The 57,671-nt window shown below is 44.3% G+C and carries 46 protein-coding genes and 1 pseudogene (2 of these 47 cut by a window edge); 9 read left to right on the top strand and 38 right to left on the bottom strand.

All coding sequences use genetic code 11. From position 1 onward, the window contains the following. The 17 genes from pnuC to ARA78_RS14340 form a co-directional block, all read right to left on the bottom strand. On the bottom strand, positions 1 to 419 hold the 5' portion of the coding sequence (pnuC, locus tag ARA78_RS12300; protein WP_015534054.1) for a nicotinamide riboside transporter PnuC. The gene continues 316 nt to the left of window position 1, outside the view; the window shows 419 of its 735 coding nt (coding positions 1-419); the start codon lies at positions 417 to 419; its stop codon lies beyond the left edge, outside the window. 46 nt (positions 420 to 465) lie between these two features. Then, entirely contained in the window at positions 466 to 1,410 is a 945-nt protein-coding gene (locus ARA78_RS12295; RefSeq protein ID WP_055280610.1) for an NUDIX hydrolase, read from the bottom strand. Between the two features lie 33 nt (positions 1,411 to 1,443). Next, on the bottom strand, positions 1,444 to 1,959 hold the full coding sequence (locus ARA78_RS12290) for a cysteine hydrolase family protein (protein WP_055280609.1): 516 nt from the start codon (positions 1,957 to 1,959) through the stop codon (positions 1,444 to 1,446). A gap of 301 nt (positions 1,960 to 2,260) precedes the next feature. Next, a complete protein-coding gene (locus ARA78_RS12285) occupies positions 2,261 to 3,439 on the bottom strand; it encodes a sugar transporter (protein ID WP_055280608.1) in 1,179 nt (392 codons plus the stop codon). Positions 3,440 to 3,641: 202 nt separating this feature from the next. After that, on the bottom strand, positions 3,642 to 4,607 hold the full coding sequence (locus tag ARA78_RS12280) for a carbohydrate kinase family protein (protein ID WP_055280607.1): 966 nt from the start codon (positions 4,605 to 4,607) through the stop codon (positions 3,642 to 3,644). 21 nt (positions 4,608 to 4,628) lie between these two features. Beyond that, positions 4,629 to 6,107 carry a glycoside hydrolase family 32 protein gene (locus ARA78_RS12275; protein WP_008402272.1) on the bottom strand — a complete coding sequence of 493 codons (1,479 nt, stop codon included), beginning with the start codon at positions 6,105 to 6,107 and terminating at the stop codon, positions 4,629 to 4,631. Positions 6,108 to 6,128: 21 nt separating this feature from the next. After that, positions 6,129 to 7,148: an ABC transporter permease gene (locus ARA78_RS12270; protein WP_022215843.1), complete on the bottom strand. Its 1,020-nt coding sequence runs from the start codon at positions 7,146 to 7,148 to the stop codon at positions 6,129 to 6,131. Between the two features lies 1 nt (position 7,149). Next, positions 7,150 to 8,649 carry a sugar ABC transporter ATP-binding protein gene (locus ARA78_RS12265; protein WP_015534061.1) on the bottom strand — a complete coding sequence of 500 codons (1,500 nt, stop codon included), beginning with the start codon at positions 8,647 to 8,649 and terminating at the stop codon, positions 7,150 to 7,152. Positions 8,650 to 8,821: 172 nt separating this feature from the next. Then, positions 8,822 to 9,829, bottom strand: a complete 1,008-nt coding sequence (locus ARA78_RS12260) for a sugar ABC transporter substrate-binding protein (RefSeq protein WP_416810465.1) — start codon at positions 9,827 to 9,829, stop codon at positions 8,822 to 8,824. A 516-nt stretch (positions 9,830 to 10,345) separates the two neighbouring features. Continuing rightward, on the bottom strand, positions 10,346 to 12,367 hold the full coding sequence (locus ARA78_RS12255) for a LacI family DNA-binding transcriptional regulator (RefSeq protein WP_242849724.1): 2,022 nt from the start codon (positions 12,365 to 12,367) through the stop codon (positions 10,346 to 10,348). A gap of 367 nt (positions 12,368 to 12,734) precedes the next feature. Further along, on the bottom strand, positions 12,735 to 13,715 hold the full coding sequence (gene bsh / locus ARA78_RS12250) for a choloylglycine hydrolase (RefSeq protein ID WP_055280605.1): 981 nt from the start codon (positions 13,713 to 13,715) through the stop codon (positions 12,735 to 12,737). 31 nt (positions 13,716 to 13,746) lie between these two features. Further along, complete coding sequence (locus tag ARA78_RS12245) at positions 13,747 to 14,175, bottom strand: GNAT family N-acetyltransferase (protein ID WP_055280604.1); 429 nt, start codon at positions 14,173 to 14,175, stop codon at positions 13,747 to 13,749. A 280-nt stretch (positions 14,176 to 14,455) separates the two neighbouring features. Further along, complete coding sequence (locus ARA78_RS12240) at positions 14,456 to 15,475, bottom strand: sensor histidine kinase (RefSeq protein ID WP_055280603.1); 1,020 nt, start codon at positions 15,473 to 15,475, stop codon at positions 14,456 to 14,458. 10 nt (positions 15,476 to 15,485) lie between these two features. After that, complete coding sequence (locus ARA78_RS12235) at positions 15,486 to 16,136, bottom strand: response regulator transcription factor (protein ID WP_055280602.1); 651 nt, start codon at positions 16,134 to 16,136, stop codon at positions 15,486 to 15,488. Positions 16,137 to 16,151: 15 nt separating this feature from the next. Continuing rightward, positions 16,152 to 18,233 carry an FtsX-like permease family protein gene (locus ARA78_RS12230; protein ID WP_055280601.1) on the bottom strand — a complete coding sequence of 694 codons (2,082 nt, stop codon included), beginning with the start codon at positions 18,231 to 18,233 and terminating at the stop codon, positions 16,152 to 16,154. After that, positions 18,223 to 18,996: an ABC transporter ATP-binding protein gene (locus tag ARA78_RS12225; RefSeq protein ID WP_055280600.1), complete on the bottom strand. Its 774-nt coding sequence runs from the start codon at positions 18,994 to 18,996 to the stop codon at positions 18,223 to 18,225. Before ARA78_RS12225 ends, ARA78_RS12230 begins: the two co-directional genes overlap by 11 nt. A 302-nt stretch (positions 18,997 to 19,298) precedes the next feature. Further along, positions 19,299 to 19,517 carry a solute carrier family 23 protein gene (locus ARA78_RS14340; protein WP_022059575.1) on the bottom strand — a complete coding sequence of 73 codons (219 nt, stop codon included), beginning with the start codon at positions 19,515 to 19,517 and terminating at the stop codon, positions 19,299 to 19,301. Between the two features lie 171 nt (positions 19,518 to 19,688). Here ARA78_RS14340 and ARA78_RS12215 point away from each other — a divergent pair, with 171 nt between their 5' ends. Continuing rightward, positions 19,689 to 21,488 carry an alpha-amylase family glycosyl hydrolase gene (locus tag ARA78_RS12215; protein WP_055280599.1) on the top strand — a complete coding sequence of 600 codons (1,800 nt, stop codon included), beginning with the start codon at positions 19,689 to 19,691 and terminating at the stop codon, positions 21,486 to 21,488. Between the two features lie 63 nt (positions 21,489 to 21,551). Here the strand turns inward: ARA78_RS12215 and ARA78_RS12210 are convergent, their stop codons facing one another. The 8 genes from ARA78_RS12210 to ARA78_RS14415 all read right to left on the bottom strand — a co-directional run bounded on the left by ARA78_RS12210 (position 21,552) and on the right by ARA78_RS14415 (position 41,030). Continuing rightward, the gene (locus ARA78_RS12210; RefSeq protein WP_004849874.1) at positions 21,552 to 22,346 is read right to left on the bottom strand and encodes a hypothetical protein; all 795 of its coding nucleotides are present in this window, start codon (positions 22,344 to 22,346) and stop codon (positions 21,552 to 21,554) included. A 35-nt stretch (positions 22,347 to 22,381) separates the two neighbouring features. Next, a complete protein-coding gene (locus ARA78_RS12205) occupies positions 22,382 to 22,963 on the bottom strand; it encodes a xanthine phosphoribosyltransferase (RefSeq protein WP_004849872.1) in 582 nt (193 codons plus the stop codon). Between the two features lie 270 nt (positions 22,964 to 23,233). Next, the gene (locus tag ARA78_RS12200; protein WP_055280598.1) at positions 23,234 to 25,675 is read right to left on the bottom strand and encodes a LuxR C-terminal-related transcriptional regulator; all 2,442 of its coding nucleotides are present in this window, start codon (positions 25,673 to 25,675) and stop codon (positions 23,234 to 23,236) included. Between the two features lie 128 nt (positions 25,676 to 25,803). Continuing rightward, the gene (locus ARA78_RS12195; RefSeq protein WP_055280597.1) at positions 25,804 to 35,865 is read right to left on the bottom strand and encodes an InlB B-repeat-containing protein; all 10,062 of its coding nucleotides are present in this window, start codon (positions 35,863 to 35,865) and stop codon (positions 25,804 to 25,806) included. Positions 35,866 to 36,119: 254 nt separating this feature from the next. Continuing rightward, the gene (locus tag ARA78_RS12190) at positions 36,120 to 38,672 is read right to left on the bottom strand and encodes an ABC transporter permease (RefSeq protein ID WP_055280596.1); all 2,553 of its coding nucleotides are present in this window, start codon (positions 38,670 to 38,672) and stop codon (positions 36,120 to 36,122) included. Beyond that, positions 38,635 to 39,336, bottom strand: a complete 702-nt coding sequence (locus tag ARA78_RS12185; RefSeq protein WP_022058060.1) for an ABC transporter ATP-binding protein — start codon at positions 39,334 to 39,336, stop codon at positions 38,635 to 38,637. The genes ARA78_RS12190 and ARA78_RS12185 overlap by 38 nt, the downstream gene beginning before the upstream one ends. Next, a complete protein-coding gene (locus ARA78_RS12180) occupies positions 39,287 to 40,669 on the bottom strand; it encodes a hypothetical protein (RefSeq protein WP_055272459.1) in 1,383 nt (460 codons plus the stop codon). Before ARA78_RS12180 ends, ARA78_RS12185 begins: the two co-directional genes overlap by 50 nt. A gap of 235 nt (positions 40,670 to 40,904) precedes the next feature. Further along, complete coding sequence (locus ARA78_RS14415; RefSeq protein ID WP_015534073.1) at positions 40,905 to 41,030, bottom strand: hypothetical protein; 126 nt, start codon at positions 41,028 to 41,030, stop codon at positions 40,905 to 40,907. A 659-nt stretch (positions 41,031 to 41,689) separates the two neighbouring features. Between ARA78_RS14415 and ARA78_RS14125 the strand changes: the two genes are divergently transcribed. Together ARA78_RS14125 and ARA78_RS14120 are read left to right on the top strand one after the other, a co-directional pair. Further along, on the top strand, positions 41,690 to 41,866 hold the full coding sequence (locus ARA78_RS14125; protein ID WP_238050747.1) for a sodium ion-translocating decarboxylase subunit beta: 177 nt from the start codon (positions 41,690 to 41,692) through the stop codon (positions 41,864 to 41,866). Between the two features lie 4 nt (positions 41,867 to 41,870). Further along, the gene (locus ARA78_RS14120; RefSeq protein WP_055145690.1) at positions 41,871 to 42,152 is read left to right on the top strand and encodes a sodium ion-translocating decarboxylase subunit beta; all 282 of its coding nucleotides are present in this window, start codon (positions 41,871 to 41,873) and stop codon (positions 42,150 to 42,152) included. A 66-nt stretch (positions 42,153 to 42,218) separates the two neighbouring features. Here the strand turns inward: ARA78_RS14120 and ARA78_RS14605 are convergent. From ARA78_RS14605 to ARA78_RS12155, 4 genes and pseudogenes are all read right to left on the bottom strand, one after another. Further along, positions 42,219 to 42,548 (bottom strand): annotated as a pseudogene (locus tag ARA78_RS14605) (type II toxin-antitoxin system RelE/ParE family toxin). Then, positions 42,545 to 42,853, bottom strand: coding sequence for a type II toxin-antitoxin system RelB/DinJ family antitoxin (locus ARA78_RS12165; protein WP_015534076.1), 309 nt, complete (start codon positions 42,851 to 42,853; stop codon positions 42,545 to 42,547). Before ARA78_RS12165 ends, ARA78_RS14605 begins: the two are co-directional and overlap by 4 nt. Before the next feature lie 187 nt (positions 42,854 to 43,040). Beyond that, positions 43,041 to 43,355: a type II toxin-antitoxin system RelE/ParE family toxin gene (locus ARA78_RS12160; protein ID WP_015534077.1), complete on the bottom strand. Its 315-nt coding sequence runs from the start codon at positions 43,353 to 43,355 to the stop codon at positions 43,041 to 43,043. Then, positions 43,345 to 43,638, bottom strand: coding sequence for a type II toxin-antitoxin system RelB/DinJ family antitoxin (locus ARA78_RS12155; RefSeq protein ID WP_015534078.1), 294 nt, complete (start codon positions 43,636 to 43,638; stop codon positions 43,345 to 43,347). Before ARA78_RS12155 ends, ARA78_RS12160 begins: the two co-directional genes overlap by 11 nt. 292 nt (positions 43,639 to 43,930) lie before the next feature. Here ARA78_RS12155 and ARA78_RS12150 point away from each other — a divergent pair, with 292 nt between their 5' ends. Then, positions 43,931 to 44,527 carry an N-acetyltransferase gene (locus ARA78_RS12150; protein ID WP_055280595.1) on the top strand — a complete coding sequence of 199 codons (597 nt, stop codon included), beginning with the start codon at positions 43,931 to 43,933 and terminating at the stop codon, positions 44,525 to 44,527. 238 nt (positions 44,528 to 44,765) lie between these two features. Here ARA78_RS12150 and ARA78_RS12145 read toward each other — a convergent pair whose 3' ends face one another. Further along, complete coding sequence (locus ARA78_RS12145) at positions 44,766 to 45,146, bottom strand: hypothetical protein (RefSeq protein ID WP_022216065.1); 381 nt, start codon at positions 45,144 to 45,146, stop codon at positions 44,766 to 44,768. 130 nt (positions 45,147 to 45,276) lie between these two features. On the opposite strand from ARA78_RS12145, the gene ARA78_RS12140 reads away from it, so the two are divergent. Further along, positions 45,277 to 45,621 carry a helix-turn-helix domain-containing protein gene (locus tag ARA78_RS12140; protein WP_055223584.1) on the top strand — a complete coding sequence of 115 codons (345 nt, stop codon included), beginning with the start codon at positions 45,277 to 45,279 and terminating at the stop codon, positions 45,619 to 45,621. A gap of 43 nt (positions 45,622 to 45,664) precedes the next feature. Next, positions 45,665 to 47,191, top strand: a complete 1,527-nt coding sequence (locus ARA78_RS12135; RefSeq protein ID WP_015534080.1) for a CoA-transferase — start codon at positions 45,665 to 45,667, stop codon at positions 47,189 to 47,191. Between the two features lie 123 nt (positions 47,192 to 47,314). On the opposite strand, the gene ARA78_RS12130 is transcribed toward ARA78_RS12135, so the two are convergent. The 4 genes from ARA78_RS12130 to ARA78_RS12115 form a co-directional block, all read right to left on the bottom strand. Beyond that, positions 47,315 to 48,115 carry a metallophosphoesterase gene (locus ARA78_RS12130; RefSeq protein WP_242849723.1) on the bottom strand — a complete coding sequence of 267 codons (801 nt, stop codon included), beginning with the start codon at positions 48,113 to 48,115 and terminating at the stop codon, positions 47,315 to 47,317. A 93-nt stretch (positions 48,116 to 48,208) separates the two neighbouring features. Continuing rightward, positions 48,209 to 49,546, bottom strand: a complete 1,338-nt coding sequence (locus tag ARA78_RS12125; RefSeq protein ID WP_015534081.1) for an acetyl-CoA hydrolase/transferase family protein — start codon at positions 49,544 to 49,546, stop codon at positions 48,209 to 48,211. 316 nt (positions 49,547 to 49,862) lie between these two features. Beyond that, complete coding sequence (locus ARA78_RS12120; RefSeq protein ID WP_022216070.1) at positions 49,863 to 50,342, bottom strand: Hsp20/alpha crystallin family protein; 480 nt, start codon at positions 50,340 to 50,342, stop codon at positions 49,863 to 49,865. Between the two features lie 255 nt (positions 50,343 to 50,597). Next, positions 50,598 to 52,397, bottom strand: a complete 1,800-nt coding sequence (locus ARA78_RS12115; RefSeq protein ID WP_055280593.1) for a diguanylate cyclase domain-containing protein — start codon at positions 52,395 to 52,397, stop codon at positions 50,598 to 50,600. Between the two features lie 155 nt (positions 52,398 to 52,552). On the opposite strand from ARA78_RS12115, the gene ARA78_RS14065 reads away from it, so the two are divergent. Both ARA78_RS14065 and ARA78_RS12105 read left to right on the top strand, forming a co-directional pair. Beyond that, positions 52,553 to 52,882, top strand: a complete 330-nt coding sequence (locus tag ARA78_RS14065; protein ID WP_015534082.1) for an AEC family transporter — start codon at positions 52,553 to 52,555, stop codon at positions 52,880 to 52,882. Beyond that, the gene (locus ARA78_RS12105) at positions 52,879 to 53,487 is read left to right on the top strand and encodes an AEC family transporter (RefSeq protein WP_055280592.1); all 609 of its coding nucleotides are present in this window, start codon (positions 52,879 to 52,881) and stop codon (positions 53,485 to 53,487) included. Before ARA78_RS14065 ends, ARA78_RS12105 begins: the two co-directional genes overlap by 4 nt. A 140-nt stretch (positions 53,488 to 53,627) precedes the next feature. On the opposite strand, the gene ARA78_RS12100 is transcribed toward ARA78_RS12105, so the two are convergent. Continuing rightward, positions 53,628 to 54,107, bottom strand: coding sequence for an Hsp20/alpha crystallin family protein (locus ARA78_RS12100; RefSeq protein WP_055280591.1), 480 nt, complete (start codon positions 54,105 to 54,107; stop codon positions 53,628 to 53,630). A gap of 209 nt (positions 54,108 to 54,316) precedes the next feature. Next, on the bottom strand, positions 54,317 to 54,958 hold the full coding sequence (locus tag ARA78_RS12095) for a nitroreductase family protein (protein WP_330376008.1): 642 nt from the start codon (positions 54,956 to 54,958) through the stop codon (positions 54,317 to 54,319). Positions 54,959 to 55,309: 351 nt separating this feature from the next. Between ARA78_RS12095 and ARA78_RS12090 the strand changes: the two genes are divergently transcribed. Next, entirely contained in the window at positions 55,310 to 55,546 is a 237-nt protein-coding gene (locus ARA78_RS12090) for a DUF6061 family protein (RefSeq protein WP_055280590.1), read from the top strand. Between the two features lie 183 nt (positions 55,547 to 55,729). Here ARA78_RS12090 and ARA78_RS14650 read toward each other — a convergent pair whose 3' ends face one another. Further along, a complete protein-coding gene (locus tag ARA78_RS14650) occupies positions 55,730 to 55,960 on the bottom strand; it encodes an InlB B-repeat-containing protein (protein WP_155219561.1) in 231 nt (76 codons plus the stop codon). Beyond that, a protein-coding gene (locus tag ARA78_RS12085; RefSeq protein ID WP_070097494.1) for a M64 family metallopeptidase crosses the window boundary here: on the bottom strand, positions 55,941 to 57,671 show its 3' portion. The gene runs 1,689 nt beyond the window's last position; 1,731 of the gene's 3,420 nt are visible here — the last part of the coding sequence; its start codon lies off the right edge, out of view; it ends in the stop codon at positions 55,941 to 55,943. The genes ARA78_RS14650 and ARA78_RS12085 overlap by 20 nt, the downstream gene beginning before the upstream one ends.

Raw genomic sequence — 57,671 nt, 5'->3', positions numbered from 1 at the left:
TACAGAAATGTGCCAAGTGCCACCGCCAGCACCATGAATATCCTTCCCACCGCCTTCATGTGTTTCTTTCTGACCTCATGCGTCTCATCATTCATATGCCTTGACCACACATAGAATCCAACAAACTGCATAGGCACATAATATAGCGCATTGAGCATCGTCTCTCCGTACAGTGCAGCCTTATACGATATAACCGCGTAAAGCACAGTATTCACAAGACCGAATATGTACGCTGACAACTTTCCTTTTCCCGTGCACACTACACAGACCACGCCTGTGGTGGACGATATGATCCCCATAACCGTATCATCCCAATATATGGACAGCCCCACGATGACTGCACATGCGATAAGCAGCCAGGTGACCTCCAGCTTCTTCCAGCCCTCTATCTCATTTTTTATAAATTTCTTAAATGTCATCTATTCATTCCTCCCTTTTAAACATCAATCCACTACACTATAGTCTCTACTTCCTTGCATCATTCCTTCGTGTGAACAGTTTGGCAGGTCTGTATCTCTCACCGGACTGATATGCATCAGTCTCCTCAACATATTCCACAATCTTTCTTCTGAAGTTAGGTGTGGTAAGTTCCATGTCCCATATCTGTTCATATACATTCTGAAGCTCAGTGAGTGTAAATCTATCCGGCAGCAGGTCAAATGCCAGCTTCATATCTCTCCTGACATCCTCCCGCAGTCCGAGCACCGCTTCCGTTATGATTCTTGCGTGGTCAAATGCCAGTCCTTCACATTCCTCTATATAGTAACTGTCCGAGCTTCGTCCGCATGAGCTCATATCTGTTCTGCGCAGCACTGCAGTAAGTTTTATATCAGAGTCTGCATTCTTGAGGACCAGCCTGTATTTTTTCCCGTTTTGGACTTTATGTGAAGCTTCAACTTCATTTTTCACATTTTCTTCACCTGTACCTGACACTTCTGTTGCCTCTGTTGAAACATCTGTCAGTTCAACTGTAAACCATCTCGCATCCTGTGCATCATCTCCTGCCTTCAGGCGGCAGGCTCCGGCGTTCATAAGTGCCATATAAGTTGATGATATGACCCAGCCTCTCGGATCTCTGCCCGGCTCGCCATACACTCCGACAAGCTTTACATATGCATCGTCTATACCCGTCTCTTCGCAAAGCTCTCTTCTGGCTGAATCTATGACATCCTCACCTTTTCTGCAGAACCCACCGGGCATAGCCCAGCTTCCTTTATATGGGAATCCACCTCTTCTTATCAGTAGTATCTTGAGCTTCTTCTCCTGAAGTCTTCTTACATCCTCGCACTCGTCATCCTTCATAACTGAAAATACAACCACATCCGCGGCAACAGATGGCCTGTCATATTTCGTCAGATCATATCCGGCAAGGAATTCCTTCTCTTCGTCACTCATCTCATATGTCTTCATACGTATGCTTCATCCTCCTTTATATTTCCGCCGTTATCTGATTATGTCCACCTGACACATCGCCATGGTGGCGAGCGCAGCCTCATGGCTCTCCGGCGTCACCCCGGCACAGCACTTCGCATCGACCTTAACATTTATCTCCGGGTACAGAGCCTTGATGATCAGAGCATTCGACACGACACATATATCCGTACAGAGACCTACAATCTCAACATCCTGAAGGTCGAAGTCTCCCCATCCTGTATATCCAAAGCTGGTCTTGTTGATGTATATGGCTCCCGGGACTTCAAGACCAGCTGCGATCTCCCAGCCCTCAGTTTCCTCTATACAATGCGGAACCGGGAGATGACGACCCTCGTTTGTCTCCATGTAGTCCTCATAATGCGTATCCCTTGTGAAGATGATCTCATCCCCGCGGTCAGCATACTCTCTTATCTTTGCTTTCACATTTTCCACGATGGCTGCTGCCTCCTTTGTGCCTAGTGCCCCATCAATGAAATCATTCTGCATATCAACTACTATAAGTGTCTTTTTCTTGTTTTTGTCCATAATTTTTTCTCCTTTTCACATTCAACTTTCTGCTTTCATGAGGGAATCCACAAAGGCGCGGATTCCTTATAAAGCATATAAGTACATATACATGTGCCCTCACCGCCGCCATTATTATCGTTTTTGATAATATCTTCAGGTTGTTTTATATAATATTATCATTTTGATAATATGTCAACCCATTATTTGAAACTCAATAGAAAAAGTGGCATAGCTGATATTCCACGTTCCAAACGAAACCCGCATGTCAGCTATGCCGCACCTTTATATTTCTATCATATTTTTTATATACAACACACTATCAGTCCACGCTCTGCTTCAATTTCCTGAGCAGTACAAATGCAAAGAACAGCACCGATATAACCGCGAACACCGCACCTACAAAACCGATATATGATATCGCGCCCTTGTCGCACACAATTCCGCCGATCCAGCTTCCACCTCCGATACCGAGGTTGAAAAGTCCTGAATATATGGCAGTCGCCACTGCGGAGCTCTTCTCATCAACACTTCTGATGACCTCCGACTGCGTGGTCACATTGAACGCCATGGCTGTTATTCCCCAGAATGCACATAGGAGTACCATGGTCGCCAACGTCTTTGACGCCGGAAGCAGAAGCAGCAGCCACACAAGAAGAGTTGCCATGACTGTACCGATGAATGCAAATCTGTGCTTGTCATAAAGCTTTGAGAACAGATAGCTTCCGAGAAGTCCCATCGCTCCAAATATCAGGAGCACTACAGTGATGACATTGTTCTGGAGCTTTGCAACCTGCTGCATGAACGGCTCTATATAACTGTACACCGTGTAGTATCCAAGCACGAACAGTATCGTCTGAATATACAGGCAGATGAGCACCGGATTCTTCAGAAGAGCAGGGAGATCCTTCACATGGAACTGCTCTCCGCTTGCGATCTTAGGGAATACAAATGCCATGTACACCAGAACCGCAAATGCTATGATTCCAACGATGAGGAATGTAACTCTCCATCCCATATACTGTCCAACAAGTCTTCCAAGCGGAAGCCCGGCTATAGTAGCTATGGATGTTCCAGTCACGACCATGCTCAGTGCAAATGATCTGTGTTCTTCATTTACAAGTCTTATGGCAACCGGTGAAGCTATCGACCAGAATATCGCATGGGTACACGCAACGCCTATACGCGATGCCATGAGCACTCCGTATGTCGGCGCGATCACGGACATGATCTGGCATATTCCAAACAGTGCGATCGTTCCCATGAACAGTTTCCTGAAATCTATCTTCGACACAAGAAGTATGAGCGGCAGGGACAACAGCATGACTATCCACGAATACACTGTGATAAGCATTCCCGCCTTCGACTCCGATATGCTGAACGACTTTGCAATGTCTGTCAGCAAGCCAATTGGCATAAATTCCGATGTGTTGAATATGAACGCCGAGACGGTCATTCCCACAAGCGGAAGCATTTCTTTTCTCGTCAATCTACTCTTCATATTTATTCCTCTTCCTAATAATATGTGGTATATATGATTATTTTTTTGTTCACCAGCCACATATTATAGGAAATGGAATTATGAGTCAATGCACTTTTGAATGGTTATACTGTCCAAATGTTAGATTGTACAAAAAAGAAGGCCGGAAACTCTCCGGCCTTCAGGGTTAAGGGAAAATTTTATGTGAAAAATTGTAGTACACTTACTTTACTGTGAGTCTCTCAAATGTCTCGCTCTCTTCAGGAATCGATCTGAGTCCTCCGCGCTTCTCGACACACAGGCTCGCAACCGCATTTCCGTATCTTGCACACTCTGCAAGCTCATCTATACTGAACTCCTCCAGTCTCTTATCCGCTCTGACAAGCTGTGATACAAATGCTCCCCAGAATGAATCTCCAGCCCCCGTCGTATCTACCACATGGCTGACGAATCCGGGAACCTTCCGGCTTCCATCCCTGCTGCATATCAGCACACCCTCACTTCCCAGGGTAACCGCAACAAGTCTTACGCCGCTTCCCAGAAGATACTCTGCTGCCTCTTCCGGATCGGAAAATGGTGTGAGTAGCGCTGTTTCCTCGTCCGAAAGCTTCATTATATCTACAAATGGAAGAATACTCTTCATCCTCTCCATCGCATTTTCTCTGCTGTCCCACAGCGGTGCTCTGTAGTTCGGATCATACGATATCACCGCGCCGTATTTCTTTGCCTCCTTCACCGCCTGAAACGTGGTGGTTCTGGCCGGTTCATCCGTGAGAGACAGCGAACCTATATGGAACACCTTTGTGTCTCTTAGCAGGTCGGCATCCACTTCCTTGTAACAGAGCATTGTGTCCGCTCCCGGCTTTCTGGCAAATGAGAATTCACGCTCTCCGTTCTCATCCAGAGTGACAAATGCCAAAGTGGTAAATACCGTATTGTCAACCACTATACCTCTGGTATCTATCCCTGCCTGCTTTGCCGTCTCAACAAGGAAATTGCCGTGCATGTCATCTCCAACCTTACCAATGAAGGCAGTTTTAAGCCCGGCTTTACCGACTGCCGTGAGCATGTTTACCGGAGCGCCTCCGGGATTCTGCTCGAAGAGCTTCATCCCGGAATCAGTGCTTCCGGCAGGGGTAAAGTCTATCAGGAATTCACCAAGAGCCACAACATCATATTTCTTTTCCATGTTGGATCCTCCTTGTGAATTTTACTTTCCTGTGATCTCTATGTCATAGAATTCTACTCTTGCATCCTGTGCCAGAAGTCCCGTCTCAAACTCAGGCTTCGCATATATTCTGTATGTAAACGCCACCTGTTCTCCGACAAATACCTCCACCATATCATGGTCAACGATGATCTTCACATCTATCTCGCTGCCCTCTGTTATGTCAAATGTCTTCTCGCACACTCTGACTCCATCAGGGCCCGGCTCCGTTGCAGGAGGCACAGCCTGACAGGACTGAACCCAGAACGGGTCAACTCCCATAGGAAGATTTACCAGTGACACTCTCTGCATGGCCACATCGAACTCAAGGAGAAGGCATCCGCTTGCTTCCTTGTCTGACTTGAGCAGTATACCGAAATGGTCATACACCTCTCTAGGCATGATCTTGCACTTCAGCATGTAGCTCTCCTCGTTGTGTCCAAGGAATCCGTATGTACATGTGCTTACTGAATCCATCTCAACCAGTCTGTCTCCGTGAAGCTCTGCATTTCCAAGTACAGGGATGTAATCCCATGCCACAGGCTTCTCAAATACATGCTCATATTCCTTTGGAAGCTTTACGTCAAGTCCTCCATCCGCTGTGGCAACTACCTCATGCGGCACGCAGAAGGTTCCGCCCCAGTACCATTCACCTCTGTCGCTTCTGTCTGCTCTGTCGTGAGCCCAACCGAAGTAGAAGCGTCTGCCGTCATCATCCTGCATGGACTTGGCTGCGTAGAATCTTCTTCCGCCTATGCCATCCTTCTTTGGCTTTCTCCATGGGCCAAATGGTGACTTTGCAACTCTGTATATTGTATTTACATATTCTGAGAATCTTGAGTATGAGAGATACCAATTGTCTCCCATCTTGTACATCTCAGGGCACTCAGGACAGTTGGTGTGTCCCGGTGAATATATCGGTCCGTAATATTCCCAGTTGACCAGATCCTTTGATCTGTAGAGAACTATACATCCTCTTCTGGTTATCGGCATATCCAACCTTCTCGCTGATATGAGGATCCAGTAACATTTGTCCTCCTCATTGTAGAATACATATGGATCTCTCCAGTCAAGCTTCTCGTAAAGCTCTATCATAGGTGTGATGACCGGATTGGCTGCATCCTTCACCCACGTGATTCCATCGTCGCTTGTAGCGTGGCATATGGTCTGCTGATACTCTGCGGTGAGGCAGTAGCCTGTATAGAATGCATGGTATTTGCCCTCGCCGTATATGACTGATCCAGTCCATACTCCTGATGCATCCGGCTCGTCGCCCTCGCCCGGATAGAGCGCTGTAGGAAGCTCCTCCCAGTGCACCAGATCATCTGATACACTGTGGCTCCATGTTGTTCTGAGTCTTGCCGGGTACACTGTTGTTCCCGGAGGGGAAGTCAGTGAGAATATATGATATTTACCCTCGTGGTAGAAAGGTATTGCATCTCCCGTGGAATCCGCGAAGGACATCTTTCTAAAAATCTCCATATTATCAGTCCTCTCTTTCTACTAGTTTGCTGCCAGTTTCTTCTTCTTGAGAAGCTCAAGCTTGCCCTTCTGTCCATCAAGGAGTACCGCACATGCGATGATAAGGCCCTTGATGATGAGCTGCCAGTATGATGACACTCCGATAAGGTTAAGACCATTTGAGATGATTCCGATGACCATGGCACCAAATACGGTTCCACTGATCCTTCCTTTACCTCCTGTCATGGATGTTCCGCCAAGTACGCAGGCTGCGATGGCATCAAGTTCGTATCCGCTTCCTACTGAAGGCTGGCCTGAGTACATTCTTGAACAAAGTACAAGTCCTGCAAATGCTGAGAGAAGTCCAGATATTGTAAATACTACGATCTCTATCTTCTTGATAGGTACACCTGAGAGTCTTGCAGCCTCACGGTTACCACCTATCGCATATACATATGTTCCAAACTTTGTCTTGCTGAGGATGAAGCTGAACAGTATGATGAGCACTACCATGTACACTACAGGGAGTGGGATCACATTGAACAGGTATCCTGTTCCGATCTCGATGAAGATCTTGTTGGTGATACGTGTTGACTGTCCACCTGTGTAGACATAAGCTATACCACTTGCTATGTTCATCATGGCCATTGTGATGATGAATGCAGGCACCTTGAAGTTAGCAACTATAAAACCACTTATAAAGCCCGCTGCTGTACCAACCAGAAGTCCTGCTACTATGGCAACGCCGAGAGGGAGTCCCTGGTTAACTATAAATCCTACGGTCAGGGTTCCCGACATGGCTACTATCGATCCAACTGACAAGTCGATGTGTCCAAGTATAATTATCAATGTCATTCCAAGTGCTATGTATGTGTTGATCGATATCTGTCTAAGCACTGATATGATGTTGTTGGTCGTGAGGAACTTGTCCGTGGCAAGTGCTACCGCCACACACATGATTATCAGAACCACTATGATTCCTATGTTGCCCTTGACTATGGATGTCAGGGGATTGTTCTTTAATATAGAAGTTGCTTTTGAATTCTTCTTTGTCTCGCCCATATTATTCGATACCTCCTGCAGCGTATTTCATTATCTCTTCCTGTGAGAGCTCGTCCTTTGACAGCTTCTTCACGAGTCTTCCGGCTCTGACCACACATACGTTGTCGCACATGTTGATGATCTCAGGAAGCTCACTGGATACCATGATTATCGCTATGCCTTCCTTTGCCAGTTCATTGATTACTGTGTATATCTCAAATTTTGCATTTACATCCACGCCTCTGGTCGGCTCATCCAGAATAAGTACATCCGGCTTGGTCGCAAGCCATTTGCCCAGAACCACTTTCTGCTGGTTTCCACCTGACAGGCTGCCCGCCTCAATCTCTGGCGATGCCGCCTTTATCCTAAGTCTCTGTGAATAATGGTCTATTACCTCGCCGCGCTTCTTCTCGCTTATTGCGATTCCATTCATATAGAATCTGAGGGATGAGAGTGTGAGGTTGAATGCCACGCTGTTGCCGAGTACCAGTCCCTGTTTCTTTCTGTCCTCCGGAACCAGTGCTATGCCTGCCTTGATAGCCTGCATTGGATTCTTGAAGTGAACCGGCTTTCCTCCGAGTATCACCTCTCCCGATGTAGGCCGTGTCGCGCCAAATACCGCCTCCATGATCTCACTTCGTCCGGCACCGACCAGACCTGAGAAGCCCAGGATCTCGCCCTTGTGTACCGAAAAACTTATATCTTCAAAGACACCTGTCTGGGAAAGATTCTTTACCTCCAGAGCAACCTCTGCCTTGTCCATGTCGCAGTAATCTCTTGCATAGAAGCTCTCCAGATCTCTTCCTACCATCATCGCAACCAGCTCATTCGGGCTTGTCTCTGATGTCTTTTTTGTTCCTACGTATGCACCATCCCTGATGACGGTAACTCTGTCAGATATCCTGAAGAGCTCCTCCATTCTATGGGAGATGTAGATTATACTTACCTGTTTCTTTCTGAGATTCTCAATGATCTCAAATAACTGCTCCACCTCTTCATTTGAAAGTGATGAGGTTGGCTCATCCATAACTATGATCTTACCGTTGAATGAGACCGCCTTGACGATCTCCACCATCTGCTGCTGTGCGATGGTCAGATTTTCTACTATAGTGTCTGCTTTTATATTCACACCGAGGGATGATATCATCTCCTCTGCTCTTCTGTTCATCTCTGCAAAGTCCAATGTCCCAAGCTTTGTCCTTATCTCTCTGCCGAGAAACAGGTTCTGTGCCACCGAAAGATATGGAACAAGTACGATCTCCTGATGTATTATTCCTATACCATTTTCTCTGGCAGCCGGAACTCCGTTGATCTTTACCTCCTTGCCATTTACCTTGATGATTCCGCTGTCGGGCTGGTAAATTCCTCCGAGGACCTTGATCAGTGTGGACTTTCCTGCACCATTCTCACCGAGCAGTGCATGCACCTCTCCCAGTTCAAGGGAAAAGTCGATGCCGCTTAAAGCATATATTCCAGAGAAGCTTTTCTTTATCCCTATCATTTCCAGAACTGTCTGTCCCATATTAAACCTCCAAGTTTCTATATCAGATCTTTTATTGTCTTGTTGTCATTTTCGGGATCACGGCCGGAGATCTCAGATCCCCGGTCTCTCCCGTATTATATACACCTACGTTGTGTCATGTATGTCCAGCCGGGGGCAGCCCCGTGCTGTTACTGCCGGCTTCGATCCGGCCTTACTGCCAGTCGTTAACTGTCTTCTCTGCCTCATCCTTGAGTACAAGGTGTGAATCAAGATATACCTTCTTCTCGTCAATGGTCGTATCTCCGCCTACATACTTCTGTGCTGCGTTGAATGCATACTCTGCAATCTGTACAGGAACCTGACATGCAACTGCTGTGAACTCACCGTCAATGAGTGCCTGCTTGCCATCTGGTGAAGCATCGATACTGTACACGCCGATCTTGCCAGTCTTATTTGCTGCCTTAACTGCTGCTGCAGCACCGAGTGCTGATGGATCATTGATGCAGAAGAATGCCTGAAGATCTGTGTTTGCTGTGATGATATCCTCTGCAAGACTCATTGATGCATCAAGTGCAGCCTCGCCATCCTGCTGTGCCACAATATTGAACTTGTCCTTGTTGTCACCGAGACCATCGAGGAAACCATTTACACGGTCTACACAGCTCTCATTTGATGGGAAGTCAAGGATCGCAATGTCTGCTCCATCCGGATAATCCTTAACCATCTGCTCACCTACAAGCTGTCCTGCCATGTATGCATTTGTTCCAACGAACTGTGTTACAAAGTTCTCTATGTCATCCTCGATAACTGCTGTATCTACATTGAAGATTGGGATTCCTGCATCTTTGATCTCTGCAAGACCAGATGTGATACCTGCTGAATCAACCGGGATGATGAACACTGCGTCGTATCCACTGTTTGCCACGTCTGATAACTGGCTGAGCTGTGTGTTCAGATCGTAGTCAGGATCAAGACATGTATATGATATTCCGTTCGCATCACAGAGTTCCTTGAGCTTTGCATCTATTGAACTCTGGAATGTGTTGTTAAGTGTGTTTGTACAGAATGCAAATGACAGGTCGGATGACTTCGTGCTCTCCTGCTTTGTACCTGATTCAGATGAACCGCCGTCCGATGCGCCTCCTGCTCCTGATCCACAACCTGCCAGTAAACTGAGTGACATGCACAGGCATGCTCCAACTGCTAATAACTTCTTAATCTTTCTCATAATTTTTACCTCCAATATCATGTATTTCGTTTTTGCTAACTCGTTGTCGAAAAACTGTTTACAACCGGTTTAATTTACGTAAATTTTAAACTGTTTTTCGTCCTTTGCATGTTTTGATGATATAACCTTTGTCGGTTATTGTCAATATCAAGTGTTTTATTTATTGCTTATTCGTCATTATGTACAAATAACACTCGATTGCATTATAGGGTTCGCAGGTCTTTTATTATTTTTTACGTAAATATTTTACGATATGTCATACTTATGGGATTTGTAGTGTATGATTGACACCCGTTACTTGTCACCTTGTATCTTGTAATCTTGTCCTTTGTCTCCGGTACCACTTCCCCGGGAATTTTCTCTTTTGGGTGTGGTTACAGCAACTTGGACACAAAATTGTATCCTTGGGAACTTCTCAGGCGAAAAAGATACAATCTTCCAAGGTCTTGTGTGTAAACGCAAAAAATCCGCCAGAAAGATACAATTTTCTCTCTGACGGATGTCATATCACCCAAGTCTGTCCGGCATGGACTCATGGAAGATTTCCTTCCATGCAAGCCTGAGCTGTTTTGGCTCGACCTGATACGGCTGAACTCCCACATACTTTGGAAGCTGTTCTTCACTTACCAGGGACTTGGCAACAACTGCCGCAGCCGCTCTTCCCTGCTCGTATGGTCTCTGCGTGCTGAGTCCCTTGACTATTCCTTCTTCCATGCACCGGGCTATACCATGGTCAAGATCAGTTGTGAACACCGCCACATCCTCCCTGCCAAGCTCCTTGAGCGCCTTTATAGCCAGAAGCGCTGGGCGATCCCAGCTCACATACATTGCCTCAATTTCAGGATTGGCAGTTATCACATCCTTGGCTACCTGATATGCATTGGATATTTCTCCAAAGCTCCTGATCGTCACTATGTCAATATCCGGGTAACTGTCCTTGATTATTCTCTCAGCAGCATTATCCCTGACTCTTGTTCCATAGAATGCCGCGCCATGAATAATAAAACCTGCCTTTTTTTTCTTATTTTCCTTACAATATTCTCCCAACATTCTTCCCGTGTTCGTTCCATTCTCCGACTCATTTACTGATACACAGGACACATAGCTGTTCTTGGACATACCATCTGGAACATTGCTTATGAACACCAGCTTTGACACTTTTGAAAGCTCCTGAAACTTTTCTCTGGTACGGCTGTCATCCGCTGGAATAGCTATAACTGCATCCGGTTTCTGAAGTCTTATGCCATCAAGCTGTGCATTCTGCAGTTCCGAGTCAAAGTGCGCATCCATAACCGACACCACATCTATTCCAAACTGCTCAAGTTCCTCCCGAATGCCCTTCTCATGCAATTCTGCCCAAGACGTTCCGGTATAGTGGAAAGAGATCGCAACCCTGTAATGTCCTGCCTTTAGTCTGTGTTTCTCTTCTTTTGTCAGTACAACCGAATCCGGTGCTGCCGCTTTATCTCCAAATGGTCCATTGTCAAGCATCTTTGTGGATTTTCTGACTACAAGCTCTACATCTGCATAACAGTCATGCGATATGGCAACTCCCGTATTGATCTTCTCAAACAACATCCCAACAGCCTTGGCACTTAGTCCCTTCACATCTCTTCTCAGTATTGTAAGAGGTGGATAAGTAAGTTCAGACCAGCTCTCATCACCAAATCCAACCACAGATATCTCTCCCGGACAGTCGATTCCCATATCTCTCAGTGTCTTCATAAGATAAAGAGTTATTCTGTTGCCCCCCGCAAGTACAGCGGTCGGCCTGTATCTGCGCAGGGCTTTCTGAATAGCCAGCATGCAGTCGTCCTCTCCTTTTTCCAACGTCACATCAACAATGTTTGCATCATTTGTATTTATATTGTATTTCTCCAGCGCATTTAAAAAGCCTCTGGTCCTCTCGTCCTTCGTCGTGCTGTCCGTGCTCTCCCGGAAAAACAATACATTCTTGTGTCCGCTGGACAGCAGGTAATCTGCGCCCTTGAATATGGCTTCCCTGTCTCGGAACTCCACGGAATCTATTCCCTCACCGAGTATATTCCTCTCCACGCAGACAAACGGCATTCCTGACTGTATGAGTTTTGTGTAGTTAGATGCCACATCGCTCACCGGCGCATGTATGATACCGGCAACCTTCTTGTTGACCAGAAGTCCGGCAAGCACCTGCGCCTCCTCCTTGAGATCATTGTCTGTTATCGCCACAAGGAACTGATATCCCTGCACACTGACAAGCTGCTTCACATAAGCTACCATATCTCTGTATATAGTACTTTCAATGTTTGGAATGACTGCAACTATCGTGGACTCCCGTCCAACCAGCAGTTTTCTCTCCTTATCAGCTATCTTATTCTGGTATCCTGTCTCTACAATGATCTTCTCTATCTTATCCACAAGCTCAGGTCTGACATACCTCGTCCTATTTATAACATGTGATACCGTGGCTATTGACACCCCTGCCATATCCGCTATTTCTTTTATTGTAACCTTTGACTTGCCCATATCTCGTCCTTTCTCCCGTATCACAGATATAACTCTGGCTTCCGTACATTGCCACTGGCAACGCCCTTTTCCGATATTATAATCTACTTTTCTATGTTTGTGCAACCACTGTCATCATCCAGACTGCCGGCTCTGTTGGAGGGCTACTGGCTCTGCGATGGCTACTGGAACCATGCAGTTGCCGGCTCCACCATTACATAAAACAGCACAATTTTTTCGCAAAATGCAGAAAAAAAGATGAAAAAATACAAAAAATTAAATTTCTGTATCTTTTCATCTTTTTTCATCACATTAGATACAATTTTGTGTGCAAACAGGCGTTTTTATTCCCAAAAGATAAAAACGCCAAGTTATTTCCTGGTATTTCCCGGGTCCCGGGGGCAGCAGATACTCAGTTCTGCCAATTGATATTCTCCCCCTGGATAAGAGGGTATCTGGCAAGCTCTGCGCCGTCCAGATTCTCCCTGTTCATATCCACTGCATTTATCTGATGACCCTCATAGGTATTGTAATAGTATATTCCCTTGTCAGCATTGCAGCAGGATGTGTATATGGTTATCTCATATTTATCAGGCGCAACCTCACAGCAGCCCCTCTGCTGATCCACAGAGCCAAGTATGTGAAAGAACTGGCTTACACTCTCAGCCTCAGAATCCGCAGGCAGACTGTTCTGCTTCACAAATGCCACCCTGGCAAATCTCGACGTGGACGACAGATCCCCCGGAAGTCCTATGGCTCCCATGCCACGGCTGTAAGTATTCAGCCCCACCTCCGGTGCAAATGTGTTCACCGGCTGCTTTGGTGACAGCCCCATATACTGATTGAGCAGGAACATCTGCTGCGGAAATGGCGGGTTGTTCGTGAGAACTCCAACCGGATTCTCATACACATGAAGTCCGTCAGCCATACACTCCACAGTTATAGCTCCATTTCTGTCAGCTATTATCCAGTGGAGCTGCGCTGTAGGAAGCTGCTCAGAAAATGGTGTTCCAGTCAGGTTCATCCTGTCAAGGGCAACCCTTGCCTCTCCCACGCTGGCGCAGTTTCCGAGTATCCACGGAATGAACTCATACTGGGCAACATTGTCCCTGTCACCGCTCTCATCCACTTCCTGATACGCAGCATTTCCAACGAAATTCAGGCCTGCCATTCCAAGCCCCTTCTCATTTATAGCATCATAGTAGAGAGGATAGTCACCTGCCACATGTGCCATGCCTATCATGGCATAATGGCTTTCCTTCCTGCCCATATATCTGAATTCAAACGGATAATTTCTCGGAGTCACGGTGATCTCATCGCCGTACGAGAATTCATAATCTAGTGTTCTTCCAAAATAGAAATCCTTTGTCTTATATGTTGCTGCTGTACACATATTTGTCTCCTTCCAAATCTCTGCAGATAATCTATATCGTCAGTTCAAAGCCGTAACAGCTCTTTTCAAATCCATAGTGTTCGTAGAAGCCATGTGCCCCTGTCCTCGGAAGTCCGGAATCAAGGGTGATGGCCTTGCATCCCCTCTGCTTTGCAAGCTCCTTCGCATGATCCAGGAGTGCCACACCATATCCCTTGCCGCGGTCCTCCTCTCTTGTTATGAGGCTTGACACATAGCATGTGAGCCCCGACATCCAGAATGTATTGAAATAGTCTCCATGGCACATGCCTCTGCAAATACCTTCATCCCATAATAAAAACGCAAAGCTGCGTTCGTCATCTATGACGTCCATATATACTTTGCGTATTTCCTCCCTGTCATATGTATTATATGTCCATAATTTTTCTATAAAATCAAATACAATATCAAAATCCTCTGCTGCCGCTTTTCTGATCTCCATAATTATATTCTCCTTTCCATTGAACACCAGCCATGCAAAATTTACCTTCGGCAAATGGCTGGCGCTACATGTCAAGTTTTCACAGAAAACTTGACACATCCCCGCCGAACCTCAGTCCGCTTAAACTGACTTTGCACCATCAACTAAGTTACAGCCGATGCTTACATTATAGAATATCAAAGTGATTATTAACAGACCACCACCCATAAATTTATTATAAAATATCCCGGTAAAAAGTGAGGAGGCAGATACGCACAACACTGTATCTGCCTCCTCACTTTTATATCTTCGTCTCCACATCCGGGAATTCAAGTACTATCTCGAATCCATTCTGCCACTTTGAATTTGCTGTCACTGTGATGCCCAGGTCATGCGCCATCTCACTGACAAGATACAGTCCCATGCCCGTTGCATGCTTCCTGTTCTCACCCGAATCACCCGTGACACCCTTCTCGAATATGTATGGCATGTCACAGCTCTTTACACCTATGCCATTGTCACTCACGGACAGCAGCTTTTTGTCACCCGCCGTCCAGAAGTCAAATGATATCTCCGGCTGTTCATTTGTGTATTTCATGGAATTGCTCACAAGCTGACCGAGTATAAACTGCAATCCCCTGCGGTCACTGTACACTGCTCCGTTCTCAAGACATTTTCTGACCCGTATGCCCTTCTCCTCAAGCAGGGATCTGTAGTCAGCTATCACCTCATCCACGCATCCTTCCACATCTATGCTCTCCATGAGATAATCCTTGGAATCGCTTTTCAGTCTGGCGTAGTAGAGCATCTGATCCACATAGTTCTGCATCTGGCTGGTCACATTGTCCATCTTCGTCACAACATTATGAGGCAGCTCATCTCTCCTATTGTCCACCACAAATGTCAGCAGAGAGATGGGGGTCTTGATCTCATGTGCCCAGTTCTCCACATACTCCTGATAGTCCCTGAGCTGTCTGCTACTCTGCATCACTGAATCTCTCAGATCGTGAAGCTCCTCCGACAGCACGCTCACATATTCCTGTTCAGAAGCCCCGCACAGGCTCCTCATTTCTATCTCGCTCTGTTCATCCGGGGCAGTGACAAATCTCCTGAACGCCTCAATCTTCTTCCTGTCCTTTATACACAGCACCGAGCACACCGCCGCGAACAGTATCACAGTGAACACGCCAACCAGCACCCTTATTCTGGCAAATGCCTCCGGTGCCACAAGCCACATGAAGAAGCAGAATGCCACGTCCGTCAGAAGCAGCAGCCCAAGCCAGACAATATTCTGTTTTATAACAAGTCCAAATCTTTTCATATTCTCTCCACTACTCAAGCTTGTATCCAACGCCTCTTACAGCTATGATCTTTGCCTTCATATCCAGTCCCGCCATCGTCTTTTTGAGTCTTGTAAGATTCACCTGCAGGGCATTTTCATCTATATACTCCGATGTGCCCCACACTGCCTCACAAAGCTTCTCCTTAGACACTACCTCTCCTCCGCTTGTCATAAGTGTTTCAAATATACGTCCCTGATTCTGTGGAAGCACCGCAGATCTCCCATCTATATACAGAGTGTATGTCTGAGTGTCCAGAAGAAATCCTTCTCCTTCGATCAGGTTCTGTCTGCCCTCGTACCTCTTGAGCACATTTGCCACCCGGGCCAGAAGCCGCTCACGGCGGCATGGCTTCGTGAGGAATTCATCAGCACCCAGCTCCAGCGCATGGAGCTCATCCTTTAGCTGGTCCCTCGATGTGAGAACCAGCACAGGGACAGAGCTCCGCCTCTTGATCTCCCGGCATATGTCAAAGCCGCTCCTGCCCGGAAGATTGATATCCAGCAGAAGAATATCCGGAGCCATGTCCAGTATCTGTTCTATTATGTTGTCAAATCCATCTGGCTTAACTGCCCTGTATCCTGCCTTTGTCAGCATATCCAGAAGTTCATCGCACATGAGGACATCGTCCTCAACCACCATCACACACTTCACCGTTTACTCAACCCTTTCCGGTGTCATCATCGCCATGAGATATCTGTTGCTTGAGCGTTTCACCGCTGTCATATAGATATATTCTACCACACACAACAGGATTATCATAACCGCAGCTATGATAAGTATCTGTTTCACACTGCCGCGCATGAATTCTGACAGGATTCCCGTGAGCAGAGCACGCACACCAAATATACTGCTGACCGCCGCCACGGCAACCGGGATTCCGAAATACCAGCCCACCTGTCTGTTTGCTGAGCTGCAGAGCATTTCGTATGTCGCGCCAAGCTTCACAAGGGTTCTGTACCTTCTGCCGGACTTTCTCTGTCCCATCAGGAACTGAACACCGATTATGGTATTTGCGATTATGAGGAACACCACCGCCAAATAAAGCGTTATATATCCTGCAGCCACCGTGTAGAACATATTTCTTCCTATGTTCTGCAGATAACTCTCGCAATCAGCGTTTATACTCTCAAAATCTATGCCGTCAAGCTTCTCATTTTCATCCATTATGGCCTTCATCAGTCCCTTGTCATCAACGATATCCTTTCTGAGAACGGCATTTACATATAACTCACAATTGTCATTTGTCAGTCTGGCAAATGTATCGTCATCCACGATAAGTCCGAACGACAGGGTTATCGATGAATCTGTCACGATCTTCGTGGTCTGGACCTCTCCGGTCAGATGATACTCATCTCCTCTTACATCCACCTCCGGACGCTCTGCCAATACCTCATTCAATAAACCTCCGCGGTAATCAGTAAAGAAATCCGTATAGAGTGCCAGTTCATTTTCTCCGAGCTCCAAAGGCTCCTTTCCCGCAGCCTCAAGCACCTTGTTGTACGCGCTCTCCTGGATCAGGTAAGGGTATGTCATGTATGACATGTTATTTATAAGCACGTCCCTGTCCTCTGAAGCCTTGAGTTTTTCAAGTGCAGATATGACATTCCCCACGTTCACAGCATCATCATAGGACTCATTTTCACCCATCTTTATATAACCAAGCTTCATATCGAATACGTTCGAGAAATCCTCCATCACACCTGCTTTCTCCAGTTTCGCGCGGATATTCCTGCTGTCCGTCTCGACGTCATCACCATATGAAGCAAATGTATAGTCAAGCACATGGTCCATATTCTGTCTGGATATACATATGCCAACGCCCGCACCGCAGCAGCACAGAGCGCCGAGTATGAGTATCGAGCTTATTGCAAGCGTTCCAGATTTTGTTACTACATTTTCGTGTATCTGCCTGAAACCGAACACAGCAAGTGGTTTTGTGCCATTTGCACGTCTGGCCAGTGCATCAACAAAGAGCCTGAGACCAAAAAACAGCAGGAACATGCCAACAAATCCCAGTGTTATGGTGATCGCCATATATTTTACGCTGATCCACGAATAGCCGCCTATTCCCTGACAGTATGCAACGACCAGCGCAACAAGACCAAGGACTGCACTCACACCATACACAGGAGCCGGAAGCTGTTTCTTCTCTGTCTCCGGTGTATCTACAAGGAGATCGCCAATCTGCTTTCTTGCAAGCTTACCGCTCAGTATGAGAAATGCTGCAAGCTTTATCGCTACAAATCCAACAGTTGTCAGTATGACTGCCTGCAGTGAAAATGATACGTGATGACCTATAACGCCAAGACCTACCAGTCTGGCTGTGAGAAGGCTGACCACCTCAGACACCAGGATCGCTATAGGAAGTCCGATGAGCAGAGCCACTACGCTGCTGCCCAGATCCTCCGCCATCAGCAGGGTAAAAAGCTTTGATCTCCTCATCCCCATCATTATATACATTCCAAGTTCGTGCCTCCGTCGTTCGAGCTGGTATTTGCTTGCATAGTATATAAGAAAGAACAACATGACCAGCGAAAATACATAGAACACCGCCGCTATCTGAAGAAGACGGTTCACCGCATCGCTTTCAAGACTTCTCAGGAATATCATCACATCCTGATGGGACAGTGCCAATATGATATAAAATGCCACTATGGACACAACCAGCGAAGCGAAGAACAGACCATTCTCTTTCCTGTTTCTCCGGCTGTTCCTCATTGCGAGTTTAAAGAACATTTGCGCTGCCTCCTCCCATCTGCGCCATCAGCTTGAGTATCCTCTCATAAAACTCCTGCTGTGACTCTCTCTCCATATCTCTTCTGAGCTCATGAAATATCCTGCCATCCTGTATGAAGAGTATCCTCTTGCAGAAACTGGCCGCATTTGAGTCGTGGGTCACCATAAGTATGGTAGTGTTGTCATCCCTGTTCAGTCCCAACAGTTTCTCCATGAGTGCCTTTGCATTTCTTGAGTCGAGTGCTCCGGTCGGCTCGTCCGCAAGAATGATCCGCGGATTAAGTATGAGCGCTCTGGCGGCCGCAACCCTCTGTCTCTGACCACCAGACATCTGCGACGGGAATTTGTCAAGCACGTTATCTATCTCCAGATATGATGAAAGCTTTTCCAGTCTGTTTTTGCTCTCATCCTCGGATACACCGTGTATTGACAACGGAACCATAATGTTCTCTCTGCCTGTTAGATTGTCCAGAAGTTCAAAATTCTGGAACAGATAACCTATCTCCCTGCCTCTGTACTGCGCAAGCTTCGCACCTTTAAGCGCCTGTATCTCTTTGCCCTGGAGCTCTATGGTTCCGCTGTCAGGCTTTATGACCGTTGCGATACAGTTCAGCAGTGTGGACTTTCCCGATCCACTGCTACCCATGATGCCAAGGAACTCCCCCGGCATGGCCTGAAATGATATGCCGTCCAGAGCCTTAGTCTGGTTTGGCTTTTTGCCATAGTATTTCTTCAGTGATTCTATCTTTAATAAACTATCCATATTGTTCACCTTTCTTTATTTTTATTTGGGGACGGAGGTACCTGACCCCTTTTGACCTATTTTTGAAAAAGCAAAAACAGCGCCGTTCTGAAATTATAATATCAGAACAACGCTGTTATTAACACTTACACCTTATGAAAGGTTTTTACTCTGCATCCTCAGTCTTTGGGGTCTCGTGGGCATCCATGTTCTTAGGAAGCACAAGATTCAGAATGATGGCAACTATGAATACAACAGCCACACAGTTCTCAGCAAATACCGTCTGCACGATCTTAGGGAAAAGTTACTGATATGATCGCGTTTCAGTTGAACTCCGGCTTAAATGGCATGATGTGAGGGAGCGCTATGACTGATGTTCCGCTGAGTGCGGAGAAATCCACCATACCCATGCACACTGCTACTATATATCCAACCACAAGTCCGAACAGAACTGAGAGCTGCTTCCAGTATGACTTTGCAAATATATGGACGAGCAGACAGCACGCCAGCGTCACTACTCCAATGGAGTCTTTTTCCTGCATCTGTGGCTCTGTCGTGCAATACATACATGACTTTTTGTCGCATTTTTCTAATTTTTTTAGTATAATATAAACGTTGTGGGCAGCTTCTGATAACACTTGCAGCTCACAGCGTATATCAAATAATATCGGGTGCTTTGTATTTGACAGCACCTAAAATATGGAGGGATAACTATGGCATGGTATGATGAGGCAGTTTTTTATCACATTTATCCACTGGGACTTACGGGAGCCCCTAAACAGAACGACTACGGTGAGCCTGTTCACCGCTTAAACACCCTGCTTCCATGGGTGGATCATATAAAGGAGATTGGCGGTTCAGCACTGTACATCGGACCACTCTTTGAGTCAGTCGGACACGGCTACGAGACTACAGATTACAAGAAGCTCGACTCCCGTCTCGGAACAAATGAGGACCTGACAGCATTTGTGGCTTACTGCCATGAACAGGGAATAAAGGTCATCTTCGACGGAGTGTTCAACCACACAGGCCGTGACTTCTTCGCATTCAAGGACATCCAGGCAAATAGAGAGAATTCACAGTACAAGGACTGGTACTGCAACGTGAATTTCTGGGGCAACAACGAGTACAACGACGGTTTCTCTTACGACAACTGGGGAGGCTACAACCTTCTCGTCAAGCTGAATCAGAAGAATCCTGCTGTCGTTGACTATATATGCGATGTGATCCGTTTCTGGGTGAGTGAGTTCGATGTGGACGGAATCAGACTTGACGCTGCGGACGTCCTTGATTTTGATTTCATGAAGGCACTGCGCCGCACAGCAAATGAAGTGAAGCCGGATTTCTGGCTCATGGGTGAGGTCATCCACGGCGACTACAGCCGCTGGGTAAACGGCGAGACTCTTCACAGTGTCACCAACTACACACTTCACAAGGCTCTGTACAGCGGCCACAATGACCACAACTATTTTGAAATCGCGCACACTGTAAGACGTCTCCAGAACATGGGAACATTAAAGCTCTACAACTTCGTAGACAACCATGATGTGGAGCGTATCTATACAAAACTTACCAATAAGGCTCATTTTGCACCTGTACATGTATTGCTCTACACTCTTCCGGGTGTGCCTAGCATATACTACGGTTCAGAATTTGGTATTGAGGGACGCAAGGAATATGGCTCAGACGACAGCTTAAGACCAGCTCTCAATATAGAAGATTACAAGGATTCAGTAAAAACCAACCCTTGCACAGCACTCATCGCCGCACTCGGCAAGGTACGTCAGGCCGTTCCTGCACTGTCATATGGCAGCTACGATGAGCTGATGCTCACCAACAGACAGTTCGCATACGCGAGGGATCTTGACGGAACACGTGTCATCGTGTCAGTGAACAACGACGATGCCCCAGCCGGAATGCACCTTGCAGCAGGGAACTGCACAGCATACATCGGCGCCCTGTCAGGCGAAAAGGTATCTGTACAGGATGGTCATATCAACATAACCCAGCCTGCAAACAGTGGAGAGATCTGGGTGCCTGAGGGAACAGACCTGGATGTAAAGCCGGTTAAGGTTGTGACGAAGACTGAGAGCGAAGCTAAGACCAACACAGAAGATAAAGCAGCATCTGAAACAGCTACCGATGCAAAAGGCAATAAGGGAGCTGAACCAAAGATAGAATCCAAAGAATCCAAAGACATTGTGACTGCTACAGAATCTGCAGATGCTAAGAAAAACACAACCAATACTGAGAAGAATATTTCTGCCGCCAACGAGGTAAAAGATTCAGCCAAGGACGCTTCTGCCCAAGCTGCTGCCGACACCCCGGTTGATCCAGAAACCATCACAGTTGACTGGAGCAAATCTCCGGAATCCATGACAGTTCCTGAACTTCAGGCTGCTATCCTGGCAAAGCTTGCAGGCAACGGACCTGTTGATGCGCAGATGAAGAAGACTGTCACAGACAACATCTGGCATGACTCTCTTGTGAACTGGCTGAAGAGTTTCAGATAAAATTACGTAGAAACAGCCAGGTGCATATTCTCCAAATTGGAGAACATACACCTGGCTATTTTTTCACCTAAAAATCAACAAATTGCAGCCTGCGGCCATCAAACCTGATATAACCATCAAAAAAACTGCTGACCATATCGCCTGACTGCTGAATATACCACTGTTTTCCAGATAAAATTCGTACGGATTTTCTGGGTTGATATAAAGATATACCACATCGCCTTTACTTATATTCAGTCCATATACATATGTCTGCTCATACACTTTATACTGCTTATCCCTGTATGTAAATTCAAATACTCCCGCCTCCGGATATCTTCTGCCGGCTCTCATATCCTGTCTCATATCTGCACGTACATCATGGCATACAGCTTTCACAGTAAATGAACATCTTCGCTCAAGCGCTTTTCTCTTACATATCACAGAGAGCAGTGTTATTGCACTGACCACAAAGAATGCACAGGCAAATATCTCTGCATAAAATGCTCCAACATTGCAATTTTCTCTCCCCAATATCCGTTCCGGGAGCAATACTATCTTATCCGCAAAAGAGCCATCTTTCACAGCACACGCCGCCCATATCAGCGCCGATGCAGCACCGGCAAACACAGATATGAACACTATACCGATGATGCTCCCCCGCTTTCGCTTCTTAATCATCGGAATAAGAGTCTTTAGAATTATGACAAGAACTATCCCGGCAAAAAACTGCCCCACAACAAGCATAACAGCATCCGTTCCGATCTCACTTGCAACAAATCCGGCTATAATACTGGCAACAAACCATATGCCAAATATTACGCCTCCAATTTTCTCAGGCATAGAAACATTTTTTTCTTCTAAATTGTTATTTCCCATATACCCCACCTCTCAGCAAATATCCCGCAGCGATCCTACTGCTCCCTGAACTTTATCTCGCCCGTAGCAGCGTCCATGCTGTCCACTATCGCAAGCGACTCAAGATGATATCCTAGATTCCTGATGACCTGACCACCTGTCTGGAAGCCCTTCTCAACTGCGATTCCGATTCCCTCTACGCTGGCGCCTGCTGACTTCACTATGGAGATGAGCCCCTGAAGCGCACATCCATTTGCAAGGAAATCATCTATGATAAGAATCTTGTCCTCAGGATTGATGAACTTCTTGGACACGATGACCTGATTCTTGCACTTGTGTGTAAATGACTCTACCTCTGCCACATACACATCGCCCTCTATGTTGATGCTCTTTGACTTCTTCGCAAATACAACAGGCACATCAAAATGTCTGGCAACAACACAGGCAATGCCTATTCCGGATGCCTCTATAGTAAGGATCTTGTTGATCTCTGTTCCCTCAAATCTCTTCTTGAACTCCTCACCGATCTGATCAAACAGACGTATATCCATCTGGTGGTTCAGGAAACTATCCACCTTGAGAACATTGCCCTCCTTAACTATTCCGTCCTTCGTTATTCTCTCTTCCAAAAAATTCACGTCGCAATTCCTCCTTGAATACCTGTCAAATACGAATCCATCCGTACTCGCTCATTCTCTGAGTTTCAAGCGTCATCTTCACCAACGCTTTTATGCCATACAGAAATTATCCTCTTCTTAATCTGACGTTACTGATTCGTATGTAATCATAATTATAGACATAATACAACAACAATCTAAGTTTTTCCACCCTAATTATATACATTCATATACAACTTTTACATGCGGTGTATTCAAGTAAATCACCACCGAACACAAATCTCACAATCATTAGATAAGTCCCCTGTTAGATGCCTCCCTGACCGCCCCGGCCTTATCAGTCACCCCGAGTTTCCTGTACACTTGGTTCAGATGATACTTTACATTCGCCTCCGACATGTTGAGTCTGTCCGCTATCTTCTGTCTGGACAAGCCCTCTGCCTGCAATTTAAGTATGGCTGTAGCCGTCTCACTGAGTTGAACATCATCTACTCCCGCTTTCATATATCCGGGGTAGTATCTCGTCATACTCTCAGTCTCCTTCTGCAGTTGTCTGAAATATGCCCTTCTTGCGGCTATCTCCTTATCGTCAGCACCATCTTTCTCGACTTTCCATCCACAGGTATTTATAAGAGTATTCACCGCCGCACCTTCTCTGGATATAATCCTTGTGAAGCTATATTCCATCGCAGTATCAATAGCATTGCACATCGCCTTTTTCCAGTCATCATTTTTTAATCGCTGCAAAGCTACAGCCATCAGCACACCACATTCTATCCCTATATACGTACGGGACATCATCTCAGCATAATATCTCAGCTTTGTCAGCAGCGAATATGCCTGTTCATTCCGTCCGCTTTGAAGGTATACTCTCACTTTGGTTAGATAGATAAACCTGTCATATATCCTGAATTCAACATTTTCATCCGGAGCATTTTCCATCCAACCTGTAACACAGGCTCTATCTCCTCTGTACAGGCTGCATCTGGTCTCAAATGCATATATATTGGGAAGGAGATTTTGTCCTTCCTCTTTTTCAGCCTTTCCCTCTATTCCATTCAAAACCTCAAGAGCCTCCTGTGGCTTTCCGTTCTGCAAATGCAGCCACGCCAATATACCATCAGCAACAAAGCACTGCTCGATTTTTCCTCCTGCTTCCGCCTGCATTCTGCCCTTTGCCGCAAGCGTTGCCACCTCGTAATTATCTCCGCTCTTTTCAAGAAAACTCTCCGCCAAAGCAAGATTTACAAGACCTTTTCCGTATTTTCCAAGCACAAACTCAACTATCCTGCCAACCTTCGAGGCCAGCTCTCTGTCTCTCTTGCTCCACTCACAGAAATCTTTTCCACCGTTCATCATTGAAGGCAGATTGGATGTAACCGACCATTCCTGTATTCTTACCTCCTTATTAAAGACCATTGTGTATGCTGACTTCAAAAGCTTTAATACATCAACACTTCCTCTGTGCGGCAGACCAATATCCAGATACAGCAAAAGCCCCTTTGCATTTTTCCTGGCACTTCCCTGGTTTTCATCTGCATATAATTTTAGTCTGTCGTACCATCTTTCACTCTCATCAGGATTTAGAAGGAGTGACTGCAGCATGCTCATACCACACATAAGCTCAGGACTTTTCTCGATGACATGATCCGGAAGTTCCAGGTAATATTTTTTCAGATCATAGTAATAACCACTGTTCGCCGCATGTCTGGCATTATCGACAAGTATTGAAACTATTCGCTCTGTAACTCCTGTATTTTCATACATCTCCAAAGCTTTCCTTATATCTCCGTTAAGTCTGTAAAACAGTCCGGCATTCTCATACAGGCCTCTTATACGCTCTTTCTCGTACTTCCGCTTAAGACGTCTGCGCATAGAGACCCTCATGTGAAACTGCAGTTGATATTGTGTATTGCCATCCTTATCCATCCGGCTGGTCATAAAGTTTCCAAGCCACTTTGCCCTCTCGATCAAAAGCTCACTGTCACTTCTTCCGGTTATCATCTCAGCCTGTTTTGTTGTAAACTCATCCACCACGGATATTTCCATGAGAAATTCCTGCATTTCCACATCCCAGTTATCATACACATGATACTCAAGGTAATTACACATCTCATCCTCAACGCGTCTCGAAAAATCATTATACATATCATCTGTTATCTCGCTTGTATATGCCATTTCCATGTATTTGATGTGGCACATCTCCACAGCCAGCGGAAGTCCTGTAGTCTCATAGTACATTCTCTGCACTTGTGCCTCATTGATACTAAATCCAGCGTATTCAGCATACTTCTTTATATCCTCCAGACTGAACATAAGCAGCTTGCTGTCCACCACATAAAATCCTTCTTGAAATCTTACAGCAGAAAGCCATGGGGGAACCGGACACCGGCCAACGAGTATAACCCATACGTCTTCTCTTCTAATGAGTTCTATGATCTGCTCCCTCACTGTGTCCACATCCCCCCATGAGAGCTTGTGCAGATTATCTATGAAAATTATTTTTCTTGCGTTGCTGCTTTCTACCACAAGGTCATCCGGTCTGATACCGCCGGCATCCACCACCATGTACTTACGTGTTCCAAGATATCTGCTGACAAGAGTCGTCTTTCCCGAACCACTGACCCCGAATATATATGCAGTTACATTCCCTTCATCCGCTGTCTTCAGAAGCCTCCAGGCTTTTTTCGGTTTTATAAAACAGCCTTTATTACCCGAAGCCGTATTCCCCATATGTACAAATCTCCTTTTCTCACTTTTTAATCCCGGTATAGATAATCAACACCCTGTATATATCAGCAAAGGTGCCTGCATCCAGCCCCAACGGGCCGGATATCAAGCACCTCATGCAGCTACTATTTTTATTTTACTATAATCTGCACAGCCTGTGTAGTGCCATTTACAGCAATTACATAGACCGTACACTTTCCTGCGGCCTTTGCCTTTATTCTTCCTTTGGCATCAACTGTAGCAACATTTTTATTTGTACATGCATACAAATACCTTGCACCATGTGTGCCATCAAGCACCTTCTTGCTGGCATCTGCCTTGGTATATCCAGGTTTAAGCTTAATCGTCTGCTTAACTCCCAACACGTAGCTCTTCTGTGGAAGCAGAACCTTCTTGATGTTGGTATATTTGCTGCTATTGGTAACTATATGAAGCATGACACTATTGTCTATATACTTCTTCTTACCATTTACCAGCTTATATGCCTTTACTCTCAGCTTGATCGTATCTAACTTAGCAAGTGATTTGCCATTAATGCTGGATATTGTAACTCGGGTTGCCGATGCGCCCTTTACCGATTTAATAAGACTTTTCGAGTTAAAGTTTACATAGCACTCCTGTGCATATATATCATATCCGTCAGCCTTGTTAACCTTACCCCACACAACTGTCACTTTGTTTCCGGATACTACTGCATGGATATTCTTATTGATACCAGCTGTATTTTGTGCCGGTATTTTTGCTACAAACCTGGCATTGATTTTCATATTCTTATTTGCAGCAACCTTTACCGAAGTTTTTGTACTCTTGAAGCTTCCTGTCCAGCTTCCAAGTTTACAGTTGTTTGCCGCCTTTGCCGTGCAGATAAGAACCGTTCCCTCGATCACTGATGCACCATTCTTAACTGTTTTGCCTTCCGCAGTCTTGATTGTGATCGATCCGTTTTCAGTCTTTCCAATAGCTACCTTCACATACCTGAACTTGAATGCCGCTCTTATATTCATGTTCTTTGTCACCGTAAGTTTCACTGTAGTACCAGTCTTGCCTTTGGCATCTCCGCCCCAGGCTGACAGATCACAATGCTTTGCAGGAATTGCCTTGCAGATGATATCTGTGCCTTCCTGAACCAGCTGTCCGTTAGATATCTTCTTACCGTCAGCTGTTGTGACAGTTACCGTACCATTCTTCACTGTGGCAATACTTACCTTCGCATATCTTGCCTTGAAGGCTGCTCCCACTGTGATACTTCCGTCAAGGGCTTTTTCAAATGTGCTCTCAGCCTGATCTGCCGCATCCTCTGTCCATGCGTCAAAGTCATAGTACATATCCGGTGTTGCTGTGTATGTAAGAACAGTTTTCTCGTCAATCATTTCACCGTTCTCCACCTCTGTGCCATCTGGCTTTGTCACCTTTATGTTTCCATGCTCTGTATCTGCTATTGTTACAGAGTAAAGCTTAACTGCATCAACTTTAAACTCCATATTCTTTGTGACGTTTACATCACTTACAAGATATGCTCCTGTCTCAGTTCCATCCTCTGCAAGCACTGGCTGGACTGACATGATATTCTCTGACTCCTCTGAATTTTCAGCGTTCTCTGGTTCATCAATGATTATATCTCTGATTCTCCAGCCCTCAGCAGGTGTAATAACAACACTCGCATCTCCGTTCTCTCTTACCATATTATCAAGAACTACGCCATTGTCATTCTTGAATACCACATTGTCTGGTATCTTTGTAAGGTCTGTTATAGTGTAAGCTGTCTCCGGTGTGCTTTCACCACCTGCAGTCTCTATCAGATTATTATCTCTGTCATAATTTCCCTCTACAGGAATGGCATATCCAACTCTGTCAACAAGCTCTGCACTTACCTCTATGCTGTTTGTAACATCATTTAAAAGTATCTCGTTGGTAAATCCAAAGTCAGTGCCAGACTCTTCCTTGACAACCTTTCCGCCTCTGATGTACTTAACTGTCCATGCCTGGATCATATAATCATCAGAAGGTGTTATGGCAAATCTTACATCCTTGCCAGAACCTATTCTCACTAAGTTATTCTCAGCATTTATTGGCTTAAGTCCGCTTATATCTCCATCCTCGCCGACATAACCTGTACTGATGTCTATATTGTCATATTTCTTAACTTCATCCTCATTCTTGAATATTACATTTACAAGAAGTGATGGTGCGATATATGCATATATCTCTGCATCCTTTGTTATGTCTGTCAGCTTGTATGTGAGTTCATCTGAATCAACATCTGCTCCGTCAACTGTCCAGTGCTCAACTGTGTTGTATTCATCCTTCGGTGCAACTGTTATTGTAAGATCCTTATGTCTCTTGAGCTTAACCTCTCCTGATACGATCTCAAGTTCCTCACCGTCAGAAGATGCAGTGATCTTCGCCGATCCGGTTCCTGTTGTACCTACCTTAACTGTATACTCTGGAATCTCCACAAACTTAACATATACTGCCACATCTGTGTAGATAGTCTTCACCTCATAGGTAGTCTGCTCCAGTTCAGTGCCTTCTATAGCCTGTGTACACTCAGGATCAAGATACCAGCCCTCGATCATCTGGCCATCTGCAGGAGCTGCCGTAAATACTGCATCTCCGCCGGATACCTGGCTATCGCCACTTGTGATCTCAGCCTTCTCGTCCAGTCCATATACCGCTGTCACAGCTCCAAGAGCAGCATCATTTGCCTCAAAGGTTATAACTGACTTGAGTTCCTGCTTAGCAAAGTGAGCAACAACATCTATGTCAGATGCCACCTTGTCAACCACAAATACGTTGCTGCCAAGCTCCTCTGCTGTGTAATCCTTTGTTCCCTCTGCTGTCTTTACTGTAAATCCTGTACATTCCATGTACTGGTCGGCATCAGCTGTGAACTTAAGCTCTCTGTCTCCTCTGATCTGTGCAGAATTACCTTCAAGCACTTCATCTGCTGTCATGTTCTCTGCCTTTATCTGTCCACCCTCATCTGATGACCATGTTATCTTATACACAGGTCTGTCAAACACAGCCCTCACATCAACTCTCGTATCCTTTGGCACTTTGTATGCAAATATCTTCTCTGCCACGCCCTGACTGATTCCATTTACAAGCCAGTCTGCAACTTCGTATCCTTCTGCAGCTGCCGCTGTGAATTCCACATATGAAGCAGCACCTATCATATCTCCTGATTCGAGCACCAGCTTTGTAGATGTGATCATGGCGCTCACCTCACCTGTTCCCTCTGTCTCAGGACCAAATGTGAGTACATCACCAACCAGCTCAAGACCAGCCATAACTGTCACATCAGATGAATCTCCGTCAACCGTGATCTTAAGGGTATCATTTACTTTCTTGTCTGAATATAACTTTATATTCTCTGTCTCGCTTGTCAGCTTATGTCCATTTATGATCCATTCTTTTACATTGTATCCATCATCAGGCACAACCTTGAATGTGATGACAGAATCTCTGTATATGTCTGTGATCTGCGCAGATTTGCTCTCCGTCGCATCACTTATGGTATCTCCTATCTGTATGTATGAAGGGAGATTTTTTCTTGACACATCTGCACTTATAGAGCCGTGTGTCTTTCCTGACGACTCTCCGGCAGAAGCCTTCTCTATCACTTTCAGAGAATACTCAGCCTTCACGGATGGTGTGATCTTTCTGTATGTGGCATTTACTGTCACATCCCCTGTAAACCCATCTGCCGGAGCACTCCACGTAAATGTGTATCTCTCTGTTCCGGACTCAGCATCCGCAGTCTCAGTCAGCTTTCCTTCTCCGCTGTCCTCCGCAAGACTGAATACATCCTCTCCTGCATAATTTACCTTTATGTCAGCTATCTCATAACTTCTCTTCACCGCAAATGAGAATTTCAGATCATCCTTACTTGCATATGCGATATATCCGCCATTTGCCAGATCAGAATCTCCTGACTTTGCAGTCATCTCTGTGTCATTTCCTGATGTCCACGACACAACCGGCTGTTTGTAGAAGTATACGACAACCTTTGTATCCTTGCCGAGATATTCTAGTTCATACCTCTGGGCGCCAGTACCTTCTGCCTCAGCATCAACCTTCTCGCCATTTACCTCCCAGTATGCTACCTCGTAGCCTTCATTTGGAGTTGCTGTAAATACTATGTCACTTCCCTGAAGCTGCTTGTCACCGGATACAAGTGCGTCTGTACTTCCTGCAGCCACAGCATCTACCACACCAGCTGCATCATCATCCGCACCATATGTCACCTTGTATCTGTTCGGCGCAGTGTACTTAACTGTATAATCGAGGTCTGAAGCTATATCATACACTGTCATCGTCCTGAGATCCGCTGATATAGTTCCAAGTTCCTGTCCATCTGCTGCTGACCATCCGTCGAGAAGTAGTCCTGACGGAACGGTAACCTGGATGGTCACATTGTCGCCTCGGCTGACTTCATATATACCATCTTCACCGCTCTCTATAGTCACTGTGCCGTCAACTCGCTGAGCCTTGACTGTGACATCCACACCTGTTGTCACTGTAGTCTTTCCATCGCTTCCAACAGTTACAGGCGAGACTGATATTTTGAAATTCTGTGCCTCTGCAAAATATGCCGTGATAAGTGTATCCTCGCTGATCTCCTCTGCATCATATGTGAGAGATGTGTTATTTGTCACTCCATCTTCCGCGAGAACGGTCTCTGGAACTCCATCTTCTCCCGTAACAGTCCAATGATCCAGAACATATCCTGCTGCCGGAACCGCAGTGAGTCTTACCTTCTGTTCTATATGAATGTTTGCACCTGAACCAAACGATTTTCCAATTGTTCCATCCGTCACATAGTTTGCTTTGAGTGTTCCGTGAGCCTCATTGTCCGGCTTGTATGTCAGCTTGTGATATACAGGCTCAAAGTTTACTGCTACATTCATGTTTGCTTTCAGCTTAGCCATCTGGATCTGGTCATCGCTGCACGCCTTGCCACCGGATGTTCCACACTGTGGATCCGTAACTGTCTTTCCATTTAGTGACCAGCTCTTAACCTTATATCCCTTATGAGGAGTAGCAGCTAAAGTGATCGTTGAGTTCTCAGGGAGTCTTGTTCCACTGTCAACTGTGAGTCCGTCACTGTTTTCATTTCCAGGCTGCTGGTACTTGATTGAAACTGTACCATGTGTATTTGCCGGTCTGGCAGTAACGGTGTACACGTTTCCTGTCAGTGTGTATGATGCTTTAACCAGGTTTATTATATAGTTTTTCTCAAGTTCATTCATAACCTGTGAATGCTGATCGCCCACCTTGACGTATGCAACATCTATATCATATATACCCGGCAGCAGCCCACTTACTCCAACTGATCCGAGCTCGTAATCCCTGTCTCTCTGAGGCATTATGTCAGTATCCCATGCCTTGAGACCTGTTATCACCGCATCCTCGCACTCTCTTACAGAATCATTTACACTTTTCTCTGTATCCTGGGCAGCTATCTCAAGCTGTGCCATTCCAACATTTATATTCTTCTGGGTCTTGTCTCCGCCATTTGATGCCGTTATCTGGAACATTCCAATAGACTTCGGTATAAACACGCCGTTTGCAAGTTCGTATTTGTCTGTGTCCTCAAATTCTCCTGTCTTATTATTCTTTATTTTGACAGTGTATTCTGAATCGTCCGTGATATCCTGAAGCTTTCCTGTATTGTCGTATGACACTCTCTCCAGAGACATCTTCACTGAATCTCCATATCTTACATTATCCTGCATGGTCAGATTCATGTTCGTCTTTCCCTCAAATGAGGTATATATAGCCATCGAGTCAGATATACTGTCGTTGTACTGTTTGTTTCCTGCAAAGTATACATATACGTTGTATATTCCCTGTCCGGATGGCTCCCACTGTGCAGTATAGCAGCCATTTGCTCTGTCATACTTACCAGCTATGCGCTTGCTCTCAGGTCCTGTGATGACAAATTCCACATCTCCCTGTACATCCTCACCTGACAGTGATTTCGGCTGACAGCTGAGTGTGATCTTGTCTCCTGTATATGTGACCTCTGCCCCTGTGGTCTCAGATCTCACCGTCTTGGTCTGATATACCGATTTGAGATCAGTCTGGACCACCTTGACAGTATCTGACACATTAAGAGTCTTCTTTGAAGTCATAGTAAAACTTCCGCTTTCACTACCTGCCACATAATAGTACACCGTACTGTCTTCACTTCCCGATGTGTTTCCGAGAAGATAGAAGTTCTTGCTGCCATCCTCTGATACCCATTTTGCGAGTATCCTGTCATATGTAACATCATCAGATGCATATGACACCTTTTCACCTGCATAGTCAGCTGCATTTACGCTGATCAGCTTGTAAGTATTGCCATCAATATCTGCGATGAAATCTGATTCACTCACACCATATGCCGTGCCGCCCACATCAGATGCTTTAAATGTCTGTGATTCATCCACGTAACCATCGCTGTCCTTTTTGACGCTTACGCTGCATGGATAGTAATTCTCGTCACTATCTTTCCACATATAGTTTGTTCCGTCGCTGACAAGAATATATTCCCCGACTCCGGATGTGACTGTTATAAGATTTCTCTCCTTAGTCACGTTCTCCACCTTTGTAGTCTCTGAGCCCGATGCCCTGACTACGCTGCCATCCGACAAATCTTTATTCTCGGTATCGTTGTGCGCCAGAAGCATGACCTTGCTGTCCGCCTTATTTACAGTGAGTGTCGCAGTCTTGGTGTAGAGTGTGATGTCGTTGTAATAAACTCTGCATCGATATTCGTTTCCATCCATTTCATCACTTACATCAGTAAGTCTGAGCGTAGGATTGCTGCCTCCTGTCGATACGCTTCTCCATCCATTATCTGTATTAACCTGCCAGTTGTATCCAACGCTCTGGTTTACTCCATCCCCATCATAATAAACCGCATTTGCCGCAAATTCTGCATTTCCACCCGCAAACGTATTTGTATCATCAGGGTTCTTTGTTATATGGAAATTAGAACTGTCCTGAAGTGTCGTCGCGGTTGCCGGACGGCTGAACAGACTCTTTGAACCATTTGCCTGAAGAGCCCTCACTGCAAATGTGTAAGTCCTGTTGGAATATAGTCCCTTCACTTCATAGTCAGTAACTGTATATGGCACAACTGCCTTGCTGTTGTAATTACCTCCTGCATCAACGATACAGACCTCATAGTAATCTGCATCATTGGACGGTGACCACTCAAGACTGACACTGTTTCTCGTTGTGTCGACAACAGAAAGTCCCATCGGCATACGCGCCGGACGAACAACATTCTTAACATCATAGCCAATGACGAACACTGAATCACTGTCGCTGTTCAGCTTTGCAGTGTTCACCCGCAGCTGCCAGTCAAATGAGAACCCTGTGCAGTCTGCCGGAACATTGTCCACCGTTCCACTGTATGTAACACCATTCGAGCTTACACGGGTGTGACCAAGACCCGCATGCTGGCTTGATGTTACACCGACGATAACCTTATTACCGAGTCCTCCGCCTCCAGCACCAAGCTTTTCGTTCGCCTCAAGGAACACTTCAGTTGAATACTCATTCTCATCAGTCACAGATATCGTCTGAGTCTGATCTGCACCAGAGCTGGCATTTACAGAAGAATAATTGTTATTTCCACCTGACTGATAGGCGTACTTTAATTTACCTCCAAGAGTCTGGTATGTAGCAGGGTCTCCCGCTGTGTTATTCAGAATATTATTATATATCTCGTTGAGCCCCTTGCTCCTTCTTGCAACCTTGTCGTAATCTGCCACATCTATGATTGAAGTTGAAGGTCCGAGACATACCGGCATAACCACCGGCTCCCATTTTCTCGCAATCGGATCATATATGGAGTATTCGTAATACATATATTTCAAACAGTACAGAACGACCTGATCAGAACCTCCACCTGCGGCATTATATGTTATCTCATATTCCGTTGTCTTTGTATTTGCATATTCAAAGCTTGCTCCATACGAAAGTTCAACCTCTACCTCACCTGCTCCGATGAGCTGGATCTCCGACGACACATACGCGCCAACTGATATTGACAAGTTAGCTGATACCGTGTTCGATGAACCTTTGCTTGTTGAATATGATGTTCCACCGTTATTTACATATTCATATACTTCCTGAACATCATCAAAATACGGACTTGCCTGAAGGATTGCATAGACCTCTGGATTTGTGTATACCGGATACTCTCCCTCGTACTTTAACCGCACACTGTCATTATCAATATCCGGAAGACACAGTGAAACAAATGTTCCATACATATCCTGTCTGCTGTTCGACTGGCATACTACACCCTCCTGACTGCTGTATGGGCTGCCGCCATCCATAGAAAATGTCGCTATGTCCAGCCAGTAATAATCATCTTTATCATTGAGTTTCTTCTCTCTGTGCACTCCCACAACGCACACAAAACTCTGTCTGTAATTGTTCCCCTTGGCATCCTTATCGACACAGCCAACCCTGACATCGCCGATCCACACCTGATCTTTTTTCTTCTTGTCGTTGCCCTGATTGCGCTGGTCGGTACATATACTCATGCTTCCTATCTCCGAACCTGTTATTCCGCCATCTTCCAGTGAGAAAGCATATACCTCTGCGCCAAAAAGCACACTGTCATTTTCATTATTGCCGTTCATGCCCTTAAGGTCTGCACACGCAAGCGCCAGAGGTGCATTCACAGGTCTGTAATATTCTTTATTTTTAACCTCGTGATATTTCACGATTTCTTTACTCTTAGTCCCCAGGCTTCTCGTATGATAATCTGACAACACATAATTATCCGTCAGACTATCGTAGTATACGTATCTGTATGCAGCCTGCGTGGCTTCATATTCCATCTGCAAATATTGAGAATTGCTCGAATAATATCCACCAACTATAAGTCCTGTGACCATGGCTCCTGATCCGGGATACTTAAACCGACCAAATGCACAGTTTGCAGCATACATTCCGTAGTTCTGTTTTTTGCCATCTGTGTCTCCAAGTGACACTTCATTCAGACCTTCTATAGGGACAAGTCCGCCGTCTTTATATGTATAGACGGTCATATGACCTGCCTTTGCCATGTTGCGATTCTGAACTGATCCAGATACGGCAACCGCGGCCTCATCCCGGCCATCCTGCTCCAGATCACCGCCGGCCAGAGTTACCACAGGAGCTCTTCCTATTCCATAATCACACCACGATCCACCCGCTCCACTTTCATAATTAGATGCAAGCCCGCCCGGTATGCTTATATTATTTCCCTTTGTGAACCTGCCGTTTCCCTTGCCATAATATACATCGACTATGGCATAGCGTATGTTCTGATCGTTTATATTTCTATCCTCGTAAGTTCCACAGTATACGAGAAGATCTTCAAAGCCATCTCCATTCAGATCGGCCTTTTCGATCTCAAACATCGCATCCAGCTCCTGCTGGTATCTTCTGATAAAATACAAAAGTCCATCGCCATATGTAGAATTCTTGTTTAAAGTAGGGGTAAGCGTAGCAATTGAAGATCTTGTACCATCAGCTGCTATCTTGAAAATACTCACATCTATCTTTCCGCGGTACTCCTTGCCGTCTATGACAGTTTTAATACTTTTCCATCCAGCTGGACTGAATACTTTATCTCCATGTACTCTTAGCTCCGCAACGTAGTTGGTTTTTCCGTCGCCTCCATCAAATGCAACGCTTGTCGCATACAGGCCGTTAAAACCATTACTGTCCTTTTTTAGAACATTTCCCATGTTGCTACTTATGTTACTGTCTCCCGATCCGCCGTGTTCCACTTTCACATTATCTTTGCCAAGATCATAGAAACCATACGCTCCGTACAGATTGCCAAGGCTGCTGTTTACCTTTGTAGTCCTGTCCTTGAAATCTCCAATCCTGTCAAATCCGTCTCGCACAGTGTACTTGTTTCTGTAATTGCCGTTTGCCGCAACGTATACCTCATTCACCTCTGCAAATGTAGATATATTATCCTTGTCATACGGCACCGCAGCTTTGCTTTTGTCTATATCGGTGCTGAGGCCCAGAGCTTTGTATGTACTTTCGTCAATCTCCGTCTCGACCACCGTCTTGCCTGTTTTCTTCGAGCTGTCCGCCGCGTATGCTTTTTGTCCGGGAATAAATCCGGACAGCATAGATAGCACCATACTGGCCGTCAGCGCCCAGCTTATCGCCCTCTTTCTCATAATTTCTTCCTCCCTTTCACTAAAAAAACCAGCCATGAACACCAGCCGTTTTAAGCTGCCACATTCTGGTATCAATAATATATTTACAATTATAATTGCTGTGTTTTTCCATGTACACTAACCAAAAGGCTAGTAACAGGAGGTAAAAACAACTTTTTTGCAAAAAAATCCACAGAACGTACCGTCTATACTGTACGCCCTGTGGATCGTAATAAACATCTAAACTATTCTGTTACATGCCATATATGAAAGGATCATTCCACCGACTTAAGCGATTCCGCCATATTTATCTTATCAAGCTTGACTGACATGACTCTGTTGACAAGGAAATTGAACACAAATGTCAGAACGATACTGTACACATAGCTCATCGGCGCTATATATGTATCAAATGCGACCATATCCACCTTGATCTGTCCTATGACAAATGCATGCAAAAACACTCCAAGCACAAGTCCCACAGCGATTCCAAATGTTGTCAGGACTCTGTTCTCCCTGAACACATAATCTGAAGTCTCGTTTTTGAAAAATCCCAGAACCTTTATGGTTGCTATCTCCCTGAGGCGCTCTGTGATATTGATATTTGTCAGGTTGTAGAGAACGATAAATGCAAGCGCCCCCGCCGAGAGTATAACTACAATTACTATATAATTCAGACTCTCCATCATCTTAGATATCCTGTTCTTCATATCCTTGTTGATAGTCACTGATGCTGTTGCTGCATCACCCATAAGATCAGCAGATATCTCGTGCGAATCTGCGCCTTCCTCAAGATTGAAGTACACCGATTTGTACTGAGGTGCTTCCCCCATCTGATCCTCATATGTTTCAGGTGATATATACACATAGTTGTATACATGATTCCTGAATATGCCTGATACGGAGACTCTTATCTCTTTCATCTCGCTGTCTCTGACCATTATTATATCGCCCGTTTTGATGTCGTACTGTTCTGCCAGCGCAGTATTGATCACAGCTTCCCCTTTGCCCGGATATTCTATCTCCGCACCATCTTTATCCGCAAACTTCATATACCTGTCAACGTGCTCAGGTTCTTCCATGATGACCATGTTCACAGACTTTACGCCGCCATCATGAACCAGATCCCAGGTAGATTCACTGACGAGATCATAGCAGGAGGTATCCTCCTCCAGCCGGTCTTTCAGACTACTGAAGCGCTCATCTTCTCTATCACCCGCAATCGATGTATTCAGCGTTATCACTCCATCTCCGACCTGTATCTCCCCATATTGATTGTCCGCAAATCCGCTTATGGAATCATTTATTCCAAAGCCTGTGAGCAGCAGCGCAGTACAGCCGCTTATTCCTATTATCATCATAAAAAAACGCTTTTTATATCTGAATACATTTCTGACACTTACCTTTCTCAGGAATTTCAGTCTCTTCCATATAAATGGGATATGCTCAAGGAACACCCTCTTGCCCGGCTTCGGAGCCTTAGGCCTCATAAGACTTGCCGCAGTCTCAGAAAGCTCGTATCTACAGGAAAACCAAGTTGTACCTACAGTGCACAAAAGGGATGCTGCCAGCACGCCAATAACCAGCGTCCAGTCTGTGGTTCTCTCAAGCGGCATATGTATATACATCATATGATATGCATACCAGATAACCTCCGGAAATACATATGTACCTATAAGATATCCACCTGCACATCCTACTACAGCCGCAGTTCCCGAATAGATCATATATTTTCCCATGATCGCCGCCTTGCCATAGCCTAGAGCCTTCAGCATACCTATCATAGAGCGCTGCTCCTCAACCATCCTGTTCATGGTAGTCATACACACGAGCACGGCAACCAATATGAAGAATACCGGAAATACCTTTGCAACTCCATTCACTATGTCTGAATCGCTCTCAAAGCAGACATATCCGATATTCGTCTCCCTGCCGAGTATGTAATAATTCACACCATCTGCATCATCCAGCGTTATGTCCTTCACCATATCCTCCGTCATACCCTTTGCCATGAGGATATCCTTATATCTGTCCAGTACACTGGCCTTACATATTGACTCCCATTCGTCTTTCCTGTCGTCTATATAGTCTTCATACTCATCGGCATACATATCAAACTTTCTGTCAAATTTCACATATACATCGGTGTAGCATTCGCTGTCAAATGCTTCAGGGCTGACATATACAAAGCCCGCGATCTTACCATTTCCAAGGGTTGTGGTGCCTCTTTCAAAATTAATATAAAGAGGGGAGTTGACAGTTCCGACAACGGTGAATTTCTTCACCTTAAGGATATCCTGTGTACTGCTGTCCTCACCTTCTGCTGCATCGTCATCTGCCACCTCTATGACATCACCTATCTTTATACTGTCCATCTTGGCATCTACAACACATTCATCTTCCTTTTCCGGCATGCGTCCGTCCACAAGACTCAGTTTATTGATGTTTTCCGGAACTGACATAGTCTTCAACACCCTGTCATTTTCACCCTGGTTCTTGTATAGGACGTCCAGACTATAACCGCCCTCAGCGTACAGCACATCCTTCTCCCCGGCAAATGAATCCACGTCATCATCCGTATATCCAAGAGTTGACAGAAGATGCAGATCATAGAAATTTCCCTTGTCAAGGAAATTCGATATGGTATTCATCATGTCCGGCTTCGTCATCTTGAGACCCGAGAAGAATCCCACGCCCAGGGCTATGATCGCCATGATGGCTGCAAATCTTCCAAATGTATTTTTTATCTCACGAAATGTCGTGCGTCTCATCATTGATTTCATAGGCCACCTACCATTCCAGATCTTCAACGTTCCTGATGTTATCATTCATAACCACTTTCTCCACAGTTCCGCTCTTAACCGTGATGACTCTGTCCGCCATGGCTGTGAGTGCCTGGTTGTGCGTTATGACTATAACTGTCGTTCCCGTATTTCTGCATGTATCCTGAAGGAGCTTCAACACTGCCTTCCCTGTGTTGTAATCCAGAGCTCCGGTCGGCTCATCACAGAGCAGAAGCTTCGGATTCTTCGCCAGTGCCCTCGCTATTGCAACTCTCTGCTGCTCACCACCTGAGAGCTGCGCCGGAAAGTTCGCCATACGATCCTCAAGTCCCACCTGCTTCAGAACTGTCGCAGCATCCAGTGGTTCCTTGCAGATCTGTGCCGCAAGCTCCACATTCTCAAGTGCTGTAAGGTTCTGCACCAGATTGTAGAACTGGAATACAAATCCCACATCATACCTTCTGTATGCCGTGAGCTGTCTCTTATTCAAAGTTGATATCTCTCTGCCATCCAGCTTCACGCTGCCGCTTGTCAGAGTATCCATACCGCCAAGTATATTCAAGATAGTAGTCTTGCCCGCACCAGAGGCTCCAACTATAACGCAGAACTCTCCCTTTTCTATCTCAAAATCCACATCGCGCAGAGCATTGATCTCCACCTCACCTGTCTTGTATACTTTCTTTACATCTCGAAATTCTACGTAGCTCATCCTGCACCATCCTTTCACTGTTCTTTCTTACAATCTCATCCAGGCTCCACAGCCTTGCCTCGGTCACCCTGTCAAATTTGATCTCTATCCACTCTTCCGTTCCAGGCTTATATATTCCCGCAAAATCATCATTTTGTATTATCTCACAGTCCATCTCCAAAATAAACTTCTCTTCATCATCAGAGAGAACGACAACTGTAAAATCCAGATTTTCTTCCCCCGGCAAAATGTACCGATTTATCAAATGCCCCTCCAGAAGTCCGGGATCGTCAACAAACAAAACTATATGCCTATATCCGCCTACATTCTCGCTGTTCACAAAATAATCCAGAGTACCATTTCTTTTCTGAAGCTCATTTGCCAGCATGTCTAACAAGCCCTTCACATCAGCTTCTCCTGCGGCAAAAGAGATTTCTCCATTCTTACGGTCCGCCAGATAAAGCTCATCATATCCTACCCATTCACCATCACCCGGATCACAGGCAAATGCTAGCTGAATCCTGTCATTTGTCTCATTTATCTCAAGCTGGCCTATGATATTTCTCGCTATATCAAATGCACTCTTTTTATTTCCATCACTTACTATTCCTATAACCCCGGTACGGCTGAGATCCAGCACCACCGGCAAGTCGTGGATAACTGCCGTTTTTATCTTCACCTCATTTGCAACGTCTGTGAGCTGTACCTCTCTCTCCCGCTTTCCGCCAGCCTCCTGAACCACCACATGATCAGATATATCCACACTGCCAAGCCCCAGTCTGACCATAAGATGATTGCAGGCCCTCGATCTATTCAGACATTCAGCCTGCGCCTCCGAAAAAAGGATTTGGACTACAGGATTGAATCTATCTCTCATATTATCCAAAATTTCCGTCTTATCGATCTCGATCAATCTGCACAAATGCTTTGCATAATTATTTCTCCTGATAGATTCAAGCTCCCCACGTTTCTCTTTCCCCGGTCTTGTCGAAAAATCCGCTATAGTACCCGGGATTACCCGCATCACTCCGAGGCCAATACACATAAGTATGAGCATAATGAAACCATACAGATCTATGCCGGCGAATCCTATTGGATGCCAGCGCCCTCTATAGTAATACCCTTTCATGTCAGGATTCCTGCCCTTACCATTTACTGCCATAACTATCACGATCACAGCGATCACTGCCACAATGAGAATTTCCACCAGAAGTATCTTCATATTAAGCTTGTTCTGATTTTGGGGCGTAGAGGCCTTAGGCAGTACAAGCTTGTCCGGCGGCAAAAGCTTCTCATCCAGCTTACCCGTTTTTCTGACCTTATCTGTTGTTTCCGTTCCTTCCGCATTCTCCATATTTTTCATATTCCCCATGTGTCCCAAATCTATTATCCCATCAACACTCAATATATTTTAGTTCGAAAATATATCAGTCTGTCAAGTCCGACAATGTATCCCATAAATATTTGTTATATATATTATACATCAGTAACCCCATATTCAGAAATTAAATTTATATATTGCTGTTCCCACGACAAAAAAGTCCCCCATACCTGCCTGATGCAGATACAGGGGACCTTTGTCTCATATACTATTTATGCTTTTTTGACTTTGGTGTAGCCGGTTCTTCAGCTGCTGCAGCGTTATGATTTGCTGTCGCATATACCTTCTGAACTACTTTCTTTTTCTTCAATGGATGCTTTGGGTTCTTATCCATTTTGAACACTTCCTTTCTGTTTTCCTAAAATGTTATATAACAGAAATCTGCAGTGCATATGCCGAACGGTCATCTGCACCACCGGTTGTGCTATCCTTTTCTTATCTTTGACTATGTTATAGTCCTCTATGCTAGCAATGTCAAGAGGTGAGTGCTAATTATTTTGTGAAGATTTTGTGAAGATTAGGTACTCGCATATTAACCGGGAAAGCGTACTGCCCCTCGGCAAAGATATGGTTCAGATACCCCCAATTCCCCCGCGGTTCATTGACACCATTTTCTCAATTGGATATATTGTGGGTGTTATTAGCAAAAAGGAGCTGACAGCCATGCCGAGTCATCCCTTGAAAGCGGGGACATAAAGACCCCCGATGCAAATCGGATCATAGAAGCAAATATAGTATACAATGTAAGGACCGGCGAACAGCTTACCAGGAGAAGACAAAATGCCAAAGGCTTCGAAGAGCTTCTTGACTGTGCCGGTGTCCTGTTCCTTGAAAATAACCAGACAGGAAATCTGATCATCAATCCCCCGCTTTCATCCATCGATGACCTGATGAAATATATGCAGATAGATTTTCTGCAGCCGATATACACACTCACATTCAGCAACGGACTCAGAGGCGGGCACCATACTTACATACCCTATCGCCAGGGCAATGGGCCTCGATGCCGGTTCTTCAGCCGCAGTCTCCATCATCGGCGGTGCGGACGGACCTATGGTTTTATTTGCATCACTCAAGCTGCTCATACCGAAGAGCATAAGAGGCAAAGCCATCGTCAGGGAACAGAGAAAAAGCAAGATCACATCCAAACAAAAGCTGGTTCCTGAATGAACAGGTGCTCAAGCTCCTGATCCTTGGAATGCTCGCGCTGCTCCTCTCAGGTATCGGCGGAATAGTCGGAGGCTACATCGTATACCTCTTCAAACGTGGAAACTTCAACCCTACTGTCGGTATTGCCGGAGTGTCATGCGTACCTTCTACCGCAAAGGTCGCCCAGAAGGCGGCATCCAAGGCTGACCCTTCAGCATTTATTCTCGACTACGCCCTGGGCGCAAATATCTACGGAGTTATAACGACTGCGATACTTACGGGAATTTATATAACGCTTTTGAGTTAAAATTACATGGTTTTATATACACAAAATGCCACAGCAGTTTTATGCTGCTGTAGCATTTGCTTTACCCTATTGCTTTGTGTATAGATTTAACTGATTGTCTGTGTCACGTCCTGCATACATTACTCTAAGAATGGTTACAACCTTTTTATCGCTATCAGGAATATAAAATACCACATAATTATCTACTAGTAATACACGAAGTCCACGGCTTTTCCACGGTTCTTTCTCGTATCTTCGATAACGCTCCGGCATCGTATCCAGACTTAATATCTACTCTTCCAGACGGTCAAGCTGTCCGCTTGCGTTTTGAGAAGATTGTAATTCAAAGGCAATATATTCAAAAATTCCTCTCAGATCATTGTCAGCCTGCTCGGATATCTCTAATTCATATATCATATTCCATAATCCTTACGAATGTCAGTAGAGACCTTTTTAGCATTTTTCGTCCGTCCAGCCTGCATATCAGCATATCCTTTCTCCAATTCTTCATCGAACTCTGCATCTGATAATGTGCTGATGTCAACAGGTCTGTCATATGGTATTTTTACTTCAAATGGAAGTCCTCTCTGTAAGATAATCTGTTTATAAAACATATTTATAGCACTAGAAGCAGGGATACCCAGTGTAGCCAAGATACTTTCTGCTTTTTCTTTGACATCTGGTTCAATCCTTGCATATAAATTTGCAGATTTTGTAGCCATATAAAGCATCTCCTTTCATAAGTAGTGTTTCCATCTATCCTTAATTATAAGCATATGTCCGCACAACAGCAATACTTTTATCTCAAATAGAAATACACTATCATACACTTACTCATATAAGAAAAATATGTGGGAAGCGTATTGTATTGCTTCCCACTCTTTAATGTTAATTGCGCTACGGATTGTTCTATATCATTTTCCCCTCAAAATCCTGTAATTCGTGAAATATATTATCTACTATAATACGTTCTCCTTCTATTCGATATAACATAAAATATCTATGTCTTTCAAAATTAATTCTTCTATATCCCAGCTTTCTCAAGCGCAGATTATCACATAGTTTCAAACTTGAAGCAATTTTTTCCAAACTTCTTTTCGTATTCTCAAAGTCCTGAAGAACATTTGCTGCAGCCTGTTTACTATGTTTTTCAAATAAGAGATATTGAATAAAATTATCCAAATCATTCTCTGCATCTTTTGTCAAAACCACCTCATAAGTCATACTTCTTCCTCATATCATCTATCACAACATCAGCATCACGACATTCACCTTTTTCAGCATGTTGTCTTGACTTCGCCAGTTTGTCTATCATCTGTTCCTCTGTCATTGCCACATATGGATCTGTAACAACCCTTTTTATCTCAAATGGAAATCCATTATTTGCAACTGCCTGGGTAAGAAAAATTCTTATAGCTGTCGTAGTATCTGTTCCAAGATCATGAAATAATTTATCTGATTTTGACTTAAGATCATTGTCTACCCTTACCTGTATTGTGCTTGCCATTCTCATGCACCTCCTAGTATTAATAATATGCAACTCCACCGCTTCTTTATAAATTATAATACTTAATTTATGCCAATTCAATACAAATGTATTGTTTTAGTAGTGATGTTTCATATGCAAACACTATGACATCGGCATCCTTCACATCTTCATATATTTCTATCATGTCATCCTGAATGAGATCATAGTTTCATTTTCACTCTATATATGATAATATGATTACGGTTAGATGTATCTAACCGTATGGGTGGAATTAGAAATTACAACACAATTATTGAACGGAGAAAATGCTATGAAGATAACAAAATGGGATGAACAGGCAGCCGAGGATATCGGCCATGCGTTTGGATATTACGACTACGGGCAAGAAACAGGTATGGGCGTGTTCTACAGCAGCAAAGAGGCAGTGGCAAATTACATAGCCGGCTACGTTCGTATGGCATTTGAGGGACAAATGCTCTATACGACAAGCGAACGCGGCGAGGGGTATATCGCCTATACCCTGCCGGGACAGAAAATGAATTTCAAAGCTGGCATGGCTATCCTCAAAGCTCTTTTTCACAACATGAGCCTTAAAGAGATGATCTGCATGGGAAAAGCTCTGTCCAAGGGAGGAAAATCCCTTCAGGATCGAATGAAAAAAGAGAAAAAAAAATTTATATTTGTCGGCATGGTCTGCGTCCGCGAACAATACCAGGGACAGGGATACATGAGGAAAGTTCTGGACATGGCCTTCTCTGAGGGAAACAGGTTGCACGTTCCAGTCATCCTTGAGACGGATGCCAAGTCAAAGTGCGACAAATACATGCATCTCGGCATGGAGCTTGAGGGTGTGCGCGATATGGGTGTTTATGGCAAGATGTACGATCTGATCAAGTATCCTGATTAGGGAACAAGGAGCAGCACGCTTTAGCTCGTTGCTGACGCAAATTAAAAATGTCAGATAGATATAAGCTCCAAATCATTGCTCATATTTATCTGACATTTTTAAGTATTTAATGTTTACATTTGGATGGGCGGCGTATCCATCATATCAGGTTCCCGTGGGAGCGCAGGGTGCCTTTCCTGCTTGTCAAATGTATACAATGATGATACCATTGCTTACCGATAAAGTCAAGATATCTTATCTAACCAAATATATTACTACATATCGGCACCAATCTGCCTGACTTTACATATGAATCTATTTTTCCTTTTTTTACATCAAATACTGTAGCAATATAATATTTTGATTCCTTTTCATCTAATTTGATTGAAACAAAAATATTGTCATTATAACATTTAACCAACTCTATATTTCCATTATAACATCCTGCATAGTCTGGATGACTAATTATATCATCTAAACGATCAATGTATTTTGCAGCAACAAAATGCTTTCTTTTAATAAGATGTGTCAACAATCCCTTAGATCTATAAATTGTAAAAGCACTATAATCAAAACCTAATACTGAATTGAGTTTAGTGTTATAATGTGCTACTTTTATTAACTTGTCCTCATTTCGCATATTATATATCTCCCTCTATTCTATATTAAATGTTGAATAAGGCTATTATTTGTTGTATAGTAACCATTGGATATATCTATTTTATATTATCCAATGGTTACTGTCAATATTTAGTCTAGGAGGAATAATAATGTCTGCTAAATTAATTCCAGAACGATTAAAAATTGTGAGAGAAAATATGGGAATTACTATGGCTGAAGCATCCAGGAGACTCAATCTTTCCAAAATAGGATATTGCAGATATGAGTACGGAGAGAGAGTCCCATCTCAGCAAACGCTGGAAATTATTGCTCAATGTTTTAACACATCTGTTGAATATTTGACCGGTCTTTCGGATTCTCCGGCCGCGACACAAATCGTAATTGACAAAAACAAGAATCCTGAGCTCTTTGCCCTTGTTGATTTATGTCAGAACAAGGATACAGAACTCTTACAAAGAATGTTATCATATTGTAACCTGCTAATAAATTCATAGCAGATTTTGATTGATTTTTTATATAAACGAAAGGATAGAACAAATGTACCAGATAATGACAGCCGACGAGGCAATGGATCTTATAAATGACGGAGATGTGATCGCACTCAACTCATTTCTCGGCATAGATATTCCAATCGAGCTTCACGAGGCATTATATAAAAGATACCAGAGGACAGGTTCACCGAAGCACCTCACAGCTATATCAAGCGCGGGCTTTGGTGCGTGGGATGAGAACAAGGCGGCAGAGGGATACATAAGAGACGGCGCCGTTGACAAGATCATCTGTGGACATTTCGGTGCCATGTACAGCACCAAGAAGCTTGTCCTTGAGGACAGATTTGAGGCATACAATCTCCCACTCGGCTGTATATCACACGCAATACGTGCGCAGGCCGGCGGACTTCCGGGAGCACTCTCCAAGGTCGGGCTGGATATATTTGTCGATCCGAGACTTGAGGGACCGGGAATCAACAACATATCAAAGGACGACTCACTTGTAAAATACGTTGAGCTGGACGGTGAGGAATTCCTCTACTACAAGCTGCCGCTTATCAACGTGGCTATCATCAAGGGAACTGCTGCCGACCGCAAGGGCAACATCTCATTTGAGGATCTGTTTACCGCAGGAGATGCGCTGTCTATCTGTCAGGCCGTAAAGGCAAATGGCGGAAAGGTCATCGTGCAGGTTGACAGACTTGTGGCAAGGCCATCAAGACCTCACAATACCATCATTCCGGGATGTCTGGTTGACGCTATCGTTGAGATACCGCCGGAGCCAAGACACGCATCATACGAATCCCTGACAGGAAGTTTTGAGATTCCATATTCACAGTGGCAGGACTGGGCTGAGATGCTTTCCGGTCGTACCAAGACAAAGAATGTCGTCAATACAAGCGCAGAGATCATTGGAAGAAGGGCCGCTCTGGAATTGAAACCGGACGATATAGTCAACATAGGTGTTGGGATTCCGGAGACTGTATCCAAGTATGCCAGAGAGAACGGTATTCTGGACAAGATAACCCTGACCGTAGAATCCGGCGGTGTAGGAGGATTTCCTGCATCGGGCAAGGTGTTCGGCGCTGTTATCGGCGCAGACTCCATATATGACATGGCAAACCAGTTTGATCTCTACAACAATGGCGGTCTTGATATCTGTTTCATGGGCGGGATCGAGGTTGACAGGTTCGGGAATGTAAATGCCCACAAGGGTCCTGGCGCATTTGCCGGTGTAGGCGGATTTGCAAATATCACCGCCAAGACAGCAACCGTTGTGTTCTGTCTCACATTTGATACGAAGGGGCTTGCCGTGGAGGACAATGACGGCATCGTGACCATCAAAAACGAGGGAAGCATTCCTAAGTTCGTAAACGATGTCAGAAGCATCAGTTTCTCAGGAAAACGTGCGCTGGCAAACAGGCAGAGGGTTATATACGTCACAGAACGATGCGTATTTGAGCTCACTGAAAAGGGACTTAAGCTCATTGAGGTGTACCCGGGAATTGATCTTGAACATGACATTCTGAACAAGCTTCCTTTCAAGGTTGAGGTGGATGAAAGGCTGCGATAGCTAGAAGGCTGAGAAAAATAAATCCTAATATATTAAAAGGTCGTGAGAAGATCCCTACTCAAAATCTTCCCACGATCTTTTATGTACATCATTTTCTTATCTACATTAACTTTCTCACAATAACTAATGCTTCCCCACCAACTCCACGCATACTATCTCCGGGAAGTTAAACAGCCTCACCGGAATCACACTGTTGCCAAGGCCTCGGCTGACTATCATCTCGGTGCCATTCATATAATATTCACCTGCTGTATATTCTGGAAGAAATCCCTGATCCGGAGCCACTATCCCACCGACAAACGGCAGTCTGAACTGTCCGCCGTGGGCATGTCCGGAAAGCACGAGATCAACACCGATGCTGGCATACCTGACAAGGTATTGTGGCTCATGTGCAAGAACGACCGTGAGCTCTTTTTCATCACTAAGCAACGCCTCCAGTGTCCCATCCGCAAGACTTTTATCGTCCAGCCCAACCAGCCTGAACTTTGCATCACCCCTGGATATCTCCACAACCTGATCATCCAGAATAACCACCCCGGCACCTATAAGCCCATCCATAAGCTCGTCATATTCAGATTTCTCAAGCCAATATTCATGATTGCCTGTGACATAGTATACCGGACATATTTTCACGATCTCATCCACAAATTGGACTGCGCGGTCTACATTTGTGTGATTTGAGTCCACAAGATCTCCGGTCAGGACGATCATATCAGGTTCACATTCTCTTATCCTGCCCACCAGTTTCTGGTTATTCTTGCCAAACTTTGCATTGTGCAGATCCGATATCTGGACTATGCGATATCCCTCAAGATCTGCGCCAAGCTGCTCTGCCGCATATGTATAATGTGTGGTTTCAAGGTGTTTGTTCTGAAAATTGCAGAACAATATTATGACAATAACTATGCTCAGAGTAATTGCCAATTTTATATATTTCTGCTTTTTCGTATTTCTACTTTTTTGTTTTTTAGATTTTCCTTTCATTCGCAGCCCCACTTTTATAATGCCATGATCTTCTCATCTCTTATTCGACCTCCGCCAGATCTTTCTCTCCTGTGCCTCCTTTATCAGCATGTCCCGGAAATCAGGATGGGCTATGGATATCAGAGCCTCCGCTCTCTCCCATGTGGATCGTCCTTCAAGGTTTATCACACCGTACTCTGTCGCCAGAAAGTACACCTGACTTCTCGGCGAGGTGATGATATCTCCATTGAACTGCGGTTTTACCCTGGAATGCTTCACCCCATTCCTGTCGGTGTGTGTGGAACTCATGCAGATAAACGCCTTGCCGCCACGGGAGCCCGATGCTCCGATCAGAAAATCGAGCTGTCCGCCGGTTCCACTGATCTGGCGTGAACCACTGCTCTCCGCCGCAACCTGTCCGTACAGATCCACAGCCACGCAGCTGTTTATGGATACCATATTGTCTATCTGCGATATGACATATGGCCTGTTCACATACTCAAGTGGATATGCGGCGATTCCCGGATTGTCGTCCAGCCACTCATACAGCTCATTTGAACCGATGGCACAGCCAAATACGCCTTTTCCACGATCTATGTTCTTGTATTTATTTGTCAGCTTGCCCGCTTTGTACAGGGCTAGATATGCATCCGAGCAGAGCTCCGTGTGCATGGCAAGATCCTTGAGATCCGACTGAGCCAGCATCTCACCCACCGCATTTGGCATTCCTCCGATACCGAGCTGTAGTGTTGAACCATCCACAATATACGGAATAAGCAGCTCCGCTATCTTCCGGTCAACCTCCCGCGGTGCCTGTGTTTTCACATCTGCAAATGGCTCGTGCTCCCCCTCTACGATCATATCCACATCCGATATGTGAATACACTCGTCATATCCACCGCGTATCTTAGGCATGTGCTCATTCACCTCAACTATCACGATGTCCGCCTTCCTGGCAATAGGGGCAGCCACACCGGTATTCACCGAGAAGTTAAAATAACCATGCTTGTCCATAGGTCCCACCGACACCATGACCACATTTACATGGAGGAAATACTCATAGTAAGCCGCATTATTGTGGAACACCATCGGTATATAATAGCATTTGCCCTCATCGCACAGCTTTCTCTCATACTGCGAACAGTGCCAGCTGTGATACACAAAATGCTCCTGATTGTCATCGCACTCTGCAACCTCTATAGGCCCAGCCATCAGATTACCCCTGATCTTCACATCGTGCAGCTCATCTCTCCGCTTTGCCAATGCCCTGTCAAGTAGTACAGGTTTTCCAAGGGACGATGTGTAATCGACCCAGTCTCCATCCTTGACACACTCCACCGCAGCCTCCGGTGTACGCAGCTTTTCTCTATACATTTGCTGAAAATCGAACATATAAATCCCCCTTTATTAAATAACGTTTCACCGCTTGTCCTCCCTCAACAGCCTCAATCACTATTATCAAATAAATCAAATGCCATTTCAACATTTTTAGAGATATTCTGTGTAAATATCAATGAAAAAGTTTACCAACATTTACAATATTCCAGCCAAAATAGTCATAATATTTTTCCACTTTCACTGGAACAATGCTCATTTACATCTAATTGCAAAACGCAAAAAAGCCCCCCGCATACCTGTACCTTGCAGATACACGGAGGGCTCTACGAATATTAGTCATCTGTTATTAAGTAATTACACATTTCTTACATTATTCGATTGCGATATAATTACTCTTCTCTACTTTCTTCTGCTCTTCCTTCTTAGGAATCGACAGTTTCAGTACGCCATGTTCATACTTTGCATGAATGTCTTCCTGGGTAACTCCCTCACCGACATAGAAGCTTCTGCTCATGCTGCCGGCATAACGCTCACGCCTGATATACTTGCCGCTCTTCTTGTCCTTTTCGTCCTTATCCAGACCCTTTGCAGCCTCAATTGTCAGGTAACCATCAGCAAGCTGAACCTTTACTTCATCTTTCTTGAATCCTGGGAGATCCATATCTACTTCGTATGAATCGTCTGTCTCACGGACATCGGTCTTCATCATGTTCTTTGCATGCTTGCCATACAGAGCACGCTCGGTAGGTGCTAACGCTTTACTGAACTCCTTGTCAAAATCCCTTCCAAATGGGAAATAGTCATTCATCCAATCATCAAATAAATCTTCTCCAAAAATACTAGGTAACATAAGTCATTTCTCCTTTCAATCTCAAACAAGTGTCGGAAATTGTGGTTTCTTATGAAACCCCAAGGCACTTAGACTTTTTGTTTACTGTTACTTTCAAAATAATTGTCAAGATAAACTTTCGGGATTCTTTCTCTTCTTTCTTATCCCTTTCCTTATCTTTGACTATGTTATACACCTAGTTGTTAGCATTGTCAATAGGTGAGTGCTAATTCTTTTGTGAAGATTTTGTGTCCTATTCCTGTAATAGCCAATCCGCTATTCTGGCACAGTTTCCAGACCTGTTTTGTTATCATAATAAGATTCAACCAGAGCGCAGTCCATGATCAAAACGTAGAATACATTTCCATAATAACGGTTTTCCACTATTCTTCCGTGATCAAGAACAGGAAGATATGTTCCATCTTTTTTTGCAAAATGGAACCTTACATAGTCATTATTTCCACTGGTCTTTGCATCAATCTGTTTCCAGATGCTGGTCTCAACAGAATCCCGTTCGTCTGGATGGACCAGGTTTCTGAATCTATGATCTGTGTAATCAAGAAAATCATCAAAATCCCTGCAGCCAGCAAATTCTATCAGTTCACGATTTGCAAATAAAATATTATCATTTTCAGGATCAGCTATATATATAAGGAAAGCTCCCGGAAGATTCTTTGATACATCCTGAAGTGCAAATCCAAGCTGGCTTCTGTGCTGCATCTTATAAGCTCCTCGATAAGGACTGCAATTATTCTTTCCATGAAGTTTTACCGCGTAAAGTGCCATATCCGCGCATCTGATAAGCTCCGAAACATCTTCACAATCTTTTGGATATTCTGCATACCCAAGAGAAATGTAAAATGGATGCTCCCCACCATTATATGTTATATGCCGTGGCTGAAGAGTAAATTGTTCTATTTTCTTTCTTGCCTCTTCCTCTGTTGTGTCAACCAGAATGGCGGAGAACTCATCACCGCCATTTCTGCAAATAATAGAATTATCATTGAAATAGCTCTGTATGTCCTGTGCAAGACTTTTCAGTGCGGCATCTCCAACTACATGACCATACATATCATTTATAAATTTAAAATCATCAATATCCATCTGTATACCCACGCAATGAATATGAAGATCGCCCTGCATAACCTTTTTGAGCTGTTCGTCAAACCCCTTACGATTCAAGAGTCCGGTCAGCGGATCTGTTATCGCCATTTTTTTTAATGTATCTCGATGTCTCTCAATCACAAGGATGACCACCGTTAATCCAGTTAAGAGCAAAATAACACATATTCCCAAAAACAGCTGCGGAAATACATTCCACCCATGACTCCAGCCATCAGCAGGCATTATCTCAAAATCAAATAGACTGCCGCAAAATTCAAACTCAAATGTAATCGGATTCTTCATAATATTGCCGGATGATGATACTATCTCTGTATCATCAGACAAAGGGGAAACTGTCTTTGTCAGGGAGTAATCATAACCGAATTTTGTGAGTGCCTGAATTGATTCTGTAAATATCTCCGGAACACGTATAATTACTATGGTAAATCCCCAAAATACTGGAGAGCCATCTGCCCCCTCCAGATATACAGGATTTCTAATCGCAATGCCCTGCCCCCCCTGTTTTAAATCAAAAGGACCCTGCATCGTGACTATATTTTTATCTCTTCCATAGCGGCATATCTCTCCACGACTTTCATCATGCATCAAATCTATCTTTCCAGCTTCATTCCCTGCCTCCGGATATATATCTGTGACAACACCGTCAGGCGCAATCTGTATGCTCTGAATAAAATCTGCCATCAGATCCCGAGCAACTTTTTGAAAATTGTCAATTTTCCCATTTTCGCTGATTGCTATCTCTTCAAGTGTATCTGTAATTGCAACTCCACGGTTCATGTCATTCTGTAGTCGTTCTGCATATGTTGTGGCATTAAGCGCTGTGACATTCCGTACCTGTTTATAATTTGATCTATATGAATGATATAAAACTACTGTCAAAACCAGACAGCCAACCAGAAAAATGAGAACCGGCAACATAAGCTTTTTGTTATGGTTTTTACGCGAATTCATAGTATGTCATCTCTCCTTATTTTGGATGCTATTTACAAGTTCTCTACAAATTGCACATATTTTATCGCATTCATTCATTTTTGACAAGTCAGCATTCAGGGATGTTTTTTTAGAGGAATAGTATTATAATACAGAAACGAAAAGAGGTAATCGCTATGCAGATAAGTATAATTTTGCTCGGAAAGCTTATTAACTTTTTTATTATGATCCTGCTTGGTTTTATTCTTGTCAACAAAAATATCTTAAAATCATCTGACAGCCGGATATTATCTATCATCGTGGTATACCTGGTGATGCCCTGTGCCATAATTGGTTCATTTGAGATTGATTTTACAAAAGAAAAACTGCAGGGACTGTTATTTTCCGCTGTCATTGCAGTTATTATACATGTTCTGCTGTTGATTTTTATAAATATCGGAAGGAAATTTTTGCACTGGACCCCAGTTGATGTGCAACTGTCATGTATTCCAACTCGGGAAATATGATTATCCCACTTGTAAGTGCTATTCTGGGTTCCGACTATGTACTGTATTCATGCGCATTTATGTCTGTACAACTGATATTTCTCTGGACACACTGCAGCACAATGCTCTCCGAAAAGCCACACTTGGAATGGAAAAAGATAATATCCAATATAAATGTATTAGCCATAATAGCAGGTCTCCTGCTATTTTTCTGCAAGATAAAACTGCCAGCCGTCATCATTGCCCCGATAAATGACATCGGGAATATGCTTGCACCTCTAAGCATGATAGTAACTGGTATGCTGATGGCTGATTCGCCGATTCTGGCCAGCCTGAAGAATGCAAAACTATACCTTTTCTCTGCCATCAGGCTCGTTATCTGGCCTACTATTTTGCTGCTTATAATGTGTGTAAGTCATGTGTACGAATTTATTCCAGACGGAAGAACCTTACTACTCATAGTATACCTTGCCTCCATCACGCCATCAGCTTCAACAATCACCCAGATGGTTCAGGTATATAACAAAGATGCAACATACTCCAGTCTTTTAAATGTATTTACTACTTTGTTCTGTATCATAACCATGCCTTTGGCTGTCATATTATTTTCATGGCTGATACTTTAATGGGGACGTTTCTTTTGTCATGAGGATTGTCCCTGGAACAGACAAGCAAAAGAGCCCCCCGCATACCTGCACCTTGCAGATACACGGAGGGCTCTACGAATATTAGTCATCTGTTATTAAGTAATCTCGCATTTCTTACATTATTCGATTGCGATGTAATTACTCTTCTCTACATTCTTCTGCTCTTCCTTCTTAGGAATCGACAGTTTCAGTACGCCATGTTCATACTTTGCATGAATGTCTTCCTGAGTAACTCCTTCACCGACATAGAAACTTCTGCTCATGCTGCCGGCATAACGCTCACGCCTGATGTACTTGCCGCTCTTCTTGTCCTTCTCATCCTTATCCAGACCCTTTGCAGCCTCAATTGTCAGGTAACCATCAGCAAGCTGAACCTTTACTTCATCTTTCTTGAATCCTGGGAGATCCATATCTACTTCATATGAATCGTCTGTCTCACGGACATCGGTCTTCATCATGTTCTTTGCATGCTTACCATACAGCGCACGCTCGGTAGGTGCTAACGCTTTACTGAACTCCTTGTCAAAATCCCTTCCAAATGGGAAATAGTCATTCATCCAATCATCAAATAAATCTTCTCCAAAAATACTAGGTAACATAAGTCATTTCTCCTTTCAATCTCAAACAAGTGTCGGAAATTGTGGTTTCTTATGAAACCCCAAGGCACTTAGACTTTTTGTTTACTGTTACTTTCAAAATAATTATCAAGATAAACTTTCGGGATTCTTTCTCTTCTTTCTAATCCCTTTCCTTATCTTTGACTATGTTATACACCTGATCGCTAGCACTGTCAAGAGGCGAGTGCTAATTATTTTGTGAAGATTTTGTGTCCACTCCCAGCCTCAAAGTGGTATTTGGCAATTCCAAGATCTATCTTCGTGCAGATTCCTCTCGGAGCTTTCGCTGTCACCATCTCATCTTTCAGCTCAAACATGAACTTCTGCTGGTTCACCGCTGTCGGTGCCAGACACACCGCCTCCATCCCCTTCGTGAACCAGTCTGTCTCCACATCTGCACTGCTAATTTCTGATATATCTTTGCTCTTGTGTGCAACACCCTGATTCTCACCATACCCAAGGGCAATCACTATCAGCAGTTTCTGTCCTTTGCCTATGACTGCCCTGGTCTTACCATGTGACATTGCAACCCAGCATGTGTTAAGTCCAAGTTCCTGACATCCAAGCACCAGCTTTTCACCGTAGTAGCCGGCCTTTTCCTGGTCGTTCTTCGCGCCAACTATCGCTATATAATTAGAAACATTTGTGAATTTGCCGTAATGCGCCATAAACGAATCAAAACAGTTCGGCTCATCGTAGACCGCCTGCATACTCAGTCCGCTCTCAGAATTTATCTCAGAGATAAGCCTGTCGATCTCCGCACGTTTCTCCTGCTCGATTGGCTTATCCTTATATTGCCGCACACTGTGCCTCTCCTTCATCAACTGTAACATATCCATGCATTTTCCCTCGCTCTCATTCTGATATCTACGCCGAGTATAGTCCATCAAACTTAAATTGAGATTTCATGTATTCCAAGGGATTTAATAATTGTTATATTTTATTATCAAATATCTCTGAATCCCTTGAAAACACTAAGTTTGTCGCAGGTGATCTTTCCCTTAGACTTTCCCTTATGTTATATCTTCCCATATGGATTTATGAACCCTGATAAGGAAAAATACAAGGAAAAGAAAATCCTCTAAAACAGTATAACACAAAATAAAAACGACATGGTGAACTGATTGAAATGCTTCTGATTTTTGTAACAAATGATTGATTGAATGATAAGGAGATTTGATACGATGAGAACAATATTTGCAGAATACAATCCACAACGCAACAGCATTGATGTTTATACTTCTGCTGGCTATATGCTCCGCATTGACTGCTGGGAAGCAGAAAAGAATTTAAAAACAACACCCAGATTAGATTGTGCATTAAATTCACTTGCTATTGATGAACCACTTGAATATGCAAGACTATACCTTGATGGAACTATGCAGATGTGGGTTGATGCCGAAGATTCATTTTATTTATGATGATTATACTGTCACTCCTAGTGTCTCCAGAGAGTGACAGTTTCATTGTCATTTTGAGCTCGTCTTTTTTAAGACAAGCCTCGTATATTTATTTGTAAGCTGCGTTCGCTTCTTCTTGAGTGATTTTCCCAGTTTTAACAGCATCAGAAATTGCTTCGTCTAATTTAGTATAAACAGTAGTTGTCACAACTCCGAAGCCGCTGACGAACAGCAGAGCGATCCACAGCCACTCATACTGTTGTCGCCGGTCTGCGGATTCTGAACATCATCCGAAGGCTTGGTGGTATCGTCAGACTTGGTAGGAGCGGCAGGTTTGGTTGCCTTCTGACCTTCTTCGATAGTCTGAGTCGTTACTGCAGAGCCACCGGCAGAATCAAAGGTTACGGTATAGTTTTTATTTCTTTGTTGTAACAGTCTTAGCTTTTGACCAGCCTGAATAAATCCTTATGGATTTGCCGTTAATCTTAACTGTCTTATAGGTGCGAACTCTTACATAATACTTTTTCTTGCCCGAAAGCTTTGAAATTTTCTTTGATACTGTTGTATTCTTGCCTACTGTTACGGTCTTAGCCTTGCTGAATTTACTTGAGGCACTGTACTGTACCTGATAGCCTGTTGTCTGTGTAGCCTGCTTCTTCCACTTTACTGTAAACTTCTTTGAACCTGCTTTAAGTGAGGAAATACTTGTTGCCTTTGGCTTGATTGTGAAATAAAGCGTCTTTGTTCCGCTGTATTTACCCTTAAAGGTAATCTTTACTGCGTACTTGCCAACATACTTTCTGCCTTTTGCATAAGACACAGTATAGTCAGTATTCTTAACAAGTGTCTTTCCTGTTCTGTCCTTAACAATAACCTTAGGTGTTCTAACCTTTCCGTTATATGTTAATGATGTTGCTTTAAGCTTTATGCTTGATGCCTTTGGAATTACTGTCGTTGAAAGAGTTTTCTTACATACCGAACAGTAATTTACTATCTTGCCGTTTGCTGTTGGGGTTGCCTTTGTTACGGTTTGCTTTGTGGTGTGGGCAATCTTAGCAATATTGCCCCAAGATGCAAGGTCGGTTATTTCCTTTGTACCGAGTACATCTTCATAGAACTTGCCACAACCTTCGCACTTGTAGTATGCTTCCTTACCGCCCTCTGTGCAGGTGGCAGCTTTCGCAGCAACCAAAGTCAGATTGTGAGTGTGTTCTTCGTTTTTATTTTTGTAATAATATGTAACAACCGTTCCGTCCGAAACAATAGGCTTATTCAAGCCGTCAACCTTTATAAATTCATAATCATAAAGTGTTTTTGCCGGTGTTAAATCAAGCTTTGTGCCGTATGGCACGGTAAATGTTCCGCCGGCAGTGTTTGGAATTTCAGAGCCGTCCTCAAATTTATACTGAATTGAAACGGTTGTGTAGCGCTGTGTTTCCGTATTGTCGTCTGCAAGCACATTTCCGTTTTCATCGAGCACCTGAAATGCCACGGTATCGCCGCTCTTAAGCTGTGCATCAGACGGAATTTGATAAATAAGCGAGCAACTCTTTAAGCCTGAATTAAAGTCGCTTTTGATGTGATCCAAAGCACCGAGCGGCCAGAAATTTGCCTTATCATTCCAAACAGGAATGTCAAAGGTTTGTACTGTTTGAAGCGGATTCCCCGATGAATCGGTCGCAACGCTTCCGTCGGAGTGCTTAATCCACATTTTGAATTTTAATTGTCGTGCATTTTTATCTGAAATGTTTTGAATAACAGTTCTAAGCTCGATTTTTTTACCGTTCATATTAGTATTAAATCTGCTTTTGCTGTTGCCGCTCAAAAGTCGGTCATTGCGATTATATGTGTAATTATAATATGAACTTGTTTCAAGGTCGGTAAAATCAGACGGCTTTGAATAAGCGCCCGTATATTCCTTAACCTCGGGAGTTGCAACATAAAGGTCTACATCCTTAACAAGCTGAGACATTCGCTTGAAGCCCTGCAAACGGCAAACCTCACAGAATTGATAGTTTGTGTCTCTCATTATGCACTCATAACTTGAAACAAGCATTTTTGAGCCGTAAGCATTGCGGCAGGTATATGTGTTTCTAAAACCTAAAAGCTGTCGCCATTTTATCTTTTCCGGGTCTTCAACCGAGGA

Source organism: Coprococcus eutactus, from assembly GCF_001404675.1.
Classification (GTDB): Bacteria; Bacillota; Clostridia; order Lachnospirales; family Lachnospiraceae; genus Coprococcus; species Coprococcus aceti.
The sequence above is the reverse complement of the archived record's forward strand: the minus strand, read 5'-3'. Positions and strand labels throughout refer to the sequence as shown.

What these genes read in the sequence shown, in the direction of transcription:
- ARA78_RS12295 (WP_055280610.1), bottom strand. Translation starts at nt 1,410, where the DNA reads ATGAAGACATATGAGATGAGTGACGAAGAGAAGGAATTCCTTGCCGGA.
- ARA78_RS12290 (WP_055280609.1), bottom strand. Translation starts at nt 1,959, where the DNA reads ATGGACAAAAACAAGAAAAAGACACTTATAGTAGTTGATATGCAGAAT.
- ARA78_RS12285 (WP_055280608.1), bottom strand. Translation starts at nt 3,439, where the DNA reads ATGAAGAGTAGATTGACGAGAAAAGAAATGCTTCCGCTTGTGGGAATG.
- ARA78_RS12280 (WP_055280607.1), bottom strand. Translation starts at nt 4,607, where the DNA reads ATGGAAAAGAAATATGATGTTGTGGCTCTTGGTGAATTCCTGATAGAC.
- ARA78_RS12275 (WP_008402272.1), bottom strand. Translation starts at nt 6,107, where the DNA reads ATGGAGATTTTTAGAAAGATGTCCTTCGCGGATTCCACGGGAGATGCA.
- ARA78_RS12270 (WP_022215843.1), bottom strand. Translation starts at nt 7,148, where the DNA reads ATGGGCGAGACAAAGAAGAATTCAAAAGCAACTTCTATATTAAAGAAC.
- ARA78_RS12265 (WP_015534061.1), bottom strand. Translation starts at nt 8,649, where the DNA reads ATGGGACAGACAGTTCTGGAAATGATAGGGATAAAGAAAAGCTTCTCT.
- bsh (WP_055280605.1), bottom strand. Translation starts at nt 13,715, where the DNA reads ATGTGTACAGCAGCAACATATAAGACAAAGGATTTCTATTTTGGAAGA.
- ARA78_RS12245 (WP_055280604.1), bottom strand. Translation starts at nt 14,175, where the DNA reads ATGGAGATCAGAAAAGCGGCAGCAGAGGATTTTGATATTGTATTTGAT.
- ARA78_RS12240 (WP_055280603.1), bottom strand. Translation starts at nt 15,475, where the DNA reads ATGAAAAGATTTGGACTTGTTATAAAACAGAATATTGTCTGGCTTGGG.
- ARA78_RS12235 (WP_055280602.1), bottom strand. Translation starts at nt 16,136, where the DNA reads ATGGTGGTTGAGGACGATGTCCTCATGTGCGATGAACTTCTGGATATG.
- ARA78_RS12230 (WP_055280601.1), bottom strand. Translation starts at nt 18,233, where the DNA reads ATGTTCTTTAAACTCGCAATGAGGAACAGCCGGAGAAACAGGAAAGAG.
- ARA78_RS12225 (WP_055280600.1), bottom strand. Translation starts at nt 18,996, where the DNA reads ATGGATAGTTTATTAAAGATAGAATCACTGAAGAAATACTATGGCAAA.
- ARA78_RS14340 (WP_022059575.1), bottom strand. Translation starts at nt 19,517, where the DNA reads ATGCAGGAAAAAGACTCCATTGGAGTAGTGACGCTGGCGTGCTGTCTG.
- ARA78_RS12215 (WP_055280599.1), top strand. Translation starts at nt 19,689, where the DNA reads ATGGCATGGTATGATGAGGCAGTTTTTTATCACATTTATCCACTGGGA.
- ARA78_RS12210 (WP_004849874.1), bottom strand. Translation starts at nt 22,346, where the DNA reads ATGGGAAATAACAATTTAGAAGAAAAAAATGTTTCTATGCCTGAGAAA.
- ARA78_RS12200 (WP_055280598.1), bottom strand. Translation starts at nt 25,675, where the DNA reads ATGGGGAATACGGCTTCGGGTAATAAAGGCTGTTTTATAAAACCGAAA.
- ARA78_RS12195 (WP_055280597.1), bottom strand. Translation starts at nt 35,865, where the DNA reads ATGAGAAAGAGGGCGATAAGCTGGGCGCTGACGGCCAGTATGGTGCTA.
- ARA78_RS12190 (WP_055280596.1), bottom strand. Translation starts at nt 38,672, where the DNA reads ATGATAACATCAGGAACGTTGAAGATCTGGAATGGTAGGTGGCCTATG.
- ARA78_RS12185 (WP_022058060.1), bottom strand. Translation starts at nt 39,336, where the DNA reads ATGAGCTACGTAGAATTTCGAGATGTAAAGAAAGTATACAAGACAGGT.
- ARA78_RS12180 (WP_055272459.1), bottom strand. Translation starts at nt 40,669, where the DNA reads ATGGAGAATGCGGAAGGAACGGAAACAACAGATAAGGTCAGAAAAACG.
- ARA78_RS14415 (WP_015534073.1), bottom strand. Translation starts at nt 41,030, where the DNA reads ATGGATAAGAACCCAAAGCATCCATTGAAGAAAAAGAAAGTAGTTCAG.
- ARA78_RS14125 (WP_238050747.1), top strand. Translation starts at nt 41,690, where the DNA reads ATGGGCCTCGATGCCGGTTCTTCAGCCGCAGTCTCCATCATCGGCGGT.
- ARA78_RS12165 (WP_015534076.1), bottom strand. Translation starts at nt 42,853, where the DNA reads ATGGCTACAAAATCTGCAAATTTATATGCAAGGATTGAACCAGATGTC.
- ARA78_RS12160 (WP_015534077.1), bottom strand. Translation starts at nt 43,355, where the DNA reads ATGACTTATGAGGTGGTTTTGACAAAAGATGCAGAGAATGATTTGGAT.
- ARA78_RS12155 (WP_015534078.1), bottom strand. Translation starts at nt 43,638, where the DNA reads ATGGCAAGCACAATACAGGTAAGGGTAGACAATGATCTTAAGTCAAAA.
- ARA78_RS12150 (WP_055280595.1), top strand. Translation starts at nt 43,931, where the DNA reads ATGAAGATAACAAAATGGGATGAACAGGCAGCCGAGGATATCGGCCAT.
- ARA78_RS12145 (WP_022216065.1), bottom strand. Translation starts at nt 45,146, where the DNA reads ATGCGAAATGAGGACAAGTTAATAAAAGTAGCACATTATAACACTAAA.
- ARA78_RS12140 (WP_055223584.1), top strand. Translation starts at nt 45,277, where the DNA reads ATGTCTGCTAAATTAATTCCAGAACGATTAAAAATTGTGAGAGAAAAT.
- ARA78_RS12135 (WP_015534080.1), top strand. Translation starts at nt 45,665, where the DNA reads ATGTACCAGATAATGACAGCCGACGAGGCAATGGATCTTATAAATGAC.
- ARA78_RS12125 (WP_015534081.1), bottom strand. Translation starts at nt 49,546, where the DNA reads ATGTTCGATTTTCAGCAAATGTATAGAGAAAAGCTGCGTACACCGGAG.
- ARA78_RS12120 (WP_022216070.1), bottom strand. Translation starts at nt 50,342, where the DNA reads ATGTTACCTAGTATTTTTGGAGAAGATTTATTTGATGATTGGATGAAT.
- ARA78_RS12115 (WP_055280593.1), bottom strand. Translation starts at nt 52,397, where the DNA reads ATGAATTCGCGTAAAAACCATAACAAAAAGCTTATGTTGCCGGTTCTC.
- ARA78_RS14065 (WP_015534082.1), top strand. Translation starts at nt 52,553, where the DNA reads ATGCAGATAAGTATAATTTTGCTCGGAAAGCTTATTAACTTTTTTATT.
- ARA78_RS12105 (WP_055280592.1), top strand. Translation starts at nt 52,879, where the DNA reads ATGATTATCCCACTTGTAAGTGCTATTCTGGGTTCCGACTATGTACTG.
- ARA78_RS12100 (WP_055280591.1), bottom strand. Translation starts at nt 54,107, where the DNA reads ATGTTACCTAGTATTTTTGGAGAAGATTTATTTGATGATTGGATGAAT.
- ARA78_RS12095 (WP_330376008.1), bottom strand. Translation starts at nt 54,958, where the DNA reads ATGTTACAGTTGATGAAGGAGAGGCACAGTGTGCGGCAATATAAGGAT.
- ARA78_RS12090 (WP_055280590.1), top strand. Translation starts at nt 55,310, where the DNA reads ATGAGAACAATATTTGCAGAATACAATCCACAACGCAACAGCATTGAT.